Origin of the sequence: Bradyrhizobium sp. Cp5.3, from assembly GCF_000426265.1 — a bacterium.
Lineage (GTDB): Bacteria > Pseudomonadota > Alphaproteobacteria > Rhizobiales > Xanthobacteraceae > Bradyrhizobium > Bradyrhizobium neotropicale.
This window is the reverse complement of sequence record NZ_AUFA01000050.1, coordinates 1-43,977: the sequence shown is the minus strand read 5'-3', so window position 1 is coordinate 43,977 and position 43,977 is coordinate 1. Positions and strand designations below refer to the sequence as shown.

Annotated in this window: 36 protein-coding genes and 5 pseudogenes; 15 read left to right on the top strand and 26 right to left on the bottom strand. The window is 58.3% G+C overall.

The annotated features are described in order from the left end of the window. Positions 1-299: pseudogene (locus K289_RS0136040) on the top strand (IS256 family transposase); the annotation flags it as partial. A 239-nt stretch (positions 300-538) separates the two neighbouring features. On the opposite strand, the gene K289_RS53195 reads toward K289_RS0136040, so the two are convergent. Further along, positions 539-664 (bottom strand): hypothetical protein, encoded by a 126-nt coding sequence (locus tag K289_RS53195; RefSeq protein WP_371260895.1) that lies wholly within the window; start codon positions 662-664, stop codon positions 539-541. 57 nt (positions 665-721) lie between these two features. On the opposite strand from K289_RS53195, the pseudogene K289_RS0136035 reads away from it, so the two are divergent. Next, positions 722-1,393 (top strand): annotated as a pseudogene (locus tag K289_RS0136035) (ATP-binding cassette domain-containing protein); the annotation flags it as partial. Positions 1,394-1,485: 92 nt separating this feature from the next. On the opposite strand, the gene K289_RS46375 reads toward K289_RS0136035, so the two are convergent. From K289_RS46375 to K289_RS0136020, 3 genes are all read right to left on the bottom strand, one after another. Further along, a complete protein-coding gene (locus K289_RS46375) occupies positions 1,486-1,707 on the bottom strand; it encodes a helix-turn-helix domain-containing protein (RefSeq protein ID WP_371260894.1) in 222 nt (73 codons plus the stop codon). 119 nt (positions 1,708-1,826) lie between these two features. After that, positions 1,827-3,158, bottom strand: a complete 1,332-nt coding sequence (locus K289_RS0136025; protein ID WP_027555872.1) for a type II toxin-antitoxin system HipA family toxin — start codon at positions 3,156-3,158, stop codon at positions 1,827-1,829. A gap of 858 nt (positions 3,159-4,016) precedes the next feature. After that, entirely contained in the window at positions 4,017-4,337 is a 321-nt protein-coding gene (locus K289_RS0136020; RefSeq protein ID WP_156918366.1) for a hypothetical protein, read from the bottom strand. A gap of 1,334 nt (positions 4,338-5,671) precedes the next feature. Between K289_RS0136020 and K289_RS49430 the strand changes: the two genes are divergently transcribed. Then, positions 5,672-5,917 (top strand): hypothetical protein, encoded by a 246-nt coding sequence (locus K289_RS49430; RefSeq protein ID WP_082908038.1) that lies wholly within the window; start codon positions 5,672-5,674, stop codon positions 5,915-5,917. 331 nt (positions 5,918-6,248) lie between these two features. Here K289_RS49430 and nifA read toward each other — a convergent pair whose 3' ends face one another. Further along, positions 6,249-8,075: a nif-specific transcriptional activator NifA gene (nifA, locus tag K289_RS0136015; protein ID WP_027555870.1), complete on the bottom strand. Its 1,827-nt coding sequence runs from the start codon at positions 8,073-8,075 to the stop codon at positions 6,249-6,251. 311 nt (positions 8,076-8,386) lie between these two features. On the opposite strand from nifA, the pseudogene K289_RS52570 reads away from it, so the two are divergent. After that, positions 8,387-8,823: pseudogene (locus K289_RS52570) on the top strand (hypothetical protein); the annotation flags it as partial. 12 nt (positions 8,824-8,835) lie between these two features. Here the strand turns inward: K289_RS52570 and K289_RS0136005 are convergent. The 13 genes from K289_RS0136005 to K289_RS0135945 form a co-directional block, all read right to left on the bottom strand. Continuing rightward, positions 8,836-9,780, bottom strand: a complete 945-nt coding sequence (locus K289_RS0136005) for a GDP-L-fucose synthase (RefSeq protein WP_027555868.1) — start codon at positions 9,778-9,780, stop codon at positions 8,836-8,838. Beyond that, positions 9,761-10,831: a GDP-mannose 4,6-dehydratase gene (gene gmd / locus K289_RS0136000; RefSeq protein ID WP_027555867.1), complete on the bottom strand. Its 1,071-nt coding sequence runs from the start codon at positions 10,829-10,831 to the stop codon at positions 9,761-9,763. Before gmd ends, K289_RS0136005 begins: the two co-directional genes overlap by 20 nt. 346 nt (positions 10,832-11,177) lie before the next feature. Then, positions 11,178-11,819, bottom strand: a complete 642-nt coding sequence (locus K289_RS0135995; RefSeq protein ID WP_027555866.1) for an FkbM family methyltransferase — start codon at positions 11,817-11,819, stop codon at positions 11,178-11,180. Positions 11,820-11,937: 118 nt separating this feature from the next. After that, the gene (locus tag K289_RS46370; protein WP_051311154.1) at positions 11,938-13,122 is read right to left on the bottom strand and encodes a sulfotransferase; all 1,185 of its coding nucleotides are present in this window, start codon (positions 13,120-13,122) and stop codon (positions 11,938-11,940) included. An 88-nt stretch (positions 13,123-13,210) separates the two neighbouring features. Beyond that, positions 13,211-14,260 (bottom strand): nodulation protein NodZ, encoded by a 1,050-nt coding sequence (locus K289_RS46365; protein ID WP_305728255.1) that lies wholly within the window; start codon positions 14,258-14,260, stop codon positions 13,211-13,213. Positions 14,261-14,263: 3 nt separating this feature from the next. Continuing rightward, complete coding sequence (locus K289_RS46360) at positions 14,264-16,330, bottom strand: carbamoyltransferase (protein WP_051311160.1); 2,067 nt, start codon at positions 16,328-16,330, stop codon at positions 14,264-14,266. Between the two features lie 505 nt (positions 16,331-16,835). Then, positions 16,836-17,624 carry an ABC transporter permease gene (locus K289_RS0135975; RefSeq protein ID WP_027555865.1) on the bottom strand — a complete coding sequence of 263 codons (789 nt, stop codon included), beginning with the start codon at positions 17,622-17,624 and terminating at the stop codon, positions 16,836-16,838. After that, positions 17,617-18,534, bottom strand: coding sequence for a nodulation factor ABC transporter ATP-binding protein NodI (gene nodI, locus K289_RS0135970; RefSeq protein WP_027555864.1), 918 nt, complete (start codon positions 18,532-18,534; stop codon positions 17,617-17,619). The genes K289_RS0135975 and nodI overlap by 8 nt, the downstream gene beginning before the upstream one ends. After that, entirely contained in the window at positions 18,522-20,237 is a 1,716-nt protein-coding gene (nodU, locus tag K289_RS0135965; RefSeq protein ID WP_027555863.1) for a nodulation protein NodU, read from the bottom strand. Before nodU ends, nodI begins: the two co-directional genes overlap by 13 nt. Before the next feature lie 21 nt (positions 20,238-20,258). Continuing rightward, the gene (nodS, locus tag K289_RS0135960; protein ID WP_027555862.1) at positions 20,259-20,861 is read right to left on the bottom strand and encodes a nodulation methyltransferase NodS; all 603 of its coding nucleotides are present in this window, start codon (positions 20,859-20,861) and stop codon (positions 20,259-20,261) included. A gap of 35 nt (positions 20,862-20,896) precedes the next feature. Beyond that, positions 20,897-22,255 (bottom strand): chitooligosaccharide synthase NodC, encoded by a 1,359-nt coding sequence (gene nodC / locus K289_RS46355; RefSeq protein WP_084788853.1) that lies wholly within the window; start codon positions 22,253-22,255, stop codon positions 20,897-20,899. 15 nt (positions 22,256-22,270) lie between these two features. Further along, the gene (gene nodB, locus K289_RS0135950; RefSeq protein WP_027555861.1) at positions 22,271-22,927 is read right to left on the bottom strand and encodes a chitooligosaccharide deacetylase NodB; all 657 of its coding nucleotides are present in this window, start codon (positions 22,925-22,927) and stop codon (positions 22,271-22,273) included. Continuing rightward, positions 22,924-23,520, bottom strand: coding sequence for a NodA family N-acyltransferase (locus tag K289_RS0135945; protein WP_027555860.1), 597 nt, complete (start codon positions 23,518-23,520; stop codon positions 22,924-22,926). Before K289_RS0135945 ends, nodB begins: the two co-directional genes overlap by 4 nt. A gap of 886 nt (positions 23,521-24,406) precedes the next feature. Between K289_RS0135945 and K289_RS0135940 the strand changes: the two genes are divergently transcribed. After that, the gene (locus tag K289_RS0135940) at positions 24,407-25,351 is read left to right on the top strand and encodes a LysR family transcriptional regulator (protein WP_027555859.1); all 945 of its coding nucleotides are present in this window, start codon (positions 24,407-24,409) and stop codon (positions 25,349-25,351) included. A gap of 125 nt (positions 25,352-25,476) precedes the next feature. On the opposite strand, the gene K289_RS46350 is transcribed toward K289_RS0135940, so the two are convergent. The 3 genes from K289_RS46350 to metC form a co-directional block, all read right to left on the bottom strand. Continuing rightward, complete coding sequence (locus K289_RS46350) at positions 25,477-25,935, bottom strand: MerR family transcriptional regulator (protein ID WP_051311150.1); 459 nt, start codon at positions 25,933-25,935, stop codon at positions 25,477-25,479. Positions 25,936-26,145: 210 nt separating this feature from the next. Then, positions 26,146-26,346 (bottom strand): hypothetical protein, encoded by a 201-nt coding sequence (locus K289_RS0135930; protein ID WP_245284093.1) that lies wholly within the window; start codon positions 26,344-26,346, stop codon positions 26,146-26,148. A gap of 585 nt (positions 26,347-26,931) precedes the next feature. Then, complete coding sequence (gene metC / locus K289_RS46345; RefSeq protein WP_198024834.1) at positions 26,932-28,158, bottom strand: cystathionine beta-lyase; 1,227 nt, start codon at positions 28,156-28,158, stop codon at positions 26,932-26,934. A gap of 1,015 nt (positions 28,159-29,173) precedes the next feature. Here metC and K289_RS50985 point away from each other — a divergent pair. Next, positions 29,174-29,395, top strand: coding sequence for a hypothetical protein (locus tag K289_RS50985; protein ID WP_156918364.1), 222 nt, complete (start codon positions 29,174-29,176; stop codon positions 29,393-29,395). Positions 29,396-31,165: 1,770 nt separating this feature from the next. Then, positions 31,166-31,498 carry an H-NS family nucleoid-associated regulatory protein gene (locus K289_RS49420; protein ID WP_084788852.1) on the top strand — a complete coding sequence of 111 codons (333 nt, stop codon included), beginning with the start codon at positions 31,166-31,168 and terminating at the stop codon, positions 31,496-31,498. A gap of 460 nt (positions 31,499-31,958) precedes the next feature. Here the strand turns inward: K289_RS49420 and K289_RS46340 are convergent, their stop codons facing one another. Next, the gene (locus tag K289_RS46340) at positions 31,959-32,378 is read right to left on the bottom strand and encodes a hypothetical protein (protein WP_035687086.1); all 420 of its coding nucleotides are present in this window, start codon (positions 32,376-32,378) and stop codon (positions 31,959-31,961) included. A 412-nt stretch (positions 32,379-32,790) separates the two neighbouring features. Between K289_RS46340 and K289_RS46335 the strand changes: the two genes are divergently transcribed. Further along, positions 32,791-33,105, top strand: a complete 315-nt coding sequence (locus tag K289_RS46335; protein WP_035687083.1) for a hypothetical protein — start codon at positions 32,791-32,793, stop codon at positions 33,103-33,105. A 61-nt stretch (positions 33,106-33,166) separates the two neighbouring features. After that, positions 33,167-33,406 (top strand): hypothetical protein, encoded by a 240-nt coding sequence (locus tag K289_RS46330; protein ID WP_035687080.1) that lies wholly within the window; start codon positions 33,167-33,169, stop codon positions 33,404-33,406. 404 nt (positions 33,407-33,810) lie between these two features. On the opposite strand, the pseudogene dctA reads toward K289_RS46330, so the two are convergent. Together dctA and K289_RS0135890 are read right to left on the bottom strand one after the other, a co-directional pair. Then, positions 33,811-35,142 (bottom strand): annotated as a pseudogene (gene dctA / locus K289_RS46325) (C4-dicarboxylate transporter DctA); the annotation flags it as partial. Between the two features lie 286 nt (positions 35,143-35,428). Then, on the bottom strand, positions 35,429-36,307 hold the full coding sequence (locus K289_RS0135890; protein WP_027555855.1) for an electron transfer flavoprotein subunit beta/FixA family protein: 879 nt from the start codon (positions 36,305-36,307) through the stop codon (positions 35,429-35,431). Between the two features lie 724 nt (positions 36,308-37,031). Between K289_RS0135890 and K289_RS0135885 the strand changes: the two genes are divergently transcribed. The 4 genes from K289_RS0135885 to K289_RS0135870 all read left to right on the top strand — a co-directional run bounded on the left by K289_RS0135885 (position 37,032) and on the right by K289_RS0135870 (position 40,989). Then, the gene (locus tag K289_RS0135885; RefSeq protein WP_027555854.1) at positions 37,032-38,381 is read left to right on the top strand and encodes a clostripain-related cysteine peptidase; all 1,350 of its coding nucleotides are present in this window, start codon (positions 37,032-37,034) and stop codon (positions 38,379-38,381) included. A 255-nt stretch (positions 38,382-38,636) separates the two neighbouring features. Further along, complete coding sequence (locus K289_RS46320; RefSeq protein ID WP_027555853.1) at positions 38,637-38,975, top strand: hypothetical protein; 339 nt, start codon at positions 38,637-38,639, stop codon at positions 38,973-38,975. A 499-nt stretch (positions 38,976-39,474) separates the two neighbouring features. Beyond that, on the top strand, positions 39,475-39,828 hold the full coding sequence (locus K289_RS0135875; protein ID WP_027555852.1) for a hypothetical protein: 354 nt from the start codon (positions 39,475-39,477) through the stop codon (positions 39,826-39,828). Between the two features lie 315 nt (positions 39,829-40,143). Further along, positions 40,144-40,989 carry a xanthine dehydrogenase gene (locus K289_RS0135870; RefSeq protein ID WP_035687074.1) on the top strand — a complete coding sequence of 282 codons (846 nt, stop codon included), beginning with the start codon at positions 40,144-40,146 and terminating at the stop codon, positions 40,987-40,989. Positions 40,990-41,108: 119 nt separating this feature from the next. Here the strand turns inward: K289_RS0135870 and K289_RS0135865 are convergent, their stop codons facing one another. Continuing rightward, on the bottom strand, positions 41,109-41,309 hold the full coding sequence (locus K289_RS0135865; RefSeq protein WP_027555850.1) for a hypothetical protein: 201 nt from the start codon (positions 41,307-41,309) through the stop codon (positions 41,109-41,111). Between the two features lie 57 nt (positions 41,310-41,366). After that, complete coding sequence (locus K289_RS0135860) at positions 41,367-41,582, bottom strand: hypothetical protein (protein ID WP_027555849.1); 216 nt, start codon at positions 41,580-41,582, stop codon at positions 41,367-41,369. An 899-nt stretch (positions 41,583-42,481) separates the two neighbouring features. Between K289_RS0135860 and K289_RS50980 the strand changes: the two genes are divergently transcribed. Together K289_RS50980 and K289_RS46315 are read left to right on the top strand one after the other, a co-directional pair. After that, a complete protein-coding gene (locus K289_RS50980; protein ID WP_156918363.1) occupies positions 42,482-42,658 on the top strand; it encodes a hypothetical protein in 177 nt (58 codons plus the stop codon). Positions 42,659-43,715: 1,057 nt separating this feature from the next. Further along, positions 43,716-43,977, top strand: a pseudogene (locus K289_RS46315) (IS256 family transposase); the annotation flags it as partial.

Genomic DNA, 43,977 nt, shown 5'->3' with positions numbered 1-43,977 from the left:
TCGACGAAATCCTGACTGTCGTCCGGTTGAAGTTGCCGAAGGAGCTTCGTCGATCGCTCGCCTGTACCAACATCGCCGAGAACATGATGGGCACCATTCGCCGCGTCACGCGCAACGTCAAACGCTGGCGGGATGCCGGTATGGCCTTGCGATGGGTCGCGGCCGGCATGATCGAGGCCAACAAGGGCTTCCGACGATTGAAGGCGCATAAGCAATTGTCGGTTCTGCGTGCGGCTCTTCAAGCTCGCCACAATCGCATGACGATCAACCCCGTTGCCCACGTCACGAGGGCCGCGTAACATTCATTCCGGCAACGTCGGCCCGACCTAGTTCAACAGCGATCGGGACATCCCCCAAACTTGCGTTTGGCACTGTTTTGGGATCTTTGGACCACACCTGAACCAAAACCGATGAGCCCGCCGCAGATCCAGCGCTTGATATGAAGGTTCATTAGGATCGCTGAAGCTGCCATCCAACTACCAAACCTGACAGCTCGAAATTCGCGATCCAGTCGGTCTCGCCGGGTCCGCGATTTGAATTAGTCCATCAGACGATCCTCCGAGGGTTGTCGTAGCGCACAAGAACGTCGCATGAAGAAGTGTTGGACGAAGCCGCGGCCCGCACCGGCCTCGACCAGCCCATGCATCGCCGAAAGCTGAGACACTTCGTAGCGAATTTCGGGCCGAAAGCCGGCGCTGGCGCAACGCTGAGCAAACCGCACTTAGTGGGGGAAAGCGACTCAGGTAAGAGCTCCCTTGCAGCACTACTGCAGAATGTCTACCCGCTTGAGAGTGGACGTATCCGGTTCGGCCCTTATGGCCTCCATGACCTCTCGACCGTACCACTGCGCAGCATCGTTGCCGCGGTACCGCAGTCGATCGACGTCTTCTCGGGCTCGGTGATCGAGAACATCGCCCTCGGCGAGGGCGAGCCGGACATCGAGAAGATCTTGCAAATCTGCGATCAAATGGGGCTGCGGGAGTTGATCGAGCGCTGGCCTGGTGGCTTCCAGGCTCATCTGGGCGAGAACGGCGCACGCCTCTCCGGCGGCGAGAAGCAACGCCTCGCCTTGGCTCGAGCTCTGTACCGGGATCCGGAGATCCTGATTCGCGACGAGGCGACCTCCTCTCTCGACTCGGTCGCCGAAGCGTCTGTGCTACGGGTGGTTGAGAATCTGCGTCGGGCCGGTAAGACCATTGTCGTCATCTGTCACCGACTCAGTGCCATTTGTGGGGCCGACAAGATCGTGGTCTTGGACAAGCGGCGGATTGTTGCGGAGGGAAAGCATCGTGATCTCTTGAGTGCTGGAGGCACTTACGCCCGCTTGTGGCGGGCGCAAACCGGATCCAGCTCACAGGTTCAGGCAAGGACCATCTCAATATTTTCCCGATAGCCTACACTACGCGTAAGCGACGGAAGGAGTGTCGGGGCGCTGTCACGTTGCTTCGTGGCTGCTCCGAAGCCGTTGGCATTCGGTAGTTCAGACTAGCGTATGCCTGGGGGCACATGCGTCTCATCTTCCTGAGAAGCCTTCGAGGCCTCGGCGATCGGAACGAACCCAACTTGAAATCCAAATACACGTCCAATCCTGTTCAGCGTTTCCGCGGTGGGATTTGCCGCCCCTCGTTCAAGATCGGCGATTTGGCGCGGCGTCAGCTTGAATAGCTTTGCAAATTCGAGTTGGGTGAGTCCAAGCGCTCGGCGCATCTCCGCCACTCCCTGCGGCAAACGAAGCGCCCCAGCTCGAGCCTTCGCCGCAATCGCGGTGCGACGGTCTCGAATCTCTTCCTTTGTCGGTTTACGCCATCTAGCCATATCGATTACCCCTAAGCTGGGACATTGCGTAGCTTAGCGACACCGTTCGCCATATCTTCGTTACGAATTATCGCGTTTGTCACAACCGAGTCTGGCACACCATGTTTTGTTGCGATCTCTGGAAGTGCCCGCAACAGGTTTTCCTTGGCGGCCAACGCGGCCATCAGCTTCTCAGCAGGTACGTTTGGACCCGAAACCGTCTCACAGACTTCCCGCCAGTCCGGATCGATGTCCTGTCCCCCACCTTCAAGCATGCAACCCCACTTCGTAGACCTGACAATGCCCGCTGCCGCAATCTTCATCGGAGCGAAGTCGAACAAAGGGGCGAGCCGTATGCTTCCATCTGGGAACTTCCTGAGCGCGGTGTTGCGACCGTGATTGTCGGGATTTCCCATGGCCAAGTTCAGCATGTCGCGAAGCAGGTACTCCGTCGTGTCTTCCAGAGGATTGGAGGAAACCGCTTGGATTTTCTTCAGGTAGATTTCGTGCCTGCTTTGATATGCGAACTCTGCGACACCAATTGCCGAGACCAAACTCTCTTGTCCGTAGCGCAACAAACCATCGGCTGTGACCTTCCGATCAAACCGCGGAATGACGAGCACCCCGCTGCCATAGGTATTCGTCCTCTCTACCGCTATCCCGAACTCTTTGGCGACCTCCGAATAGCCCGCCTCCGACTCCAGAATACGCTGATCTATGCCCTCGTCGCTGCGCAGAAGTTTTGCAATGATGTAGTCGACACCGTCACCATCCTGCACCATCGAATTTGGGTACCAAAGTCCGTCGCGCGACCGAGTTAGAGAAACCTTTGGCCAGTCGCCCTGCAGCCCGCTCGAGCCTGATGCAAGCATCGAAAACCGATCAGCGACCTCCAAAAATGCGTCGCTGCGATCAAGAATATCCTTCATGGTGACGCCGCCGAGCGATATGCCCTCTAAGCGTTCTGCTTCCTGATCGTACGCCTCTTTGATCCGAACGTTGCCAACCGGAGAGCTGCCGGCTCTCATCAGGAGGTGGATTCGCGTAGACGGCGCGTCGACCGGAAGTTCCAGAAATCGGGCGATCCTTTCGGCATGCCGCCCTTGGGGTATGAAATCCAACAGAAATGCTGGCCAGGTCTTGGCTGAACGATCCGCCAGATCGACTGGCGCATCGACCGAGTAGGCATGCACGCCCCGTAAAGGGCGGTCTTCCGAATATGGAATAGCGCCGAACTTCGCGAAATAATCCACTTCGTAGCTCGTGCCGGAAGGGCTCTTGTAGCCCTTCTCGGGAGCTTCCAAAGTCACGAGGGCGGCGTCACGCCATTTGCCCTCAATAAAGGTCTGGATCGTCAGCTTCATTTTATCTACCCCTTATAAGGTAGAATAAAGCACCGGAAGAGCAATAATCAACCCATTATAGTGGGTTAATTTTTGCTAAGTGGAACCGATCACGACCAGATTTGGCTCCTGCCGATGCGGATCGATGGCTAGCAACGGCCCGCCAAGCAGATTTCCCGTTGGTGAGAGCAGTCGCGGGGCTGGATACGCCTGCTCGAGGCTGACCAGACAGACACGTTTGCAGATTGGCTCGGACGCTGAAAGACACCAATGCCGGTTGCCGGGTCGCCCCCCGGATTCACCGTCCAGAGCTCGGCAGCCCAGGCGATGAAAGGAGCTGGCGAAGGCGTCAGCGAAGGGTGGATTGACTACGCCAGTGATCCCAGTTGCCTTTGTTCAACTGGGCAACACCCGTGACTATCTCGCTCTGCGGCGGTGACGAGCGGACCCAGAACATCCCAAAAACTACTCGCCCTCCCGAAACGCGGATGTCATCGCCGGAGTTTTGCAGGCTTGTTGCGAGCAGATTTCGTCGCCGGCTTTGCGCCGGCGAGATCAGGCAATGGGTCTTGTTTGTGGACCAGCCGATCAGGCGCTGCGTCGGATCGAGCGCCTACCATTACTCCACGGAGAGCCGACTGATGACGATGTTGGAACATGGCGCACAGCACTCTTCGAGGAGCTCAGCACGGGGCACCGGCGTCGAGCGGCCCAAGCTTCCAGTCATCGCACACAAAGGAATCGCTGCGGCCAAGGCGAGCCGGCTCTGGCCGTTAACGGCCGCGCCGCAGCTCAAGCGATCGATATGCTCGTTACCCGCCTCACCACCATATCATCTAAGGGCTTCCGCCCGGCACTTCAGCTGCTCGCTGGCCTGAGCTAACTTAGCAGCCAAATAGCAATGAAGATGATGAGCGACCAAGTGGCAATGCAAAATGCCGAGGCCGCACGCCACATGTTGACTCTTACTCGATTGCGCCAATTGATCAGCTTCAACGCACAACCATTGAAGCACCGACCGCGGACCACATCGACCAGGTGCCCGTAGCTATGAAACTCGAACTGCGAGCGGTTCTTTCGAATGTAATCGATCCGCTCACGAGGTGAGAAACACCAAATCCATATCTCGTGAGCGCGCTCCTGCAACGCTGCCGTCAACAAACGAGACTCTTCAATGAGGGGATCTGCTCCCGTCGTCATGCTGTGTACTTCATTCATGCTGTGTGAGCTGGCCGCGTCAGACAAGCGAACATTCGCTGTCGACGCATGCGCAGTTTGGCCGCAGTTTGGCCTATTGTGCGACGACGCTACACCCTGACGTTACGTGAGATTCAAGCTGTTTTGCGCCTACCAGATCCGGTGGGTCATGGCTTCTCGCGCTTGCTCGCATCGACAATAGATTGGGTCTCTTGGCGGTGCCTCACTCTAACGTTCGGGGTAGTGCGTTCGCATGTTTGACGCCTCAGCCTCACCATTCAGCCATGAATTCCGCTTGCTGATGAACTCGTGACGAGACTTCTCGTGCGTTCCTATCTCTCCCAATACGCGACCGCATGGACCGACGTGCATCGGAGAGAGACCTCAAGACGCACTTTTTCGGAATCTCGCCGTGCCGTCCCTCATTTGCAGAGCTTGGCCGATTCATGAATGATGCGTTTTGTTTTTCGAAGACTGCGCGGGGACCGTGATACGACGCGGGTTCAATGAACTTAAGAAGAATTGCTGGAATCCATGTCCCAATCTGATCCGAATATCGATTCTTCTGCGCGCCGGGCCAGCCGCTCATACTCGTCCGCGATCCTAAGTAACCTGCGCCTTGATTTGGGGCAGGTCAGTGAGGCTGCTTTCGACCGCGTCGCTTCGGCGCGACTTCGCCAATGTTGCGGACCATAGAATGGTTGCTTGGATGCCATGAAGATGCGCATGCAAGCGGAAGGCCAAGAGACTGCCAGGCAACTTCTCACGAACTCCGCTCAATCACAGGCGCCGTTTGGACGCATCAGATAGTCACGCCTGCCGAACCGGAGGCTATCGCGAAGTCGCGTTCTGAAGGCGATGGCACACATCCCAACTCGATACCGCCGGGCACTCACAGCGCTCACAGCTGTTCAGTCATTCGGAGCACTGCGGTCAGAATGATAGGCAGAAGGCAATTCTAAAAGAATGCCATGCGGAAGAAGGAAAGCTCTCTTGGTGCTCGATCTCGCAGAGCTCACCCAGAACGCGAGGACGCCAATCGTTCGAAATCGCGACAGATGCGAAGGTGGAGACGATTTCTCGCCGAGTAGAGCTGCTTCAATTCTAAATAAAACTGCCGCAGTGCCACGCCACGTGAGACTCGCCTCACTTGATAGCGACGCAGTCATCAGCGCTTCAATAAGCGCCCATAAAACCCTCGACGCATCGATGCCCGTCAATGAGTTGAGTGCCACCACGACACCTCGCTTTTATTGACATTTAGGCGTTCGAATTCCGACATCTCGGCCAGACCGAGGTGTCGTGATTGACGACAGTATCTCGCTGGAGTTGCTAGAATGGACGACATTGTGCCTGAACGAAACCGGACATCCGAGCCTCTCCTGAGCGCGGCATTTGAGAAGTCATGGCGCTTCGTGGAGAAAGATCCGTTCCTGACTCACAATGCGAGGGACGTGTTGCGCGCGCGGCTGCGCGCCCATCTTGAGCGCTCATCGCGGAGTGGCGAGCAAAATCCTTTTCAACTGGCAAACAGCGCCATCTGGAATCTACGCAATGAGTTGGGACGGCGACCGGGCAGCTGACGCCACGCCGCACGCAACGACTTCTCCCCTCTTTTCGGATCTGCCGCTGTAGGCGCATCGAGATGAAACAAACATCTTGCTGTCGTCTTGAGGGGCCCCTAATTAGATCACATTTCGTGCACTCGGGACAGCCTTCGCACTCGTCCACCGAGCTCCGCATTGGGAGCGTCGACCGATTTCGAGTGACGGCGGGCGATTAGAAGGCCTTCTAGCCTGGGAAGCGCCACGCAAAGCTGTTTACCGAGCCTACATCTCGGCGCGCGCTTTTGCCGCTCAACACGCTACCCCAGCGCGAGGTGTCCCGAAACGGCCAAGCCGTTTGGTCGCCTGCTCAGAACCTCTTAATCTCTATGCCAAACTTCCGCAGCGCATAGCCGATTTGACGCGGCGTCAATCCAAGCAGACGGGCCGCCTTTGCCTGCACCCAACCCGATTTTTCCATCGCGGCGATGAGGGTATCACGATCTGCGATGTTCGCGCTCCTTAGAAGCGAGGTATTACCCGGCATCAAGGCCACCGGTTCATTCTCGCCCGTCTGGGCTGGGCCGGGAAGTAACGGAGCCGCCTCAACCCGCGCGATGACCGGCTTTGCCGGAGGCTCTCCGCACCGTGCCGATCGCGGAGCCATTCCGTTGGATCCGCCCTTCCACAGCAGCGCGGAAAGGCACTGGCCGTGACGGCAGGCAAAATCGTCCTTGAGAATGGACGGTCCGGGCGCCAACGTCGCGGTACGCTGCACGCAATTTTCGAGTTCGCGAACGTTGCCGGGAAAGCCACAGCTCATCAGGACTTCCATGGCACTTGGATCGAAGGTCAGCGTACGTCCATTCTCGTGATTGAAGTTCTTGAGAAACTCCGCCGCAAGTAAGGGAATGTCGCTGCGCCTCTCACGCAAGGGCGGCAGTAGTAGGGGAACCACGCTGATGCGATAGTACAGGTCGGCGCGAAACTCGTTCTTTTCCACGGCCAATTCGAGGTCACGGTTGGTCGCAGCAATCACGCGGACATTGACCTTGACGGTCTGCGCGCTACCAACCCGCTCGAACTCCTGCTCCTGCAGGACGCGCAGCAGCTTTGCCTGAAAGGCGGCCGAGATTTCCCCGATCTCGTCGAGGAACAGCGTCCCCTTGTCGGCGAGCTCAAAACGCCCTTTGCGTGAATTGAGAGCACCCGTAAAGGCTCCTCTTTCATGACCGAATAGTTCGGATTCCAACACTGTCTCGGCGAGCGCTGCGCAGTTCATCTTGATGAACGGCCGTTTCGAACGCGGCGATAGCTCATGGATCGCCTTGGCGACGAGCTCCTTCCCGGTTCCGGACTCGCCGCGCAACAGCACGGTTGCGTTGGATTTTGCTACCACCGCGATCTTATCGAGCAGCCCACGTAACGGCGGGCTGATGCCAATGATGCCGTCGATATGCACCTTCCTACGCTCCCGCCTCTGGTTCTTGAATTCGGAGAGTTCCTTCTGAAGACGATAGCTTTCTGACATGAGACGTTTGCGGTCGCGGCCGACGAGGCGATGCAACTTCACTGACTGTCCAACCAATTTGGCAATCATACAGAGCAAGCGGACGTCGGGCTCGAGTGGGACCATTGGCTCGTCGTTCGTCACACGCTCGATCGACAGCGTTCCCACCACTTTTTCATCGATGACAATAGGGACGCCGATGAACGACACCCGCGTGTAATCGGAAGCGCCGAGCACGTCCAAATCTGCCGCACTGAACGCCGGATGCGTGGCAATGTTCTCGGCCACAAAGTCAGCGCCCGTGGAAACGATCTGCTCGATGGCTTTTTGCGGAAGGCGCATGCGGTAGCGCTCATCGCTCCCCTCGCTCCATCCCGGACCGACCGCAATCTCGGGCTCGTCATCATCTGCGAGGAGAGAAATCACACCGTGTCTCATCTGCAGGAAGGATTGCAGAAGGTCGACCACATTCGCCAGCGTAACCTCAAGCCGAGACGCACTGGCGAGTATTTGCGTTATTTCGACGAGGCCCCTCAGTGCGGTTTCGTTCAACGCGACCACGATGGAGCGGCCGGTCTCGGCTTCATGTCGCTCGCATTCGGAAGTGGCCTGCGTCTCGACGGTGCCTTCTTCGCACTGATCATTCTGCCAGGCACCTCGTTCAAACTTCGGAGTATCGCCTTCCATCTGACACTCGATCTCGCACCAACGCTCGCAGAGATATCACACCTGCCTGATGCGGCGCTAAACACATAAGCGTGCCATTCTCTACATTCCGTACGATCCAGTTCAAGTCTTGATGCTTTGCGACCCAATGTCGCGTCCGCAAGTTTCTTGGCAGACTCCAAACATCGGCGGATTTCATACATCACGCGCGTCTGGTTTCGCACAGAGGGCACACGCGACCTACACGTCACTTCTCGCGATGAAGACTCTGACGTGATGATCACCACACGTGAGATTTACGCATCGCAGTGAGGAAATGCACCGACACACAGAAGGTGGGGCTCGCCTTTCCCAAGGACCCTCCCCGCAAGCACAGCAAAGCCCACCGGCCGTCGTCCGGGAACAGCCCTGCCTTGTCTGCAAGCAGACCCCATGCGATGCCCATCATCTCAATTCTGCCCAACCCAGGGCTCTCGGTCGCAAGGTCAGCGACGAGTTTACCGTGCCGTTTTGCCGCTCCCACCATCAAGCGCTGCATCGGCGCGGCAACGAGAGGACGTGGTGGGCCGACATGCAGATAGCGCCGCTGCCCGTCGCGAAAGACTTGTGGGCGGCAAGCCCAATCCACCGCTCGGCCAGCTGGCCCGCAACAGAAAGAACTGCTGGTTCGATCGCTGGCAGGAAAATGTCCCCCCATGAACGGGACCGTTCCACTCGCACCTCGCTTGTCATCCCTCTCAAGATGGGCTCAGTAAGTTGGAACAGCTAATCAGATCCGGTGTCAGCCATCTCTCGGCAAATACGCTTTATAAGTGCGCCTGATGCCCTCCTCGAGCGACGTGCGCGCGCGCCAGCCGAACCTAGCGAGACGGCTGACATCGAGCAGTTTGCGCGGCGTGCCGTCAGGCCGCGAGCCGTCGAAGGTGATTTCGCCCTGATAGCCGACGGCAGCGGCAACCACGCGAGCGAATTCGGCGATCGTGATGTCTTCGCCGGTGCCTATGTTGACCAGCTCGGGACTCGAGTAAGTCTTCATGAGGTGTACGCAGGCATCTGCCATGTCGTCGACATAGAGGAACTCGCGCCGTGGCATGCCGGTGCCCCAGACAACGACGTTCGGTACTCCCGAGAGCTTGGCCTCGTGGAAGCGCCGGATCAAGGCGGCCACGACATGGCTGTACTCTGGATGGTAGTTATCGCCGGGTCCATAGAGATTGGTCGGCATCACGCTGATGAAGTCGGAGCCGTACTGGCTGCGATAGGCTTCCGCCATTTTGATGCCGGCAATCTTGGCGATCGCATAAGGCTCGTTGGTCGGCTCGAGCGGACCGGTCAGGACCGAATCCTCGCGCAAGGGCTGGCTTGCGAGCTTCGGATAGATGCAGGACGAGCCGAGAAACATCAGCTTCTCCGCGCCGTTCAAATGCGCGGCGTGGATGACGTTGGCGGCGATCGCGATGTTGTCGTAGATGAATTCAGCGCGCAGAGTGCTGTTGGCGACGATACCGCCGACCTTGGCGGCCGCGAGGAAGATCACCTGCGGTCGCGTTTTCGCAAACCAGTCGAACACGGCGGCCTGGTTGCAGAGTTCGAGCTCGTTCCGCCCGACCGTGAGCAGCCGCACGTCTTCCTGCGCGAGCCGGCGCACCAGCGCGCTGCCGACCATGCCGCGATGGCCAGCGACATAGACGGTCTTCCCCTTCAGCTCAAACGGTGTGCTTGGCACCAGCGACCTCCCGTCTCGCTTCGTTCAGATCGCTCGCTACCATTTCCTGCACCAGTTGCGCGAAGGTCCGCTTTGGCTTCCAGCCGAGCTTGTCGCGGGCCTTGCTGGCATCGCCGATGAGGAGGTCGACCTCTGTGGGGCGGAAATAGGTCGGATCGATCCTGACCACGGTCTTGCCGCTCTTCCTGTCGACACCAATCTCCTCGACGTCCTTGCCGCGCCATTCGATCTGGCGGCCGACTTGCGCAAAGGAGAGTTCGACCATCTCGCGGACCGAGCGTGTCTCCCCGGTTGCGAGCACAAAATCGTCCGGCTTGTCCGCCTGGAGGATCATGTGCATGCCCTCGACATAGTCTCGGGCGTGGCCCCAGTCGCGCTTGGCCTCGAGATTGCCGAGATAGAGGACGTCTTCCAGGCCCACCTCGATGCGAGCGACGCCGCGGGTGATCTTGCGGGTGACAAAGGTCTCGCCGCGAATCGGGCTCTCGTGATTGAACAGGATCCCGTTCGAGGCGAACATGCCATAGGCTTCGCGATAGTTCACCGTGATCCAGTAGCCGTAGAGCTTGGCCACGCCGTAAGGCGAGCGTGGATAGAACGGTGTCGTCTCCTTCTGCGGAATTTCCCGAACCAGCCCGTATAGCTCCGAGGTCGAGGCCTGATAGAAGCGCGTCTCCTTTTCCATGCCGAGGATACGGATCGCCTCCAACAGCCGCAGCACGCCGATCGCATCCGCATTCGCGGTATATTCCGGGCTCTCGAAACTGACGCCGACATGACTCTGGGCGGCGAGATTATAGATCTCGGTTGGCCTGATCTGCTGCATCAAGCGGATCAGATTGGTCGAGTCGGTCATGTCGCCGTAATGCATCAGGAACGGCACGTTGCCGACATGCGGATCCTGATAGAGATGATCGACACGCGCGGTGTTGAAGGATGACGACCGCCGCTTGATCCCGTGGACGACATAGCCTAGACCAAGCAAATACTCCGCGAGATAGGCCCCGTCCTGTCCGGTGACGCCGGTGATTAAAGCGATACGCTCACGCATTGCCCAAGCCTGTCTTTCTCTCCGCTTTGTCCTAAGATGAACGCTAACAATGCACCAGAGCCCGACGCAAATGTTCGAATTGGTCGATAGCCAGATGAGGTCTCGGCCCTTTTGCTTGCCTAGGCGGGCTTCACGCCGGCTTGGGATAAGCCAGGGTGTCTGCGCGCGAATTCAAAGGCCCGAAATCGGGAAGCCGTCCAGGACCGTCAAAACTTGACCTTGCTTGCTCGGCAAGGCGATCGCGTAAAGACGGCTCGCGAGCGCATTTGGTGAGCGCTCGCGCATCTGCCAGGCGTACCAGCATGGCAAGCACGCCTGTCGCTGGACGGGAGCAGAACGATGCGTCCTAAAGGCTCGTATTCCTGAGCAATACATCCCCCTCAACTTGCCGGGGATATTGGATCACAACCTCGAACGAGGGTAGCAGTCGGAGAATGGCCTGTAGCGAGAGCTGCCCCTCATAGAGTTCCTTGTCGCTGTATTCCGTGTAAAGAAACCGAGTCTTGTCCAAGATTTTTTTGCCGCCATCGATGACGTCCGCTTCGGCCCCTTGTACATCCATCCAAATGAGATCGATTTTCTTCAGACCCGCTTCGTCGCACCAATCGTCCAGCCTTCGAGTCTCAACCGGGATGGGACGATCAAATCGAACCCAATCATACTCGACAATATGCTTCTTCGGTCGACGTATCGAGCCGGATAGATCCCACTCTTTGGCCTCGCCCTCTCCATTGCTTGGATGGAAGTCGATGGTTCCATTTCGATCGCTGATAGCGACCTCAAACAGCGCGACCTTGTCGAGGTACGGCTCCATCTTCGTTTTGAACCGGGCTGCCGCTCGCGGATCCGGCTCAAAGCAATGGAGCTTGGCCTCCGGACACAGCTTGAGAAAGCATTGGCTATCTGTTCCGTCATTGCAGCCGATGTCCAGAATGACAGGATCTGGCTTTTGAAGAAGCGAGATGATGTGCTCATGTACTGTTACCAAGACAAGTTCTCCTTCATGCGTTCGAAACGTCCATTGCGGTGCGCTGGATAGACCTTCGTCTGGCTCCAAGAAGCCGCGGTATTTCGTTGAAAATTCAGTGCGCCGGTTGAAAGAGATCTCACGAGCGCTGATCGACGTTCGAGGCCGTCAGCGCCTGCTCCAAGTCGCAGACCATCGAATTGACCAGCGTCAGATTCTCCTCGACCTCGGACTTGCCCGTAGGCTCCGGCCCATCCATTCCGGAGGGATCAGAAGCCGAGGAGGCATTCTCTTCAGCTTGCTTCGGAGCTGCGCCCGCGACAGATTGAGCCGAAATGTCGAATGATGTTGCTCTCGTGCCGCCGAGCATATTCCAGCCGGTGCGAAATAGCCGACGATAGCGTTCGGTTACTGCCCGTCCCCTATCCACAACGCCGGCTTTGCGCGCATACTGCAGTTCTTCCTCATACCCGAGATCCAGCAAGAGTTCGGACCCGACGAGATCAGTTACCGCCTGCATCTCCTCTACGCTCAGTGCCGTTTGCCAAGCCTGGATCGAGCGAGAATCGACTGCTGTTCTCTCCAATATGTTTCGGTCTCCGAAGCTGCTGGACTGCAGGTAGTCCGTTTTCTCGGTCGTCCCCGATTCAATAGCTGCTGGATCGCAGCCAAGCGAAGCGATCAAGCGCCGGATTTCCTCGTCGGGCCCCGCCGCTAGACGTTCGTAGTGAACTACCTGCGTCTGAGGGTGGCCTCGCTGCTCGGCAAGGGCGGGAAGGCCAAGAACGAGATCCGCGAGGGAGGATGCGATAGCCGGCGTCGGCTGGCCGCGCACAAGATCGGCGAGACAGGCTCCAATGGCGGACGGGCAGCTCGCCGAGTGGAGTGGAATTCCCCATGTCGATTTGAGCGATGCGGCAATCGCATATGGATTGCGGATCAGCAGGATGCGTGGCGCTTCTGGATAGAGGGCCTCCAGGAAGCCGAGCACCATCCAATAGCGCGGCGTCTTGTCGATGAAGATGCGTTTGGTCGCCGCCGCCAAATACTGACCGTAAGCTGCATCGGCGAAGACGCGATGGACACTTGACTGGTCTATTCGACCGAAGAACTCGGAAGTCGCGGCCCGAATCAGGGACGAGCCCGCCGGGTGGCGGTGGTCCACCGTACCCATCGCCTCAAGGGCTAACAGTAGCCAGGGCTCTGGCGGGGCCAGTATATCAGGATGCTGCTGCAGCAAATGCGCGAGCAGCGTCGTTCCCGAGCGGGGAAGACCGAGAAGAAAGCAAACTTCGGGGAACGCCTTGAGATCACGCATCATCATTCCTTACCTCCGGAAGGGATCGACCGGGAGACACGCTTGGATCTGCAGCGACACTGGAATAGGCGCCCAAGCGTGAGCGACAGCTTCGTTAAGTAGATTGTCGAACGACATGATGTTCGACGAAGGCACCAGAGCGCTCGTTCAACTGTTCTCCTTTCAGGATCAGACGAGCCGGATTATTCAAATCAAACTCGATAACGCATGGCACGAACAGGCTCGCATACCGCGTGAAGGCGCTGGTCGGCGGAAAGCGGATCAGGGTCTCGCAACGACCAAGGAGATACATCTCGATGAGAGCGGAACAGCCGCCTTCAAAGCCGAGCGTGGCACTATGCAATGGTCCGGCCTGATGCGTCTGGAAGCGCTTTGGCACAGTGAAGAGATCCGGACACACATCTGAAATCCGATCGAGGACCCACGTACTATCAGTACACAAGAACACCTTCATTGGTCTTGGGTCCGGCCGTGCCTTTGCCATGTCGACGGCATGGCGTATCTGCCGCAATGCACACTCCGGATCGGCCCAATAGGGCGCATGCCCCATAATATCTTCACCGTTACCGTGCCGAACATGAACTCCGATAATGTTATAGCCTCTAAAGTGCTCCTCGTAGATTGCCTCAATCCGTTCCCGAATCTCCAGTGTCGGCCTAAGCTTCCGAAATATCTGTCGTTCTGCATCCTGATCGCATCGCCACATCAGACAGGCATCGCACACCACGGTGCCAGCGTCGCAATCCGCTTGGGACTCGAAAAGCTTACCCAGCTCGTCTCGCTCTTTGAAAATTTGTTCATCCGGGCGGTAGGCGCAATCGATGTGCGGCCTATTCCACCATGACGGAAAGAAGGGACCTGGAAATGCGACCTGATTGATCCGATCATCGCAAATGACCGGTACGCCGGCGATGTCTTCAACCGGCTCAAAAAAAACCGGAAAGGCGTTCGTGAAGGGCTGGTCGAGATAGCACGAGCCGCGCCAATCAACGACGAGCGTCCTTCTGGTCCGTTGCGCGTAACTCCAGGCCGCCGCCAGCGACCACAGGCAATCACCGAAGCCGGTGCGCCGTCTCGAAATCACAAACCGATTTTGCATCGACTCACCACCAAGCTCGCGCCGTCGATCGTTAGTTGGGGACATGACTCAAGCCATATTCATTGCGTTCCGGTTATCCCGAGTTCGCTGCTTGGTCACGGTCGTTGATGCGACCTGCGTTGAGGGACGCAGATGAATGAGTCGCTGCTCCCAAAGTCCGCGCAGCTCCGTAACCAGAGCTTCATGCCTGGCCATATCGGACGTCACTGCATCCAGGAGATGCCCGAGGACACCCTCCCCTTCGATGCGCATCAGGAGATCAAACAAGTCATCCGAAATCCGCAATCCGTCTCCGGCGGAAGCGTTCGTCCGTATCTCAGAGACCGTCTCCTGCCGATCGGGCGCGGTAAAGGCGCGGACACGATGGAGTGATGCGTAAGGCGGCAGCGAAACCGTCAGCGCCGACCAATCTTCAAGCGTTGCGGTCCGCTTCTTTATGAGAAATGGACCTACCACTAGACCGTCCAGCTCAGTTGTCAGGAACGTGGCGACTGCGTCTGCAATCGTATCCACGATAGGCTCGGCATTGTTGTTGAATGAGGTATTGAGCAGAACGGGAATGCCAGTTCGCTTCTTGAACTCATTGATGAGCGCCCAATAAGTTGAATTCGAGTTGCACGATACCGTCTGTAACCGCGCCGTTCCATCAACATGTGTAATGGCGCCCAGCAGGTCCCGCTTGGACTGATGCACGCGAACGACAAAATTCATGAACGGGAATTCGCGCGCGCCATTTGGCAGCTCGAAATAGTCTGGCGCATCCTCCTCCAGCACCGACGGCGCGAACGGTCGATAGCCCTCGCGCTTCTTGACCATCGCATTAATGCGGTCCTTGTTCGCTGCAGGCCGGGGATCGGCAAGAATGCTCCGATTGCCAAGTGCACGTGGCCCGAACTCCGATCGGCCCTGCACCCACCCGATCACGGCGCCGCCCGCCATCCAGTCCGCCGCCCGGCCCGCCACGTCGTCACAGCGCTCGACTTCGAGGTGCCCGGCCCATGCTTTGAGTTCCTGCTCCAACTCGTGCTCAGACGCGAGATCGGGTCCCCAGTACACCTCCTTCAGCCGTTCGCGCGGCGCGGGGCGGCCCACTTCGTCAGACATCATCAGCGCCGCGCCCAATGCGCATCCCGCATCGTGCGCCGCCGGCTGCACGAAGATGTCCTCGAACAGCCCGGAGTACAGAAGCTTACCATTCATCGTGCAGTTGTGAGCCACCCCTCCAGCCAGACAGAGCCGCTTCAGGCCGGTCGCCTCCCGATGATGCCGGAGCAGGTGGAACACAATCCGCTCCAGCGCCTCCTGCAATGAAGCGCTCACATCTCGATGTTGCTGGGTGAACGGCATTCCCTTTTTGCGGGCCTGGATATTGCGCAGCAAGGTAGGACCGATGCCGTCCAGGAAAACCCGGTAGCCCCCGTTCGGGTACAATTCATAGAACTGCTCAAAGAGCTTGCGATAGACAGCGGGATCCCCGTAGGGCGCCAGGCCCATGACCTTGTACTCATCGAACAAGCCATAACCGAGATACCGGATCGTCTCGAGATAGAAGAGTCCCAACGAATTCTTCTCGGGGAAGGCCTCAAGTTGCCTCACTTCCGCTTCAGACCCGACCGCCAAGATGCCGGACAGAAAATCCCCTCCGCCGTCGATCGAGAGAACAAGGCTTTCCTCGAAACCCGACATCGCAAATGCGCTTACGGCGTGGGCCTGATGATGACCAACGAACGAGACGCGCGAGGCATCAACTTCGGTGCCGAATTCCTGCGCCAGCAACGTCCTTAGCAATAGTTTGGCATCGAGCGGAATGTTGATCCCCGCCTGCGAGGCAAACATGCTTTCGAGCATGGCGTTGCAGTAGGTCTCTGTCGCGTAGAAGGCGATACGATCGAGATCGCCAAGCTGCACTCCCGCGGCCTCAAGGCAGTATCGAATCGCGCCTGCTGGGAATTTGTTGGAGTGCTTGATTCGATTGAGCCGCTCTTCTTCGACGGCCGCCAGCACACGGCCGTCCTGGACCAGAACGGCAGCGCCGTCATGCATGAACGTGTTTTGCGGTCCGACCGTGTTTTCGTATACTTTGTCCAGTCCACCACTCAATCCGAGACACAGCATCCAACTCTCCATAATAACTGGGACGCCTACCGGCCGTAGACCATCCTATTTCGCCACCGCCTACCGTCGTTTGGCGCTACGAACCTCAACCAGGCGTTACGGCCCCTGAAAGAATTCTCCATAAGGCCCGCCAGCGACGTACCCGCTCTGCCGACGGTTCTGCCTCGCTTGGTTCAGCGGGGTCGGGCAGCTTCGCTCTGCTTGGTCGAGCAGCACTCAAGGTCTTGGTCGTAAGCACCATGTCTTGGCGGCGGCGGGACTTGCGAAGACAGCTACCGTTAGACCGCTCTGAAATTCCATGCTTGGTCTTGCGAGACGAAACGAGATCCTTCTCGGGGGTGTCGATCAAACTCATACCGGTGCTCAGCGCTGCTTCCAGCTGCTCATTCGCCAGGACTTTGGTAGTCTGCTCTGCCCTGCTCACGGCAAGCGTACTCGCCTTCATCCCGTTGCTACCCGATTCACGACGCTGCATCTTCGGTCTCCTATTTCGGCGCAACTGGCGTCAGCTCATCAGGCGTCGACGGAGAAGTACCGCCGACAACAGGAACGGTAACACTGCATAGAGACACAGCGCCCCGATATGGAAGGCTGCGCTGCCCCCTTCGTGACCGAGCATCATTGGCCGGATGAGATCGACCGATTGGGTCAGAGGCAGCAAACCAGCCACGTCCTGAAAGGCGGCAGGCAGCTGCGTCACCGGAAAGACGGCACCGCAAAGGAACACCATCGGTGTGACGATAAGCGTCTGATAGAATACAAAATAGTCGTGACTTGGCGCGAGCGACACGGCCACCATCGCCAAGCTGGCGAAGACAAATCCGCTAAGAGCAATCGCCGGCAGGCCGTACAGAAGAAACGACCACGCTGCATAGCCCAGCGTTGCGGCTACAATCGCAATGGCCGTTCCGGCCAGGACGGCCTTGCTGGCCGCCCACGCCAATTCGCCGAGCAGGATGTCGCCGAGCGTGAGCTGCGTACACAGCATCCCCTGCCAGGTACGTTGAACGTTCATGCGCCCGGAAGCAGCGTAAATCGTCTCGAAGGTCGCCGAGGTCATCGCGCTCGTCGCGACCATGCCAGCGGCCAGGAAGGCGATGTATGACGTGCCCTCAACACGCCCTACGATGGCTCCGAGGCCAAAGCCGAGACCAAACAAATTGGTCATGGGATCTGCGAGATTTCCGAGAAGCGAGGCGACCGCGACTTTCCTCCACGCAAGGTAGTTGCGTCGCCATACCGCGATCCAGTTGTAGGCGTTGGCAGGCATGGCCGTCGCATAACCCTCAAGCATCCTCCATCTCCCGCCCAGTCAGCCGCAGAAAGACATCCTCGAGATTTGGCGGGCGCTGCAGCAGTCGAAGACCCGGCCGCCCGCGGAGCCTCGCACTCACCTGGTCTGGGTGCGGCGCATAACAAAATAGTGTTTCACCGCTTATTTCGACGCGCCGCGCATGCGGCCTGATCAGCGCACATAGCTCCTGCGGATCGCCGCCATAGATTTCGACGACATCGCAGCCGATTTCCCGCTCGATCAGTATGTGGGGCTCGCCTTCGGCGATCTTTCGTCCGTACTCAAGCACGCACAAGCGATCGCACAGCCGCTCCGCCTCTTCCATGAAGTGCGTCGCCAAGAGGATCGTCTTGCCACGCGCCAGGAGAACTCGAAGACGCTCCCAAATCAAATGGCGCGCGTGCGGATCAAGACCCGTGGTCGGCTCGTCCATGACCAGCAAATCGGGGTCGTTGATCAGAGCCCGCGCCAAGGTCAAGCGACGTTTCATGCCTCCGGATAGCTCACGGACGCGCGCATCTGCCTTGCCTTCGAGGCGCGCGAAGTCGAGCAGTTCTGGCGTGACCGCTTTGATCTTGCGTTCACTCATTCCGAAATAGCGCCCGAATACCAGCAGGTTTTCGCGAACGGTGAACTCCGGCTCGAGATTGTCGAATTGCGGGACGACGCCTATTCGCATCCGCGCCAGGCGAGCGCGAGCCGGCACGGGCTCGCCGAGCACGGTGATCTTGCCCGCGTCAGGCCGCACCATGCCGAGAATCATGCGCGCAATGGTGCTTTTTCCTGCGCCGTTCGGTCCCAGCAGGCCGAAGCACTCCCCCGGCCTCACCGCGAACGACAGGCGATTGATGGCCGCCTTCTGGCCATACGACTTCTTTACGTCGGAAAGTTCGAGCGCTACGCTGGACATGGAGTCAGCTCGCCCGCCATTGCCCCTTCGACGGAGGCCAGCTTTTTCGTCCACAATAGCCCGTCGCACCATACGTGCTCAACGCGCCCCCATCGGCAGGCCGCTTCGGCGTCAGGGAAGAACCCACGTCCATGCTGGTTGGCGCTGGTATTGCAGAGGAGCGGAACGCCCGTGATCTTTTCATATTCAACGAGCAACTCTGCGACCTTATGCGAAGAGGTTCGAGCAATCGTTTGCAACCGGGCGGACCCATCGAGATGTACAACGGCGGGAATCTTGTCGCGCCAGCCCTCTCGCGTCTGATGATCGAACAGCATGTAAGGATCCGGCGTCCCTGGATCGAAAATTTTCGGCGCGCAATCCTCAAGACATATCGGCGCCACTGGCCGGAAATGTTCGCGAAATTTGATGTCGTTGAGATAGTCTTTCATTTCCGCCGATGTCGGCGCTGCTAGGATGCTTCTGCCGCCCAACGCGCGTGGCCCCAGCTCGGCTCGTCCAGCGAGGAACACGACGGGCTTGTTGCTCGCGAGGATCGTGGCAAGTTCGTGCATGCTGCACGGCGCCGCCTCCCATTCGGACGATACGGCGCCATCACGCAGGGCTGGACCGCTATAGACCGACCATTCCAGAGGCATGAAGCCTTTGTCCGACACCATGGCGGCGCACGCTGCACCAATTGCCGAGCCGCTGTCATTCGGAAACGGAGGCACCCAGACGGCATCGAATAAGCCCGTTGCCCGCAGGGCGCTGTTCCATTTGATATTGAGACCGCAGCCACCGGCTATACACAAATTGCGCGATCCCGGGCCCGAGTGCCGCAGCAAGGCAATCGCAATTTGTTCGACAAGGAGACGCTCGAGAAAGCAGTGAAATGATGCGAGTACATCTTCGGCTCGCTTGTCTACAAGCCTGAGCGCGCTGGCCTCGAAGAACTCATGCATGGCGGCCAACGCGGACTCCGCGTTATGGATGTCCGCACGATAACGGCGCGCACGCTCCGTCTCGGCAGCAAAGTGTTCCTCGTAGAGCTGCCGAAATACCTCCACAATGTCTTCATCAGCAGATCCGAGCGCGATGAAGGCCATTATCTTGCCCGCTGTGCCCAGATCCCAATTGGTTCGGCTGGTTTGCTTATACGGACCGAAGTGATGGCCTGCAGCGGCATAGGCATGACCTATCATCGGAAACAGCGTCTCGACGAACCGAGCCCCGCGCGGCTCTACATAATACAGACGTGGAAAGATGCAGCCGTCCCATACAAGACAAAATGAGGGTTCTCCGGCTTTGGCGAAAGGGCTGGTGCAATACGCGGACGCCACATGGCCCGTGACATGCGGATAGCTCGCGTAAGGGAAGTTTCTGCCGTCAAGCATGAGCTTGAGGCCCTTATGCGCCGTGAGCAGGCCTTCGGCATCCCGCTCCACATACGGCGCCCCTCGAAGCGTGATAGGCGTCATCCCGCTGAGTAGCTGGAACTGTGATTCGAACTCTCCGTCCCAGCCGTCGATGACGAAATGATCAACGTCCTGTGGATCGAGACCGTGCTCTGCCAAGACGGCGACGACTGTATCGAGATTGTCGATCGCTTGATAGCGCGGATTGTTGCTTCGCTTCTCCTGCTCGACGCAAAAGACCAAGCGTCCATCTTCGATCAGGGCAATCGCCCCGTCATGCGTCAACTTGATACCACAGATGCGCATAGTTCCCCCGTTCCAAGGTCGTCAGTTGGGTTGAATTGAATTGCGAAAGCAGGCGAGCAAGCAATCCTCGTTGACCGACTCACCCTGGCAGTGCACCCTGCCGACTTCGACCAGAGTTTCCTTCAAGATCGCGATAACGGTCTCCGCACCAGCAGCGTGACCCCAGCGCCGGCAGTTGGCATCGCGTGCCGATCCGAAAACCAGCAGTCCTTCCGGCGCGAGCATTCCCACCAGGTTGCGTATGGCCGCGCGCATCTCCACTGTGTCAGCCAGATAGTAGAGTACTTCCGCCACGACGATCAGATCGAACGATTCTGCCGCGGAGAAACGTTGGATATCGGAGACGACCCATACCATATGAGACCATCGCCTCGTCCGCTCCTTCGCCCGACTAATTGCTCGCGGCACAACGTCGACGACAGTGAGCCGCTGGCAGTGGGGAGCGAGCATTTCGGTAAACGCACCGGCCGCACATCCGACTTCGAGGGCGTTCTTGATCGCACCTCGGGTCAGCGACAGCCGAAGCATTTCGGCGTGACGCTCCCGCTCGAACGGATTGCCATCGAGACGCCAAGGATCGTCGGCGGCTAGTTCCCGGTCTAACGATCGATAGGTCATGTCCATGCTCACGAGCCGTTCTCCTCGGGTCGCTCGAATGATCACTCGCCACTACAAGGGCAGTCAGACACTGCCCAGCCGGAGCCGCGGGACAGACGATCCATGTTGCGGCTTGCACAGGCGTCATCACACGGGTGCTCGACGGCGCTTTTCCGGCTTACCATCTGGGTTCGCACAATGACTTTGTCTTCATCCGGATCTGGCGCATTGGCCTTGCGTGACAACCAATCACTGTTGCTCAATGTACACAGCGCATAGGCCTTCACTGGAAGGAGTAGAAAGATGTTGATAGGCGTGTGGAGCGCAAAGGCAAGGAAGCGAAGCTGACGAGCGCGAATTGCTGCCACGCTGCAGCGAACCATCGTCATCGACGCAATCGTAAATCCTGTCCACCACGGCACCGTGGCTGTGAGCAGCAGTTGGGTAATCGCCAAGAGTGACGAGAGGGCAAGCAGCAGCGGGCCTAGATTCTGCCCCACAACGTCGAGCGTAAGGTACCGATCGAGAACGGGAAGCAGGCGCAGCCCAAGCAACGTGTCGCGGAATGTACTCCGTGCCCAGCGGAGTTGTTGCCGGAGGTACGGGACCAAGCTATCCGGCACAACCGTTTCCGCGACCGCGTCTGGAACGTACTCCGTCCTAAACCCGGCTTTCAGCATCAGGATCGTGAGATGACGGTCCTCGCCGAAGTCGCTTGGCTTTCCACGAAAGAACTGTGTCTCATACTGATCGAGCAGCAGATCCAGCGCCGAACGGCGGTACATCGCACAGGGGCCGCAGCAGCACATAACGGCACCGAACCGAGCCTGCGCGGCGCGTTCTTCGTTACATGCCAGCCAGTACTCCATATCAATCAGCTGGGTCAGCCAGCTCTCCGTCCGATTGCTGGCTCTCAGCTGCCCCATGGCCGCGCCGATCGCTGGGTCTTGCATCTTGCCTGCAAGCTTTGTGACCACGTCGCTCGCCAGCTTCGTGTCAGAGTCGACGTTCAGCACAAAATCTGCGGATGAACGGCGGATCGCAGCGATCTGCGCCTTGCGCTTGCCAACGTTCTTCTGCAGCAGAATGAACTCGAATCTCGGGTCGCGCGTGAAGGCTTGATGGATAGGCGCAACATCGCCGCGGTTTGCAGAACCGTCGTCAATCACGTAGACGCGCAATTCTCCCGCAAAGTCCTGGCTCGCGATGGACTGTAGGCACGCCGATAACGTCTGCGGGTCCTCGTTAAAGCAGGGAACGATGACGTCGACACTCGGCGGAATGTAGGATCTGGACGCATCATGAGGCGCCGACGATGGATCTGGGGACACCGCGTAAAGCGCCTGTACACTCTTATAAACCGTGGAGAGCAGCGCGTAAGAAGACACAGCGATGATGCTCGTCGTGGCAAGAAGGTCCATGTGATACTCAGCGTTTCAGTGAACTTGCGGGAGCGAACGGATTGAAAACCCTCGTTCGTGCAATGCCGGGATAAGCTGGGACACAGCCTTTAGGGTTTGGTCTCGACAGGCATGAATGCCGCGCTCCCGCTCGTCGGGCGGACACCCATCATGTAGCAGCACAATTGCGCCCGGCCGAACCGCAGTGAGCACCGCCTCGACAATCGATTCAGCGCCAGGACGCGACCAGTCTTTTGGATCTACCGACCAGTGCATGGCGGCCAGTCCAGCATTGGCCGACGCGGCAAGCGCTTCATCGGTCCAAATCCCATAGGGCGCGCGCACGTGCCGCAGTGAGGCGAGCGGACAAGCCGTCTTGATGGCTGCGCTCGCCGTCAGGATTTCATCTTGTACTTCGACGGGATCGCATCTGGAGAACTCCCGATGGTTCATGGTGTGGTTTCCGACACCGTGCCCCTCGGCGATCATTCGCCGGATCAGTTTCGGATGATCCACTGCGTACGCGCCGATGACGAAGAATGTCGCTGGAACTCGATGATCTGCCAGGATGTCCAGAATATCCGGCGTGCAAAATGGATCTGGGCCGTCGTCAAACGTGAGGTAAACGTTGTGATCGGCATTGCCGCTCGCGTACTCGCAACGCACTTCCGAAAAGCGATCGAAATGTGTCATAGCTCTGGCCCATTGCGAGAAATTGTCGTACCCGCGGGCCAATCGCCCATCGACTGTGCGATCGGCAAGACTACGACCAGTACGTCCTCATCCCGCGTCGCGGGCACGTTGAGATAAATATCCGGTTGGGTGGACCGCACGCGCATGCCCGTGAAAACCGTCGCGAAACCGTGCCGACCGATCCTTTCGACGTGCTTCTGCATTGCAGGCCGAACCCCACCGAATCCGAATGGTACGCCAAGCTCCTGCAGGGTCGGATACATGAGGTGGATCGCGCCGTGATAGGTGACTCCCCGCCCTTCAAGATCTCGCCGCACCGCGTACAATCCGATTTCGGCGACCAGTAGATCGACGGTCCCAACCTTGATGAAGCGGCGCAGTACGCCGGCATGGCCCGCTATACCCTGAGAGTCGTACGCGATGACGCGCAGCTCGGGCCTTGCACCGGCCCAGCTCCGGCCGCCCTCGAACGGCTTTGCATTGAACTCACCATTGGCTCCGTACGCCTTTTGGAAAAACTCGGACAGTTCGATGTGGTCTACGAGCTCGAGCTCGCTTTCCCAGCATAGCCTCCAGCGCATTTCAGAGCGCATGGACATCTCTCCTCTTCCTCGTCCTACCGGGACACAACACGAGTTCGATCGATATTGCCGTCTATCTACGTCCGATCGTCTCTTCGCGATCGCGGATGCTGGCCCATCGTGCAATTGGGCCCTCGCGCCTCCGGCTTCGCGAACGAACCTGTCTCAACGAACCCCACTTGCTGGCGGCCGCCATAAGCGTTGGCGTCGGGAAGCTCGATCGAAGCCAAATTGCAGTGAGCGTGGTCACCGCCGCGCGTCCGATCATCTCCAGCTTTCGTAATCGCACCGGCCCCAGCCGATTCTCCGCGTGGCCTCACCTGCCCCCGCTTCGAGCACGCTCTCGCACATTCAGACCGTCGTCCCTCCGCACTGCGAGCTACACTGCTTGCGATGGCGGCATGGAGCTTTTCGAACGGCGGCTTGCTTCGCAAGGACCCATCGCGGCACCTAGGACTGCATCGGTGGGGCGCGCCGCCAGCTACGCTGAACGCGCCCCTCGCAGTCAGGGAGACACTTGCGCCCGTCACCAGTTGATCTGCTCGCCGGAAAGTCTGACAGGAGAGCCCAAGTGTTCGCTGAGCCGAAATGGCCCTGCCGATTGCAGCGGCCGGGTCCTGGCGTTCGTCACCTGAACGTCGTCGACCAAACTGGCCATAGTTGGAGTGGCGGAACTGCCTCGAAACGCGATTACGGGTTTGCGGCAACCTCGCCACGGCGGCCGGCGTCACCGCAAGCAAACGGTCATAACCAACCTTTATGAACTGCGGTGCCAAGTGCGTTTCTCCAAAACCTACAAAATTCTCAAATCACGTACGATTTCCCTACGTCACGTCGCGGGAATTGGTAAAATCGATTGTTTGGATCAAATACATCTGGACTATGGATAGGTGGCGGCATGCGTTTTAGAGGCCTTGATCTCAATCTCCTCGTCGCGCTCGATGCTTTGATGACCGAGCGCAAACTCACGGCGGCGGCGCGCAGCATAAATTTGAGCCAACCGGCGATGAGCGCAGCCGTTGCGCGGTTACGTTCCTACTTTCGCGACGAGCTCTTTACGATGAGAGGACGTGAGCTCGTTCCTACGCCTCGCGCCGAGGCGCTCGCCGCTCCGACCCGCGAGGCGCTGCCTCACATCCAGCTCTCCATCACATCTCGCGAAGCATTCGACCCAGCTCAATCTGAGCGCTGTTTCAAGATCGGCGCGTCCGACTACGCTACACTTGTGTTTCTTCGCAATATCATAGAGCGTGTTGCGCGAGACGCTCCAGCCGTCAGCCTTCGAACTTATGGGTCTCACGGACTATCCGGATCGGCTCTTCACCGTGGCGAGATCGATTTTCTCATCCTGCCCGAACTTTACATGACAGGCGGCCATCCAAAGGCGAGGCTTTACGAAAAGACGTTCGTCTGCGTGGGTTGTCGCTCAAACAAGCAGCTATCGCGGCAGTTGACGTTCGAGAGGTACATGTCAATGGGGCAGGTTGCGGTCAAATTTTGTCGCACGCGAATCCCCTCCATAGAGGAATGGTTTCTGCTCGAGCACGGCCTCAAGAGGCGGCTCGAAGTCATCGTCCAAGGCTTCAGCATGGTCCCACCCTTATTCTTGGATACTGACAGAATTGCCACGATGCCCCTGACATTGGCCAAGCATTTCGCGAAAACGATGCCCCTTCGGCTCAACAAACTTCCACTGCCGCTGTCCGGCTTCACCGAAGCCGTCCAATGGACGGCGCTTCACAATACCCATCCAGCAAGCATCTGGATGCGACAGTTGTTGCTCGAGCAGGCAGCTCGCATGTCTCCTCAACACGAGAACAGCCGAGCTCGCAGGCACAACTGATCTGCCTGGTGCGCCTCTCGTCCGCTCCTCTCACGCTTTGCGGTGCTCATCCACTCGCGCGCTGGACATACTGCGCGGTCGCGATCGCTGGCACGACGCGCTCCACGTCGCTGCCAACATCCGCGTCACTTGTTGTCGTCGTCAGTACGGTTACGCGGCCGGCTCTGGGGACAATTGTCGGGCCGCGTCATTGCATCTAGTCGCTCAGGCAGTTCGTCCACGCTGACGTTTGCTTCGGAATTCATTGCGATATCGCGCAGCCGATCCCGCAGAACCGTCGCGCGCGTCACTTGACGCTCTGCTCGCTCCAACTGCTCGTTGAGCAGGGCAGGAAGTGAGGTCTTCCCCTCCACTGTCTGTCGAATCTCCTGAAGAGAGAATCCAAGCTCGCGAAGCGCCAGAATGTGACACACCCTTCTGACGCTTTCCCGGTCGTACATCCGGTGACCACCGTCTGTCCGCTGCGAGGCAGCGAGCAGCCCCGTTTCCTCATAGTGACGCAGCGTGCGAACCGTTACGCCGGTCGCCTCTGCAAGTTCACCGATGCGTCTCCATCGACGCCTGAGTGTTGTTGGTCTGGTCATGTGTACCGAGCTACAACCTGACGCCGCGTACGGTTCAAGCGATTTTGATGATGTAGTGATCTTGTGACGACCTTTTCGTAGCGCAAGGCCTACCTGATCTCGTCATCGAGTTGACCTGCGCGCGCCGGGCGCACGCCGAAAGATGCACCCAACGGCCCGCCGCGTGAGATTTTATCGGCTGACGTTGCCGGGCGTGTGGACGGCGCTCAACTAGGCAGCGATGGCTGCCATCAATTTTCTCAGAACGTCCACTTCAGCCTGCCCCGCGCGCCGCAGAATGAGCTTGGCGATTTCTGCTCGATTGGCAGGGGTTCGCATGCTTTGCGGCAGCGCGCTGATTGCGTCATCAAAAATCTTGCCCAATGCAGAAAGATCTTCTGGATCATAAACACCACTGATTACCCGCAGCACTTGCGCCACCCTCCTGTCACACTTCGCGAAGGGTTCGGCACCTTGCAAGCGGTTTTGTCCGTGTTAGGGCAAAAAAGAGACTGACCAACGGCGTACAGGTCATCATACAGAATCCTTCGGTGCTGGAATCGACGCGGCGCAACACGACGACGCGTGACGTCTGCGATCGGCGAAAGCACCTGCTCCATCTTTCTCAACATGCCGAGTTGGCAACGTCTCCGCCGAGGAAGTGGGCGACTGATCGGACTCAAAACTCACTCCTCGCAACTGAGAGCGCCAGTGTGCACGCCTTTGTCCTCGGAACGTCTGCCTCACTCCGCCGGTCAGGCTCACCTTCATTAGCGGTGCGATCGGCCGTATATGGCTTACACGGAGGGCGACAACACCTTTCGACAAAGGCGCTCATTTTCAGGACTCCCGGCTGCTAGTGCTCGGTTTGATGCGCGCCGTACCCGAAATGATGCGGGGATACCGCTATCTCTCAGACGGCGTTCGAACTTTCCGACATGTAACGCTGTCACCCCCAAAGCACCTCTTCGCGCTTGCGCCGGACGAAGCGCATCCGGGCCGAATGGCTGTCAGAAATCAATTGATGAGCTCTTCTTCTCGTCGCTCGACTGCTCCGCCGGTCCCGGCGTCGTATGCTGCCTGCAGCGCCTGATGCAGGTCCGAGATCAAGTCACCCACCCGTTCCAAACCCGCATGAATGCGAATCAGCGGCCCCGGGAGCGCGAGCGATGGTTCCGTTCGCTTCGGTGGATCAACCAGCAGAGCGAGGCTGTCATATCCGCCCCAAGACAGGCCGATGCCAAAGAGGCGTAAGCTATCGAACAAGACCGAGAGCTGGCGCCGGGATATCGGCTTGAGAACGATTCCGAAGAGCCCGCTGGCGCCGGAAAAGTCTCTCTTCCAAAGCCCATGACCGGGATCGTTTGGAAGAGCCGGGTGCAAGACTTTATTGACAGCCGGATGCACTTGGAGGCTCTGTGCGAGCTTCAATCCATTCTCCCAATGCCGCTCCATGCGGACAGCTAGACTACGCAGGGCACGCAACGCGAGATAAATATCGTCTGGCGCAGCAAGTTCGCCGAATTGATGCGCACTCGATTCGATCAACGGCCATGCGGCCTCGTTCGCGGTCGCAACCCCTAAGAAGGCGTCGGAATGACCCACGATGTATTTCGTTGCAGCATGGATGGAAATGTCAACGCCGTGCTCAAACGGCCTGAAATACAAAGGGGTTGCCCAGGTATTATCCATGATCACATGCGCATTTGCCCGATGGGCAATTGCGGCAAGTGCGGGCACGTCCAGAACCTCGAAAGTGAAGGACGAGGGTGACTCCAGATAGACGGCCCTGGTCTTCGCGTTCATCTTGGCCGACAGATCTGATGGCTCAGTCGGAGAGAAATATTGGACTTCGATCTGCAGTTTGGCGAGGACCTCATCGGCAAACGACCGGACGGGCGTATAGACGCCATCGCTGATCAGTACACGGTCGCCTGCCTTTAAACAGCCAAGCAGCGCGTGAGTGCACGCAGACTGCCCCGATGGGAAGAGAATTGAGCGATAGCCGCCCTCCAACTTGCAGATGGCGGCCTCAAGCGCCCGCGACAGCGGCGAGCCGAAGCGCCCGTAGCTCGGATAATCTTTGTTTTGCTTCTCCCAATCTTCCAGGGTCTCGGCCAGAATGGTTGACCCTCGGTAGACCGGCACGTTCACCATGCCAGCATGTTCGGCCGGCGTACGGCCGAGATGGCAAAGCAGGGTTTCAATGGCAGGCATATCTCTGTCATCCCTCAGACGCTTCATCGCAGCCCGCTCTCCGTCCCTTGTGCTCTGACAAACGGCCTGCTCACCGCATCTGAGCACTCCGACCGAATCGCTTCTGCAAAAAGGGCGCCACTCCCGATGCGGCTCTTCAATGTGGCTTTAGCGCAGAGTGATCTGTGAAAACGGTTGAGGTCCGTCTGGAGGTGTTCAAATATTAGCGCGCAGCAACAGATCCGCCCTCAACGTTGGCGCTTCACCAAAACGCGCACTCAAGCTAACAGTGATGGTCTACTGCCCATCCTTCAGCTTGAGAACTCGATTCTCCACACAGAGCCGTTGGCAGGCACGATTTTCTCTCTCGGTCCGTTTTTGAGACTGCATTGTTGTCGTTTGTCGCAATCACTTCGCATTGTGCCGAGTACGACATCGCCGGAACGACACGGAAAGAGCTTGATCCGAACGTCGCGTCAGGTTGTACCCTGCTTGAATTGAGGGGCGCCGAGCCCCAGAAACGCGTGCTAAGATGACGACGAATAGCGCCTATGTCTGTCCAGTGGCTGCCCGCTGTATGTTCGCCAAGTTCTCGAGACTTCCGATCACGGCAACAGCTTTTCAACCTGCTGGCGTGGGCGAGCAGCTGCTGCGTGGCTGAGCACAAGCGGCAGAGGCTTGAAGGACATTCTTTCGCATCGCGGTCGCCAGCCAATGTCGAATTCACCCCTGACAATCTTGTTTCGACAGCTCGCACGTGCCTCTTCGGCTCGACAGCGGCAATTCGCTAGCTTATCGCGAGCCGCGGCATCAACGTCTTGCGGTCGAAACGAAGCGCACATCGGATCAAGCCGCTGTCGCAGTACCGGCGTGAAGAGAGCGAACTCGGAGCTCCGCTCCACGTCGTATTCACGCCCGAGCTAGGGCCGCTCTTCGAAACCAATAAATCGGCGAGCCCCCGTGTCCACGCAACTAACTTACCGAGATACGGTCGACCGCGCGGCCTTGCTCTGGCAATTCAAGAGCCCAAGGCGCAACACAACAGATTTGCGGAGAACTACAAATGGTGAAATGGATCTTTAGGACGCACGCGGGAAAGGCTCAGATCGTCCCAACCCCGAAGGGCTTCGCAATTGTGTTTGCTGGTGAGACGTTGGACTACCGCAATTCACCGGCGGCGGCGGCGGAGGCTCTGGCCAATGGAGCTTGTTACTGGCCCTCGGCCGGCGATCCATCCAAGATGGGATTTCCCGAAGGCATCGGCGGATGGCAACGGGTCTCGTGACCTTTCCGAAAGGTGCCATCGCATTCGACTAAGTCGGTTTGCGATGCCTGTTCCTTGCGTTCCTGGCGACGATGAGACCAGGTACGAGATGGCCGTCGTAAGCTCGTCGCGGCCGCGAGGGACACGGCACGGCCCTTCCCCGCCAATCCGTCGACAGGTGTCGTACGCTCGTGCCGACGACGGCTATGCGTTTCTGCGCCATCGGCCAAAAGTCGAGAGCTCCGCAAGCCGGTCGTCTCCGGGTATCAACCCACTAACCCACTAGAATGCGCGTCGCTTGGGCATTTGAATTGGGCGCCCCATCGATCGGGCGCGAGGCTCTCCGGAAGACGGCTCAAAACCATAGCGGTCACGTCGCTTCTGAAAACGCCACGCGCGCATGACGCACGTCCCTCCAAGGCTCAGGAAGCAAATCGGAAGTAGAATCAGGATTAGGGCCATCTGAAGATCTTGGTTGGGAGCGCGTGCACCTTCTTCGGACGCGCGAGGGAATGAAATGCATCTTCGTGCGGAGACGAAAGACAGCTCCGTCTGTTGTACAACTTAACGTAACGTGCGTTTCAAGTGCAAACCGGTCGCACGAAGCAGGCTCGATTTCTGTGCCATGGAACATCACAGCCTCACTTGTACTATCTACTTCGTTCCTTGACGCACAGCATCACCATGTCCGAACAATGGGTCCTTTCATCGCAGAACAGCAATGGCCGCCGAGCCCCTTTGAAGCGATGCGTCGCCCTCTTCGCACATGGCTAAACCTGCCGCAGCGGAGCAATTCATCACGGTGTTTTCACGGCATGCACGTGAAAATGCCTCTCTTGCTTGGAATTGGCTTCAGTCACGTTCTGATGCTCGGCTGGGTTCAGGTCAGCATGGATCAACCGCCTTCGTCAGAGTGCTGTTTTGGCGGATCAGGACAGGCCACTTCGAGGCGAAAGCTGAGACATGAACGTCCGAGAACTCATTGAGCTTTTGTCGGGATGTGAACCGGATGCGGAGGTCGTTATCCCCGACTCGTCTGCGCCCTGTGGCGCCTTCGCCGCCGTGAGGTCTCTCCAGACTGGTTGGGCCTACAACTCACAGGTTGCCGCCGATGAAATGGGCTTCTGGATCGATGGGCTCAACTACGCCGAGCCGCCGCGTGGGAGCTATATCATTCGCGGAGTACGGCTTCTCGGCCCGAGGTGTGGATCCGTACTAACGATTCAGTAGCTCGATCGAGCGAATGCTCGTCTGCCGCAAATGATACCCACGATCGATCTGCCTACCTGTCCGCCATGATTGTCCATTGGTACCGGACATCGGCCTAGCCGAAAGGTCTCGCGAGTACGGTGGCCGATCTGCTCTGATCAGTTGACCCGTTCTGGTCGAACGCTTGGCACCTGGGCTCGGATGTTTCTCCGGCCCGGCGGACCGTTTGATCGCCCCGCTCATTCAGCGCGGCTTCCTTTCGTATGTTCCTTGATGAGCAGATCAATAATGCATTGTCGCGAATCGCAACCTCGCGCGAGGTCGTCGTCGGGTGTTGCACAGTGATACAGCACTGCTGAAAGTGCTGCGCCGACCGTTGGCCCTTGATTGATATCCGGCGAATGGTCGCCACACCCCGCATACACGACGTCGACGTGAGCAAGTTGTCGATAGCGACCCTATTCGCGTTTGCAATGTAAGGTTTGGATCGGGAGTCCTCAGCTACCGCTTAACACGCGACTTTCCTATCGCGCACGGCACGACTAATGCATGCAACGATTCTAGCATCATGAACGGTTCCAAATGAAACCCGATAACCTGAATTCAATGTCTGCCGAGGCTTTGTGGCGGCTGTACGAGAACGTCGTCCTCATATTGACGCAGCGCATGACGGCGGATCGAACGCGGCTAGACCAGCGGCTGCAGAAGATCCGAGCAACCGACAAACTCGTTCGTCCCAGCCGCTCGCACAAGTTTGTACCGCCGAGGTACCGAAACCCAAAAAACAATGCAAAGACCTGGTCCGGGCGCGGCAAATTGCCACGCTGGCTCAGCGCCCAACTTCGTGCCGGTCGAAAGCTCGCCGATTTCCTGGTCGATCAATCCCCTGCGCGAAACCGCCGACGCAACGCCTAGCAACCGCTAGATCGTACGAGCGGCAGAAGCTCTGCACTGACCGGGGCGAACGGCCGCGCCGGGGCACGGAATACCGTCAGCCACTCATTGAACTCCGCAAGCGCTTCGAGGAGACTCTGAAGTCGATTTGGACGGTCGCCGGCAAGCAACAATTGAGCTCAGGAGCGGAGATCGCATCCGATGAGCTTATCCTCATGCCAGTGGCTGCACGCCAGTATGGCTGCTGGGCCTGATGGTGGCTCGACGCTACGGCGGGTCTCATCAGATCACACGCTAGTGGTCGTTGGCCCGAGCTGCGCGTCCTGAGAGGTGGCGGCTCTCGGGCATTCTCGATCGTTTCCCTGCATAGTACTTGGCAACGTGGCGTTCGCTTGCGTGCCTAGCGTCCCCCTAACTGACGTAGTTTGATTTCGCGATGGCCTTTGACGTTGCCTCATCGAGGACAATTGGTTCGAAGCCATTAGCGTAGCGATTGCATCTGTGCAGCCAAGATTGCCGCTTCGGATGGACCAAGCCCAACGATGCCGACAAAAGCCGGTGGGGGCGTTGGAATCTCCTGATCAGTCGGCCTCCATAGGTGCAGACAGTACCGACTGTTATTGACGTACTCGGAATGGGGCGGATGGAGCTGCATGACGCACTCCTCCTCGTCCCAGAACAGATCCTTGACAAAGCACATTTCTTCCCAGTTCGGACAGCGCCGGGACGTCGAGACGGAGACATGCTCCCATCGCGGGCGACGCAAACCGATGATCTTGAGTTCGCAGCCACACGGTCCCTGCACATAGAAAAGCCCGCAGGGGCCTGATCCCGGCGCGCTGGCAAACGGCCCGTGGCGTAACCGACCGGCCTCGAGCTTGTCGATGATCTGCGCTCTCATATTAGCTCCTACGCCTCACAGCCAATTTTCAATTCGATGCAGATCGCTTTCTGCTCAGAGGGCTTGCGCCGATCACGACCGCCGCTATTCACACGATTTTCGGGTACGACAATTCGGCTCCGATCTATGCTGGTTGTACGCAAATCGTCGGCCAACTCGTTTTCTCCATAGCCCTGATGCGAGCCCATCCGGTCACGCGTCCAGTTTTCCTCGCGAACCAGGCGAACCCTCTGTTGAGTGTGGCGGACGGGACTCCGTTCAACCTCGCCTGAATGCGAGCTGTCGGGATCACTCGGATCAACTCGGCCATAGCCGGAAGATGTCTCTCAAGTGTAGCAGCCTCGCCTCACTCCGTTCCTCGACTTGCCGACTAGCTTGACAAGATCAAGCCAGCGCGCGGGGGGGGGAGCAGATGATCATGGAACTCCTGGATGGTTCTGCCCTGTTCATATGCACGCCGTCGAGCGTGAACTCCGTGGACGGCCGACACATGCAAGCCGAACCCGACACGATGCCTCCTTGCAGCTTTACCGACATTTGCGACGTCTACAACCTGACGCTACGTAAGATTCAAGCCATTCGCATTGGATTAGCTGACTCTCTCACCTGGGGGTCTGCACAGGATCGATCTGCCAATTGCCGCACTTGGCTGACCGTGCAAGAAGAGCTGGATTGCGATGGAGAAAGAGAGTTTTTGCAAGATCTCGAGAAGCTACAGCGACGATAGACGTTTCCCTACTCCGGCCACGAATGTTGCGCAGAAGTGGCTGACGCAAAGGAACAAAATCATGTCAACGCGCCGCGCTTGGATCGCTGATGCGAGCACGTGTCGCGACGTGGAGATGGAGCGTCTTCGGGCTCAACTCGAAGAACTGAATAAGCGGCTCACTGAAATCAAACGTCATATTCCGTATCTGTCGGAGATCGAGCCTGCGAGGGCAAGAGCAATCCTGCTCTGCCACGAACTTGATGATATTTGCTCATCGGCTGAGGGCATTGAAGCCCTGACAGATCTCCTCCGAAAGTAATTTGAACCGCCCGCACCGAAGCAGATCGCCCCTAAGACGGCACGATCAGGACCGCTCCGTCCTGATGGCGGTCCGCCGGCCGATGTCCAGGCGCCTTCGTCCGCTCAGGGATCATCGATCAGCCTGCCGAAGAGACCGCAGTCCGTCTGACCAGCTCTCACGTGCCACGCACTGCTCGTACTTTGCTGCAGCGTTTAGGGACTAGCCTGTTGCGATCGGTCGTTGCCCAGGTCTTTGAGCCGCCCCTCTTGCCGAGGCCCGTCCTGTGCTCTCGGCGCGTCAGGCCAGCGCCGCAAGACCGGCTTCCCGGACTGCCTCAAATGGCGGGTCGAATCCAACCGGCCAGAGTCGCACTGGCCATTGTCGGGACCCTGATGACTGACGACGCTTGATGGCTCCTTCATGGTGACTGCCGCCTCCATGGCGACCGGATCGACCGACCGGCCTAGCGTCGCCTTAAGCTTGTCGTGGTCGAGCTCGCCCTCCCACCAGGCGACGATCACACAGGCGACGCCGTTGCCGCAGAGATTGGTCAGCGCGCGACATTCGCTCATGAACTTGTCGATGCCGAGCACGATCGCCATACCCGGCACGAGGCGCGGATCGACCACGGCGAGCGTCGCGGCGAGGGTGATGAAGCCCGCGCCGGTGATGCCGGAGGCACCCTTCGAGGTCAGCATGGCGACGATCAGGATGGTCAGTTGCTGGCCGAAAGTGAGATCGTAACCGAGCGCCTGCGCGATGAACAGCGTCGCCAGCGTCATGTAGATGTTGGTGCCGTCGAGGTTGAACGAATAACCCGTGGGCACCACGAGGCCAACCACCGACTTCGAGCAGCCGAGGCACTCGAGCTTCTCCATCAATGACGGCAAGGCGCTCTCGGAAGACGAGGTGCCGAGCACGATCAGCAGCTCGTCCCTGATGTAGGCTATGAACTTGAAGATCGAAAAGCCGGCAAAGCGCGCGATGAAGCCGAGCACGACGAACACGAACAGCGCGGCGGTGACGTAGAAGGTCGCGATCAAGCCGATCAGGTTGAGGAGCGCACCAGTGCCAAACGTGCCGATGGTGTACGCCATAGCGCCGAATGCGCCGATCGGCGCCGCGCGCATCACGATATAGATAACGCCGAACACGGCTTGTGAGGCGTCGTCGATGAAGGCACGGATCTTGCGGCCGCGCTGGCCAAGGCTCATGAGCGCGAAGCCAAACAGCACTGAGCAGAGCAGAACCTGCAAGATCTCACCCTGCGCAAACGCACCGACGACCGTATCAGGAATAATGCGTAGAAGGAGATCAACGGTCTTCTGCGTCTTTGCCTGATCGGCGAACTTGGCAACCGCTTGCGCGCTGGCGGCGGCGCCACCAAAACCCGCACCGGGCTTGACCAGATTGCCGATGAGTAAGCCGATGAGGAGCGCAAACGTGGAGACCACCTCGAAATAGACGAGCGCCTTGACGCCGATACGGCCGACCTTCTTGGCGTCCTGGATGTGCGATATGCCCGAGACCACCGTGCAGAAGATGATCGGGGCGATCACCATCTTGATCAGCTTAATGAAGCCGTCGCCCAGCGCCTTGATCCACTCGCTCCTGGCCAGATCCGGCCATAGCGAGCCAATCATCACTCCGAGCACGATCGCGATCAGCACCTGGATATAGAGGACCCTGTACCAAGCTCTTCCTGCGCGTTGCGGCGGTGCGATGGGTGCTCCGCTTGCCTTCCCGTCGGCCATGTCATTGTTCCTCCCACTGGTTTTTTTGTCCCTTCCACTCAGACCCAACTTCCGTTGGGCCGGCAGAGGGCTTGTATCGGGCCGGTCATTCACTGCTGCATGTGTTGCTTCCTCTCGATTTTCTGAGGCGTGGAGGAGGAAGTCTTCCTCCTCAACGCAGTTGGCACGATCGATCGGTCCTAGGATGTAGGGGCGACCTGATCGCCTCCGTGCCAGGACTCCTTGCCAGCTCTGGATTGTTCCGCAAGCGCGTGCTGCCGCCCGCTCGGCTTCGGACGCGTGGACGTCATCGGACGGCTCCTTGCGAAGGCGAATTGCGCGCGTCACCAAGACGCGCCACAACTGCCAGCTCAGCCTCAAGCTTAGGCCGGTGCCGGAATATCGCATCGATCAGAGCTAACGCCGGTTCATCAGCAGCTTCCACCAGCACTGCCTTTTCAGCGCGGGTCGAAGGCGCAAAGACGCGCTTTACGATCGTCGGCGAGCCCTTGAGGCCGCATTTCGAGATGTCCTCGACCCCGGCGTCCTGGGCACCCCACCTTACTATGTCCGTGCGCGCTGCCCGAAGCGCATCCATCATACCTCCACGCCGGATCTCGTTTGTCCCTTCCAGCATGGTGATGAGACACGGCAGGTTTGTGCGCAACACCTGTATGCCTCCCTCCGAGCGCCTTCCAACCTCGATTGTGCGCATCTTTAGATCCAAAGATCGGACATCGGCGACATAAGTAAGTTGCCCAATCCCAAGTCGCTTTGCGATGCCCGGCCCGACCTGCGCAGTATCGCCGTCGATGGTCTGTTTGCCGGTGAATATGAGGTCCGGCGGGCCGTGTTCCTCGCCGATTCTGCGGATGGCTGTCGCAAGCGCGTAGGTGGTCGCCAGCGTATCGGCGCCCGCGAAAGCGCGATCGGTGAGCAACACCGCACGATCGGCACCATACGTCAGGGCCCTTCGTAACGACTCCTCGGCGGCCGGCGGCCCCATGGTCAACACGGTGATCTCGCCGCCGATCTTGTCACGCAGCTCCAGCGCAGCCTCCAAGGCAAAAAGATCGTAAGGGTTGATGATGGTCGGTACCCCCTGGCGCATAATGGTGTTGGTCACGGGGTGCACCCGAATCTGCGCGGAATCGGGAACCTGCTTTATGCAAACGACATTGTGCATGACTCTCTCCAAACCGGAGTAACACGGAGCAGACCAGCAAGTGTCGTACCAGTGAGGGACTCTCCATTGTCACACTGGAGCTTGCTGCAGCAGATTGGTCGGTCAGCCGCGTCTGCGACGCGACAACCCACGTCGAAGATACGACAATGCGTTTCGCAAGGCGTAAGCCAGCCGACAGCTTCGTTGAAGGTCTTAAAGGAGGTTGTTGAACAGCGCAGAGGTTTGGCGTCACATGTGCGGACGAGGATTTTCAGGGAGCTTTCACGCCGTATTCTGCAGGCTCAAACGCTGCCGTTGCTACGCCGGGCAGAACCTTATCTTGGCGGTCAACGCCCTCAACAAACGCATCAACGTCCATTGGCCGCAATTTGTTAACCTCAGCAGAGCGAAAGCGCGATGGAGGCTACAACAGGGCCTCGAAAACGTACGTGCGTTTCGCGCCAGTCATCTTTTGCAAGCAATTTACACCATCGCACCCTGGGCATTTGGATGCGCCCGCGCGACAGGGCACCACTTGTCGGTCGAACACTTGTTCGAAAACCGACCGGCAATGTTGGACCTGCGACAAGGCCCTACCTGGGGTGCACGCGCTCGCACCCCTTTACACACCTTCCTTTTGTGGTTCTGGTCGCAACTGGCACAGCCGTTGCAAAACCTTGGCTGAGGACGATGGACGTCACTGTCGTCCTGAGACCTCCCAGCACACGCCGCTTGAAGGGCCACGATGCTCAAACAGTGCTTATTCTCTTTGCTAGCGCTTGGCCTTGTGTTGATCCACCCTTCTGGCGCCGCCGAAACTGCTACCGGCACGGCTGAGTGGACGATCATGGTGTTCATGAACGCCAAAAATAATCTGGAAGCCGACGCGATTGCCACTTTTCGGGACATCGCAAGCGTCGGCAGCACGGCAAAAGTCAATCTGGTCGTCGAGATGGGCCGCCCCCAGAGACACTACACGAGCGAGGCCGAGGGATGGTCCGGAGTTCTGAGATTCCTCGTGAAGAAGGGGCAGAAGCCAATTCCTTCCACTGCAGTTGCCGATTTGCGAAACTCCTCGGGTGTCTCCGACCTTGGATCGCGGCGCGCATTCGATGACTTCGTCAACTGGTCTGTCGACAAATTCCCTGCCAAAAAGTATATGCTGGTCATCTGGAATCATGGTCAGGGCTGGCGCTTCCAGGTGGCAGACCCGTCGAAGAAGCGCGTCGCCATACCTGAGCAACTTGGCGGCCAATCGCGCTCTGCCATGTTGGCAGCCGCGTCCGAGAGCGTCCCAAAAGTCGGCGGATATCGCGCCGTATCCTTTGACGAAGAGACACGATCATTCTTGTACATTAGCGACGTGCAGCAGAGCGTAGGATCGCTCGCCCAGAAGTTGGATCGAAAGCTCGACGCGATCGGTTTTGATGCCGGCATGATGGCGATGATCGAAACAGCTTACGCCTTTCGAGGCTCCTCCACGCTTATGATCGCGAGCGAGGAATCCGAGCCGGCCGCCGGATGGAACTACGCCGCGGCATTGGCACATCTGGTCGCCAATCCGGCCATATCGCCTCTTGAGCTCACCAATCAAATTGTCGTGTCATACAAGGACCGCTATGGCGACTTCCACATGACGACGCTCTCGGTCATAGACTTGACCATGATTGACGCCGCAGCGGCCGCCGTTAGCGCTTTGGCGGACGAGATCAGCAAAGTGCTGGAGGCGGAACGGATAAGGGTTGAGATAGCCAGGTCGACACTTGTTCCTTACGGCGCCGGAATCTTCACTTCGATCGATCTGGTGGCCTTCCTCGAAAACTATATTGCCACCACGTCAAATCCCAACACGCGCAGTTACGCGCAGATTGCGCTTGATGCCACGAAGAGGACTGTCCTGACCAACTATGCTTCCGCTTTCAGCGCGTGGAATACCGGCTCAAGAGGCATTGCCATTTACTTTCCTGCGAGCAAGTACGACTTCGACGATGATTTTTACAAGCAGGGCTATGTGAAGGAGAACGAGGATCACGTCATCGACTTTGTTGCGCGCGAGCGCTGGTCTGATTTCCTTCAATGCTATTTTCGAAGCTAAAAAAACAACAACGTGTTTGGGCGGGACCGAATCGAAACTCTTTGGGTGGCTAAGCTGACGGATGGGTTGCGTCACGTACATGCTGCGCATTCAGTCCAGATCCAATTCTCCACCGCGCCAACTTCCATTGCGGAAACGACAGGCGATTGGCCAGGCATTTGCCCCGTTGTACGCGCGGGCGTCGCACGGCTTCCCCGCTTTGTCGGCACTTTCCGCCGTCGGACACGAGGAGTCCACGCGAGAAAGGCAGTTCACATGAAAAATTCGAGCTCTACGTCGACCGAGGCGCTGGTCAAGGCCACCCTGGCCCTGGCCTTGCCTTTGATGATGGGGACGACGCAAGCGAGCCAATACAATACGGGCACAATCCGAGACGTGCTGAAGAACTCACACAAGGACTTTACCTTGGTGTGCGCGCATCGTGGCCTGTACGGCATGTCGGTTGGCAGGAATAGAGAGATCAACCACATTAAGGATGTCCCTGAGGACTCCCGGGCTGCTAACAAGACCGCTTCGGACAACCAAATCGAATGCTCGGAGATCGGCCTCCGTTCCAACAAGATCAGGCGACTTGGTCGTGTTGCACAATTCTAACCTGGGCCGCACCACGAACGTAGGCTCGAGGAACGGCAGGTCGGATTATGGTCCGTAGACTGGCACAGGTTACAATCCTTCGGTCCTGGAGTACCCCGTGGCGGAAGAGTTGCACCTGCGAACTCCCGACCTGACAACTAAGTGCACTTCAATCTGAATGTCTCGACCCACGCCACACCGGCAGACTTTGAAGAAGCTCGCCATCTTCGACGAGCTGCGTGGACTTATGAGGCCGCAGTACCTGAGCGGACGTACGGCACAATCCGGGCCGGGCTGAACTATCATGCGCGTCCCGCGTGGCGACGCGCTTGGGGGACCGCGGTGCAGATCCCACAAGATGGTTCCTCTATGCTGTTGTCCCTGAATAGGCATGCTGCTTGCTTCGTTCGAGGCAGCATCACCAAACCGCCCCGGTGATGCAGGGGCGGCCTCGGCGCGCTCCACCCACGCGTCGGGCCGCCCCGCCTTGTTTTATGACGCCTATCAATAGGACGGAGCTATGAAAGTGCACATTCGGATAGCCGCGGCAGCGGTTGCGTTGGCCCACAGTCTCGGACGGCTCGTCGTTCGAGTGCACGATTTCGAAACCTCCGCGCCTTGCAGGATCAGCGTCTCCGTACGGGACGGCATAGTTAGCGGATACGACTACATCAATCATTGTTACGTCACCGGCGCGCTACCGAACGTGTACCACCACGGTGAGCGTTCACATTTGATGCTCAAGCCGACCGGATCGGGAGCCTATAGCGGCTTCGATCACGATACGGCTACTTGCTTCTCTGTGAAAGTGACGGACGGCGAGGCTCACCTCTTCGACTATAAAGAAGATCTGTACTTCGCATACAGCGCCTGACCATGCCGGACACGTAAGCTGCTTGGTGGAGCGCGACGGCATCTTCACCGCATGATGCTCCTGGGGATTCTGGCGCTTGCTCGTTCATGTATGGATGGTGGCTGGTTACTCGAGCGCCGTGACGCAACAGAAGTTGAGGTGGCCCGGCCCGTGTTCGTTGTATTGTCGACAATAGCCTATGACATCTTGTAGCGAAGTACAGCGCCGCCATCGGCAATGCGATCCGCCTTTCTGTCCTTTAAGGCTTGTTTCGCGATTGGCGCGAGGTTTGCTCGGTCGCCCGGTAACGCGAACCGCCCCCATTACCTCGCCGTCATGATCCGGACTCCGCGCGCATCACGCCCCCTCACGCTGGTGCTTGGCACGAACGAAATCGCTTCGGCCATTGCCGCAAAGCTCACCGAGGCGATGTTTGCGGTGGTCATGAGACACGATGTCTTTCCGCCGGTGATCCGCCGCTGCATGTCATTTCACGACGTACTGTTCGGTGAACGGCGCGAAGTCGGGGGCACTGTTGGCAAGCGGGCCGATACATTGGCGGAGATTGCTCGAATTCACGCCGACCCAAGCAACGTGGCGGTGACCACAATGCACCTGCCCGACATTCTCGCTCTGCGCTCGCTCTCCGTGATCGTTGATCCACGCATGCAGAAGCATCGGACACCTCTCGATCTTCGAAGCTTCGCGCGGGTTACGGCCGGAATCGGTCCGGGATTCGAGGTCGGCGTCAACTGCGACACCGCCATCGAGACGCATCCCGCCCAAACCGGTGCAATTGTCTTGCGAGGGGCCACCAAGGCGGCAGACGGCCAGGCCCGTGCGATCGGCGGCGCGGGACGCGAGCGTTTCGTTTATTCGGAGCGCGAGGGCATTTGGCGCACTTCAGTCGATATCGGCTCGGACATATCCAAAGGCTTGCAACTGGGTTGCCTCGGCCAAAAAGCGATACGAGCGCCCATCACGGGAGTGCTCCGCGGCATTGTGCGCGACGGCTCGCAGGTGCCGACGGGCGTGAAATTGCTTGAGGTCGATCCGCGCGGACGCGAGGCCTGCTGGACCGGCATGGATGAACGGGGGCAAGTCATAGGATGCAATGTCGTCGCTGCGATAGAGAAGTTCATTTCTCCCCAATCGCGTGATCGTCTTCACCGCGGTGACTAACGAGATAGATGGCTTCTCATGCTATTGTCGCGCCCAGCCGCTGAAGTCTATTTACATTCCGCAGGCTTCTTTGGGCGGCAAGCCGGAAGCTCACCTGAATGAGAACATCGCCCCCGATCCTATCGCCACATCGTCGGCGCTTCGCAAAGCGCCTTACGGCCGATCTGTTTGAGGCGCTCGGGCGTCCTTTCACCTCCTATCGCAGCCTCCAGAATCTTGGAGGCAACATGCGCTCGGATGCCGGTCTCGCACGGGGAAATGCTCGCGCAGACCTCATCGAGGACCGCGCGTAACAGCTCGGCGGTATCGGCATCCAGCATTTTGAGATCTCCCCACTCCTCGAAAAGGAAGATCATAGGGATCGCGAGTTGCTGAGTTCAAGCGCGAAAATCCGAGACAGCCTGTCGCTCGGCGCGCGTATGCCGTACCAGCTGGTCAATCACGCCGGAGCTGTGCTCCGACCGGACGATTTCGCTTCCGAGCCGCATCAGATTGTACTGGAGCCAGATCATTTGGACCTTGTCCTGCTCGTTACGGCGAAATAACGCCTCAACATAGGCGCCCTTGCAGAGGCGGTACAAATGGCGAGGCATATCGTGCTCCCTTTGCCATTCCGCTGAGCGAGATCACTTCGCCTGCTTCGCTCGTGCCTCCCCGGCCCGCTTGTGAAGCAGCTCAGCTCCAAACTGCATAATAGCGATCAACGCGTATGAATTGACGCAATCTTTTCCACGTTGACGTCGAAGTCCAGCGATCGATCGCCGTATTGCGATGGATTTCGCCGCCATGGTGGCTCGCTCTGATGGCAATTCATATTCGCCCCTGCCCGCTGCCGCGGAGCAGACAGCGGGGCGGATCGACGCTTGGAGACCGACGCCTCAAGACCCGCAAGGCGCCAAGCCGCCCCTACATCACCAGGCTGGGTGGTGGTGATGCTGTCTTAAACCAAGCAAGGCGTGTGCCGCCCGCCAGAGTGGAGGGTTCCCTACAATTCTGTTCAAGGGGGTTGAATCGCCCGTAGCGTCAAGTTGTAGGACTTGTATCAAGCTAACCAAACTGGAGGCGGCTCTTGATCAAGCTCGCTGTATCGCCTTCTTTCATGACAGAGCTGCCGGTCTTGAGGCTCCGTTCACGTTTGCGCGTGCCTTTGGCGTGCTATCCAGGAATCCTTTCATGCTGGACAGAGTTGAGCAGGCCTTTTCCAGTCTTCTGGCCTGGACTTTTGACAGTCCTTTGTTGTGCGCGCTCGCAGTGATCACCTATTTGTATCCGTCATGTCCTACCTGCGCTGGTAACGGTCACTTTGAGCTCCGATGTTTCAGTGTAGCGAGCAGAGGATGAGTTTGTGTTCGACAGGCGCAACCGGCTATGACGCCTCTCGGTGAGACCCCAGATCTCAACGTAGACCCCTTCAACACGCTCCCCCATAACACGCAGAGGATCCCAGGAAGCACGATGGCAAGAGTTTCATGCACCGTTGCTAGGCGCGCCGATGGAAGGCATTGATTTATTCGCAATGGTCATGGCCGGGGTGTCCTTGGGCGGCCTGGCTGCAGTGATCGCACGAGATACTTCCGGGCGCGAGTTGCCTTGGTGGAAGCATCTCGCGCTATGGGCAGCGTCGATCGCTCTGCTTTGCTTTATTGCTTACAAGATGAACGGGAGCTGAGTATGCCGTTGGTGCCGACAAGCTTCGATAAGTCCTGATCGTCTTTCGCGCGCGACCGCTTTACGCCGTCGCGCGACGGGAAGCCAGCGCCGCGTCGATGCCTACCATGTGGCGACGAACCCTACCTCTGTCAGCAAGCACGTCGGCCCGGCCCCGTCATCTTGCGCCCGTCGCTGAGCTTTACGGACGCACCTTGCAGGCATCGTCGCTGATCGAGGCCGCCGCCGAAGATCCGACACTGCACGCAACCAACATGTGGACTGCTAACCGCAGAGTCGCGCATGTTTGCCGGACTTTTCCATACGGATCACTACGCAAGTTAAATAGTAGTAACGACGTCTCGGTACTAATTAGTGCAATGAAGCCACCTTCGACGCGCAAATTCAGCGCTAGAATCTAGTTTCCGATGGATTTCACTATGCGGCCCGTCTGATTGGCGGTCGCAATCTGCCAGAACGCAATCGGGAATTTCCGTCGAAGGGTGCAAGCGCCAATCTATTAAAGTTTGTGGCTGGCGGTCGTTCTTCAATTCTACGGAGATGGTGCGGCATGGCCGGATCACAGTGAATGGTCTTGACGTGTGGTGGAGCTAGACAGAGAAGTAGTGCTCGGCTTGACGTGATAATTGAAATGGGTGCAGTCTACCTTCTTTCATGACGATCCCATTAGAAGCGGTTGGAGAACAGCAGTTTTCTGCGGCTAAACTGTCAGTAGGCGACCTCAAGTCCATCCGGCTATTGACGCCCAGAGTTTATAAGCAGCTATGCGATGCGTCGCTCCACACTGGAATTACATAATGAATTGTTTTGTGATTTCGCCGTTTATGCATCGACGGCATTTGGCGAACCGGCTTGCCCGCTCAGAGTTCGTCTGCAGAGACGATTCGCTGGAATTGCGCTCTGTGGTTCTGAAGAACGGAGTACAATCCTATGAAATAGCGCGTTGCCCTAGCCATGTCTGATCGTTATCCAACCTTCGATGTTGTCCTGCAGCAGCGTGGACGGAGTGAGCTATCGCTGAAACTTGGTGACGGCGGGAATCGGGAAGGCGGCATATCGTGGGGGTGCTTGACGCCTCCACTTCTCCACCGAAGGAGCGATATGCCGTGTCCAAAGATAACATCATCAAGCTGATTCAGCCAGGAAACGTCGACGATCAACTCACCGAAATCTTGCGCAATGGGGCGCGTGCTCTGTTGGCCCAGGCGGTCGAGGCCGAGGTCGCGGACTTTCTCGGCAAGCATGCCGATTTGAAGACTGCGGACGGCCACCAGCGCGTCGTGCGCCACGGTCACCTGCCGGAACGCGAGGTGATGACCG

What these genes read in the sequence shown, in the direction of transcription:
- K289_RS46375 (WP_371260894.1), bottom strand. Translation starts at nt 1,707, where the DNA reads ATGCGCCGAGCGCTTGGACTCACCCAACTCGAATTTGCAAAGCTATTC.
- K289_RS0136025 (WP_027555872.1), bottom strand. Translation starts at nt 3,158, where the DNA reads ATGAAGCTGACGATCCAGACCTTTATTGAGGGCAAATGGCGTGACGCC.
- K289_RS0136020 (WP_156918366.1), bottom strand. Translation starts at nt 4,337, where the DNA reads ATGACGACGGGAGCAGATCCCCTCATTGAAGAGTCTCGTTTGTTGACG.
- K289_RS49430 (WP_082908038.1), top strand. Translation starts at nt 5,672, where the DNA reads ATGGACGACATTGTGCCTGAACGAAACCGGACATCCGAGCCTCTCCTG.
- nifA (WP_027555870.1), bottom strand. Translation starts at nt 8,075, where the DNA reads ATGGAAGGCGATACTCCGAAGTTTGAACGAGGTGCCTGGCAGAATGAT.
- gmd (WP_027555867.1), bottom strand. Translation starts at nt 10,831, where the DNA reads ATGCGTGAGCGTATCGCTTTAATCACCGGCGTCACCGGACAGGACGGG.
- K289_RS46370 (WP_051311154.1), bottom strand. Translation starts at nt 13,122, where the DNA reads ATGATGATGCGTGATCTCAAGGCGTTCCCCGAAGTTTGCTTTCTTCTC.
- K289_RS46365 (WP_305728255.1), bottom strand. Translation starts at nt 14,260, where the DNA reads ATGTCCCCAACTAACGATCGACGGCGCGAGCTTGGTGGTGAGTCGATG.
- K289_RS46360 (WP_051311160.1), bottom strand. Translation starts at nt 16,330, where the DNA reads ATGCTGTGTCTCGGATTGAGTGGTGGACTGGACAAAGTATACGAAAAC.
- K289_RS0135975 (WP_027555865.1), bottom strand. Translation starts at nt 17,624, where the DNA reads ATGCTTGAGGGTTATGCGACGGCCATGCCTGCCAACGCCTACAACTGG.
- nodI (WP_027555864.1), bottom strand. Translation starts at nt 18,534, where the DNA reads ATGTCCAGCGTAGCGCTCGAACTTTCCGACGTAAAGAAGTCGTATGGC.
- nodU (WP_027555863.1), bottom strand. Translation starts at nt 20,237, where the DNA reads ATGCGCATCTGTGGTATCAAGTTGACGCATGACGGGGCGATTGCCCTG.
- nodS (WP_027555862.1), bottom strand. Translation starts at nt 20,861, where the DNA reads ATGGACATGACCTATCGATCGTTAGACCGGGAACTAGCCGCCGACGAT.
- nodC (WP_084788853.1), bottom strand. Translation starts at nt 22,255, where the DNA reads ATGGACCTTCTTGCCACGACGAGCATCATCGCTGTGTCTTCTTACGCG.
- nodB (WP_027555861.1), bottom strand. Translation starts at nt 22,927, where the DNA reads ATGACACATTTCGATCGCTTTTCGGAAGTGCGTTGCGAGTACGCGAGC.
- K289_RS0135945 (WP_027555860.1), bottom strand. Translation starts at nt 23,520, where the DNA reads ATGCGCTCTGAAATGCGCTGGAGGCTATGCTGGGAAAGCGAGCTCGAG.
- K289_RS0135940 (WP_027555859.1), top strand. Translation starts at nt 24,407, where the DNA reads ATGCGTTTTAGAGGCCTTGATCTCAATCTCCTCGTCGCGCTCGATGCT.
- K289_RS46350 (WP_051311150.1), bottom strand. Translation starts at nt 25,935, where the DNA reads ATGACCAGACCAACAACACTCAGGCGTCGATGGAGACGCATCGGTGAA.
- metC (WP_198024834.1), bottom strand. Translation starts at nt 28,158, where the DNA reads ATGAAGCGTCTGAGGGATGACAGAGATATGCCTGCCATTGAAACCCTG.
- K289_RS50985 (WP_156918364.1), top strand. Translation starts at nt 29,174, where the DNA reads ATGGTGAAATGGATCTTTAGGACGCACGCGGGAAAGGCTCAGATCGTC.
- K289_RS49420 (WP_084788852.1), top strand. Translation starts at nt 31,166, where the DNA reads ATGAAACCCGATAACCTGAATTCAATGTCTGCCGAGGCTTTGTGGCGG.
- K289_RS46340 (WP_035687086.1), bottom strand. Translation starts at nt 32,378, where the DNA reads ATGAGAGCGCAGATCATCGACAAGCTCGAGGCCGGTCGGTTACGCCAC.
- K289_RS46335 (WP_035687083.1), top strand. Translation starts at nt 32,791, where the DNA reads ATGATCATGGAACTCCTGGATGGTTCTGCCCTGTTCATATGCACGCCG.
- K289_RS46330 (WP_035687080.1), top strand. Translation starts at nt 33,167, where the DNA reads ATGTCAACGCGCCGCGCTTGGATCGCTGATGCGAGCACGTGTCGCGAC.
- K289_RS0135890 (WP_027555855.1), bottom strand. Translation starts at nt 36,307, where the DNA reads ATGCACAATGTCGTTTGCATAAAGCAGGTTCCCGATTCCGCGCAGATT.
- K289_RS0135885 (WP_027555854.1), top strand. Translation starts at nt 37,032, where the DNA reads ATGCTCAAACAGTGCTTATTCTCTTTGCTAGCGCTTGGCCTTGTGTTG.
- K289_RS46320 (WP_027555853.1), top strand. Translation starts at nt 38,637, where the DNA reads ATGAAAAATTCGAGCTCTACGTCGACCGAGGCGCTGGTCAAGGCCACC.
- K289_RS0135875 (WP_027555852.1), top strand. Translation starts at nt 39,475, where the DNA reads ATGAAAGTGCACATTCGGATAGCCGCGGCAGCGGTTGCGTTGGCCCAC.
- K289_RS0135870 (WP_035687074.1), top strand. Translation starts at nt 40,144, where the DNA reads ATGATCCGGACTCCGCGCGCATCACGCCCCCTCACGCTGGTGCTTGGC.
- K289_RS0135865 (WP_027555850.1), bottom strand. Translation starts at nt 41,309, where the DNA reads ATGCTGGATGCCGATACCGCCGAGCTGTTACGCGCGGTCCTCGATGAG.
- K289_RS0135860 (WP_027555849.1), bottom strand. Translation starts at nt 41,582, where the DNA reads ATGCCTCGCCATTTGTACCGCCTCTGCAAGGGCGCCTATGTTGAGGCG.
- K289_RS50980 (WP_156918363.1), top strand. Translation starts at nt 42,482, where the DNA reads ATGGAAGGCATTGATTTATTCGCAATGGTCATGGCCGGGGTGTCCTTG.